Source organism: Bacteroides sp. AN502(2024), from assembly GCF_041227145.1.
Classification (GTDB): domain Bacteria; phylum Bacteroidota; class Bacteroidia; order Bacteroidales; family Bacteroidaceae; genus Bacteroides.
In genome coordinates, this window is sequence record NZ_JBGFSP010000003.1 from 1 (window position 1) to 57671 (window position 57671).

Annotated in this window: 45 protein-coding genes, 6 tRNA genes and 2 pseudogenes (1 of these 53 running past the window's edge); 17 read left to right on the forward strand and 36 right to left on the reverse strand. The window is 44.5% G+C overall.

Annotation, left to right across the window (positions count from 1 at the left end; all coding sequences use genetic code 11):
- From AB9N12_RS00040 to AB9N12_RS00060, 5 genes are all read right to left on the reverse strand, one after another.
- Positions 1-2410: GumC family protein (locus AB9N12_RS00040; protein ID WP_369888918.1), on the reverse strand; the 2410-nt coding region annotated here is incomplete at its 3' end.
- A 23-nt stretch (positions 2411-2433) separates the two neighbouring features.
- Positions 2434-3267, reverse strand: coding sequence for a polysaccharide biosynthesis/export family protein (locus AB9N12_RS00045; protein ID WP_369888919.1), 834 nt, complete (start codon positions 3265-3267; stop codon positions 2434-2436).
- Between the two features lie 18 nt (positions 3268-3285).
- Positions 3286-5214: a polysaccharide biosynthesis protein gene (locus AB9N12_RS00050; protein WP_369888920.1), complete on the reverse strand. Its 1929-nt coding sequence runs from the start codon at positions 5212-5214 to the stop codon at positions 3286-3288.
- A 51-nt stretch (positions 5215-5265) separates the two neighbouring features.
- A complete protein-coding gene (locus AB9N12_RS00055; protein WP_369888921.1) occupies positions 5266-5835 on the reverse strand; it encodes a UpxY family transcription antiterminator in 570 nt (189 codons plus the stop codon).
- 356 nt (positions 5836-6191) lie between these two features.
- Entirely contained in the window at positions 6192-7139 is a 948-nt protein-coding gene (locus AB9N12_RS00060) for a tyrosine-type DNA invertase cluster 3b (protein WP_369888922.1), read from the reverse strand.
- A 231-nt stretch (positions 7140-7370) separates the two neighbouring features.
- Between AB9N12_RS00060 and pyrB the strand changes: the two genes are divergently transcribed.
- From pyrB to AB9N12_RS00090, 6 genes are all read left to right on the forward strand, one after another.
- Positions 7371-8312, forward strand: coding sequence for an aspartate carbamoyltransferase (gene pyrB, locus AB9N12_RS00065; protein ID WP_369888923.1), 942 nt, complete (start codon positions 7371-7373; stop codon positions 8310-8312).
- Positions 8309-8770 (forward strand): aspartate carbamoyltransferase regulatory subunit, encoded by a 462-nt coding sequence (pyrI, locus tag AB9N12_RS00070; RefSeq protein WP_369888924.1) that lies wholly within the window; start codon positions 8309-8311, stop codon positions 8768-8770. The genes pyrB and pyrI overlap by 4 nt, the downstream gene beginning before the upstream one ends.
- An 8-nt stretch (positions 8771-8778) precedes the next feature.
- Complete coding sequence (locus AB9N12_RS00075) at positions 8779-9348, forward strand: flavin reductase family protein (protein ID WP_369888925.1); 570 nt, start codon at positions 8779-8781, stop codon at positions 9346-9348.
- Positions 9349-9364: 16 nt separating this feature from the next.
- Positions 9365-10102 carry a porin family protein gene (locus tag AB9N12_RS00080; RefSeq protein ID WP_369888926.1) on the forward strand — a complete coding sequence of 246 codons (738 nt, stop codon included), beginning with the start codon at positions 9365-9367 and terminating at the stop codon, positions 10100-10102.
- Positions 10103-10236: 134 nt separating this feature from the next.
- Positions 10237-11517: a serine hydroxymethyltransferase gene (gene glyA, locus AB9N12_RS00085; protein WP_369888927.1), complete on the forward strand. Its 1281-nt coding sequence runs from the start codon at positions 10237-10239 to the stop codon at positions 11515-11517.
- A 161-nt stretch (positions 11518-11678) separates the two neighbouring features.
- The gene (locus tag AB9N12_RS00090) at positions 11679-12227 is read left to right on the forward strand and encodes an occludin (protein ID WP_369888928.1); all 549 of its coding nucleotides are present in this window, start codon (positions 11679-11681) and stop codon (positions 12225-12227) included.
- Positions 12228-12246: 19 nt separating this feature from the next.
- Here the strand turns inward: AB9N12_RS00090 and AB9N12_RS00095 are convergent, their stop codons facing one another.
- From AB9N12_RS00095 to atpD, 11 genes are all read right to left on the reverse strand, one after another.
- Complete coding sequence (locus AB9N12_RS00095; RefSeq protein WP_369888929.1) at positions 12247-13254, reverse strand: SDR family oxidoreductase; 1008 nt, start codon at positions 13252-13254, stop codon at positions 12247-12249.
- 370 nt (positions 13255-13624) lie between these two features.
- Complete coding sequence (locus tag AB9N12_RS00100) at positions 13625-16120, reverse strand: helix-turn-helix domain-containing protein (RefSeq protein ID WP_369888930.1); 2496 nt, start codon at positions 16118-16120, stop codon at positions 13625-13627.
- A gap of 458 nt (positions 16121-16578) precedes the next feature.
- Entirely contained in the window at positions 16579-17490 is a 912-nt protein-coding gene (locus AB9N12_RS00105) for a F0F1 ATP synthase subunit gamma (protein WP_369888931.1), read from the reverse strand.
- Positions 17491-17530: 40 nt separating this feature from the next.
- On the reverse strand, positions 17531-19114 hold the full coding sequence (gene atpA / locus AB9N12_RS00110; RefSeq protein ID WP_369888932.1) for a F0F1 ATP synthase subunit alpha: 1584 nt from the start codon (positions 19112-19114) through the stop codon (positions 17531-17533).
- Positions 19114-19674, reverse strand: coding sequence for a F0F1 ATP synthase subunit delta (locus tag AB9N12_RS00115; protein WP_369888933.1), 561 nt, complete (start codon positions 19672-19674; stop codon positions 19114-19116). Before AB9N12_RS00115 ends, atpA begins: the two co-directional genes overlap by 1 nt.
- A gap of 5 nt (positions 19675-19679) precedes the next feature.
- Positions 19680-20183 (reverse strand): F0F1 ATP synthase subunit B, encoded by a 504-nt coding sequence (gene atpF / locus AB9N12_RS00120; protein ID WP_369888934.1) that lies wholly within the window; start codon positions 20181-20183, stop codon positions 19680-19682.
- Positions 20184-20242: 59 nt separating this feature from the next.
- Positions 20243-20500, reverse strand: a complete 258-nt coding sequence (gene atpE / locus AB9N12_RS00125) for an ATP synthase F0 subunit C (RefSeq protein WP_369888935.1) — start codon at positions 20498-20500, stop codon at positions 20243-20245.
- 107 nt (positions 20501-20607) lie between these two features.
- Positions 20608-21750, reverse strand: coding sequence for a F0F1 ATP synthase subunit A (gene atpB / locus AB9N12_RS00130; protein ID WP_369888936.1), 1143 nt, complete (start codon positions 21748-21750; stop codon positions 20608-20610).
- Positions 21734-22168: a hypothetical protein gene (locus AB9N12_RS00135; protein WP_369888937.1), complete on the reverse strand. Its 435-nt coding sequence runs from the start codon at positions 22166-22168 to the stop codon at positions 21734-21736. Before AB9N12_RS00135 ends, atpB begins: the two co-directional genes overlap by 17 nt.
- 22 nt (positions 22169-22190) lie before the next feature.
- Positions 22191-22436, reverse strand: coding sequence for an ATP synthase F1 subunit epsilon (gene atpC, locus AB9N12_RS00140; RefSeq protein WP_369892764.1), 246 nt, complete (start codon positions 22434-22436; stop codon positions 22191-22193).
- A 12-nt stretch (positions 22437-22448) separates the two neighbouring features.
- The gene (gene atpD / locus AB9N12_RS00145; protein ID WP_369888938.1) at positions 22449-23969 is read right to left on the reverse strand and encodes a F0F1 ATP synthase subunit beta; all 1521 of its coding nucleotides are present in this window, start codon (positions 23967-23969) and stop codon (positions 22449-22451) included.
- A 534-nt stretch (positions 23970-24503) separates the two neighbouring features.
- On the opposite strand from atpD, the gene purT reads away from it, so the two are divergent.
- Together purT and AB9N12_RS00155 are read left to right on the forward strand one after the other, a co-directional pair.
- A complete protein-coding gene (gene purT, locus AB9N12_RS00150; RefSeq protein WP_369892765.1) occupies positions 24504-25670 on the forward strand; it encodes a formate-dependent phosphoribosylglycinamide formyltransferase in 1167 nt (388 codons plus the stop codon).
- A 29-nt stretch (positions 25671-25699) separates the two neighbouring features.
- A pseudogene (locus AB9N12_RS00155) lies at positions 25700-25849 on the forward strand (glutamine amidotransferase); the annotation flags it as partial.
- A gap of 445 nt (positions 25850-26294) precedes the next feature.
- Here AB9N12_RS00155 and AB9N12_RS00160 read toward each other — a convergent pair.
- The 4 genes from AB9N12_RS00160 to AB9N12_RS00175 all read right to left on the reverse strand — a co-directional run bounded on the left by AB9N12_RS00160 (position 26295) and on the right by AB9N12_RS00175 (position 30378).
- A complete protein-coding gene (locus AB9N12_RS00160; protein WP_369888939.1) occupies positions 26295-27440 on the reverse strand; it encodes an acyltransferase family protein in 1146 nt (381 codons plus the stop codon).
- A gap of 99 nt (positions 27441-27539) precedes the next feature.
- The gene (locus tag AB9N12_RS00165; RefSeq protein ID WP_369888940.1) at positions 27540-28103 is read right to left on the reverse strand and encodes a Crp/Fnr family transcriptional regulator; all 564 of its coding nucleotides are present in this window, start codon (positions 28101-28103) and stop codon (positions 27540-27542) included.
- 43 nt (positions 28104-28146) lie between these two features.
- Positions 28147-28770, reverse strand: coding sequence for a CatA-like O-acetyltransferase (locus AB9N12_RS00170; RefSeq protein ID WP_369888941.1), 624 nt, complete (start codon positions 28768-28770; stop codon positions 28147-28149).
- A gap of 90 nt (positions 28771-28860) precedes the next feature.
- Positions 28861-30378 (reverse strand): DUF4301 family protein, encoded by a 1518-nt coding sequence (locus AB9N12_RS00175; protein WP_369888942.1) that lies wholly within the window; start codon positions 30376-30378, stop codon positions 28861-28863.
- Between the two features lie 106 nt (positions 30379-30484).
- On the opposite strand from AB9N12_RS00175, the gene AB9N12_RS00180 reads away from it, so the two are divergent.
- Positions 30485-32701, forward strand: a complete 2217-nt coding sequence (locus tag AB9N12_RS00180) for a bifunctional (p)ppGpp synthetase/guanosine-3',5'-bis(diphosphate) 3'-pyrophosphohydrolase (RefSeq protein ID WP_369888943.1) — start codon at positions 30485-30487, stop codon at positions 32699-32701.
- A gap of 14 nt (positions 32702-32715) precedes the next feature.
- Here the strand turns inward: AB9N12_RS00180 and AB9N12_RS00185 are convergent, their stop codons facing one another.
- From AB9N12_RS00185 to AB9N12_RS00195, 3 genes are all read right to left on the reverse strand, one after another.
- On the reverse strand, positions 32716-33873 hold the full coding sequence (locus AB9N12_RS00185; protein WP_369888944.1) for an MFS transporter: 1158 nt from the start codon (positions 33871-33873) through the stop codon (positions 32716-32718).
- Positions 33874-33884: 11 nt separating this feature from the next.
- Positions 33885-34706, reverse strand: coding sequence for a 3-methyl-2-oxobutanoate hydroxymethyltransferase (panB, locus tag AB9N12_RS00190; RefSeq protein ID WP_369888945.1), 822 nt, complete (start codon positions 34704-34706; stop codon positions 33885-33887).
- A gap of 183 nt (positions 34707-34889) precedes the next feature.
- Positions 34890-35537 (reverse strand): HAD family hydrolase, encoded by a 648-nt coding sequence (locus AB9N12_RS00195; RefSeq protein ID WP_369888946.1) that lies wholly within the window; start codon positions 35535-35537, stop codon positions 34890-34892.
- Between the two features lie 149 nt (positions 35538-35686).
- On the opposite strand from AB9N12_RS00195, the gene AB9N12_RS00200 reads away from it, so the two are divergent.
- The 5 genes from AB9N12_RS00200 to hcp all read left to right on the forward strand — a co-directional run bounded on the left by AB9N12_RS00200 (position 35687) and on the right by hcp (position 41415).
- Positions 35687-37048, forward strand: coding sequence for an MATE family efflux transporter (locus AB9N12_RS00200; RefSeq protein WP_369888947.1), 1362 nt, complete (start codon positions 35687-35689; stop codon positions 37046-37048).
- Between the two features lie 184 nt (positions 37049-37232).
- On the forward strand, positions 37233-38036 hold the full coding sequence (locus AB9N12_RS00205; protein WP_369888948.1) for a metallophosphoesterase: 804 nt from the start codon (positions 37233-37235) through the stop codon (positions 38034-38036).
- Complete coding sequence (locus tag AB9N12_RS00210) at positions 38017-38820, forward strand: hypothetical protein (RefSeq protein ID WP_369888949.1); 804 nt, start codon at positions 38017-38019, stop codon at positions 38818-38820. The genes AB9N12_RS00205 and AB9N12_RS00210 overlap by 20 nt, the downstream gene beginning before the upstream one ends.
- Before the next feature lie 119 nt (positions 38821-38939).
- Complete coding sequence (locus AB9N12_RS00215) at positions 38940-39608, forward strand: Crp/Fnr family transcriptional regulator (RefSeq protein ID WP_369888950.1); 669 nt, start codon at positions 38940-38942, stop codon at positions 39606-39608.
- Between the two features lie 175 nt (positions 39609-39783).
- Positions 39784-41415, forward strand: coding sequence for a hydroxylamine reductase (hcp, locus tag AB9N12_RS00220; RefSeq protein WP_369888951.1), 1632 nt, complete (start codon positions 39784-39786; stop codon positions 41413-41415).
- A 127-nt stretch (positions 41416-41542) separates the two neighbouring features.
- On the opposite strand, the gene AB9N12_RS00225 is transcribed toward hcp, so the two are convergent.
- Positions 41543-42727 carry a uracil-xanthine permease family protein gene (locus tag AB9N12_RS00225; RefSeq protein ID WP_369888952.1) on the reverse strand — a complete coding sequence of 395 codons (1185 nt, stop codon included), beginning with the start codon at positions 42725-42727 and terminating at the stop codon, positions 41543-41545.
- Positions 42728-42892: 165 nt separating this feature from the next.
- On the opposite strand from AB9N12_RS00225, the gene AB9N12_RS00230 reads away from it, so the two are divergent.
- Complete coding sequence (locus AB9N12_RS00230; protein ID WP_369888953.1) at positions 42893-44359, forward strand: potassium/proton antiporter; 1467 nt, start codon at positions 42893-42895, stop codon at positions 44357-44359.
- Between the two features lie 220 nt (positions 44360-44579).
- Positions 44580-46244, forward strand: a complete 1665-nt coding sequence (locus tag AB9N12_RS00235; RefSeq protein ID WP_369888954.1) for a long-chain fatty acid--CoA ligase — start codon at positions 44580-44582, stop codon at positions 46242-46244.
- Positions 46245-46361: 117 nt separating this feature from the next.
- Here the strand turns inward: AB9N12_RS00235 and nagA (AB9N12_RS00240) are convergent, their stop codons facing one another.
- From nagA (AB9N12_RS00240) to nspC, 9 genes are all read right to left on the reverse strand, one after another.
- Positions 46362-47534 (reverse strand): N-acetylglucosamine-6-phosphate deacetylase, encoded by a 1173-nt coding sequence (nagA, locus tag AB9N12_RS00240; RefSeq protein ID WP_369892766.1) that lies wholly within the window; start codon positions 47532-47534, stop codon positions 46362-46364.
- 21 nt (positions 47535-47555) lie between these two features.
- Entirely contained in the window at positions 47556-48722 is a 1167-nt protein-coding gene (nagA, locus tag AB9N12_RS00245) for an N-acetylglucosamine-6-phosphate deacetylase (protein WP_369888955.1), read from the reverse strand.
- Positions 48723-49011: 289 nt separating this feature from the next.
- Positions 49012-49093, reverse strand: a tRNA-Leu gene (locus tag AB9N12_RS00250).
- 32 nt (positions 49094-49125) lie between these two features.
- Positions 49126-49198 (reverse strand) — tRNA-Gly (locus tag AB9N12_RS00255).
- A gap of 135 nt (positions 49199-49333) precedes the next feature.
- Positions 49334-49406: transfer RNA gene (locus tag AB9N12_RS00260), tRNA-Gly, on the reverse strand.
- Positions 49407-49425: 19 nt separating this feature from the next.
- A tRNA-Leu gene (locus AB9N12_RS00265) sits at positions 49426-49509 on the reverse strand.
- 23 nt (positions 49510-49532) lie between these two features.
- A tRNA-Leu gene (locus AB9N12_RS00270) sits at positions 49533-49614 on the reverse strand.
- Between the two features lie 34 nt (positions 49615-49648).
- Positions 49649-49721: transfer RNA gene (locus tag AB9N12_RS00275), tRNA-Gly, on the reverse strand.
- Positions 49722-49838: 117 nt separating this feature from the next.
- Positions 49839-50978, reverse strand: a complete 1140-nt coding sequence (nspC, locus tag AB9N12_RS00280) for a carboxynorspermidine decarboxylase (RefSeq protein WP_369888956.1) — start codon at positions 50976-50978, stop codon at positions 49839-49841.
- Between the two features lie 267 nt (positions 50979-51245).
- On the opposite strand from nspC, the gene AB9N12_RS00285 reads away from it, so the two are divergent.
- On the forward strand, positions 51246-52136 hold the full coding sequence (locus AB9N12_RS00285) for an SDR family NAD(P)-dependent oxidoreductase (RefSeq protein WP_369888957.1): 891 nt from the start codon (positions 51246-51248) through the stop codon (positions 52134-52136).
- A gap of 11 nt (positions 52137-52147) precedes the next feature.
- Here AB9N12_RS00285 and AB9N12_RS00290 read toward each other — a convergent pair whose 3' ends face one another.
- From AB9N12_RS00290 to AB9N12_RS00300, 3 genes and pseudogenes are all read right to left on the reverse strand, one after another.
- The gene (locus tag AB9N12_RS00290; RefSeq protein WP_369888958.1) at positions 52148-53572 is read right to left on the reverse strand and encodes an alpha/beta hydrolase family protein; all 1425 of its coding nucleotides are present in this window, start codon (positions 53570-53572) and stop codon (positions 52148-52150) included.
- A 1031-nt stretch (positions 53573-54603) separates the two neighbouring features.
- Positions 54604-56876 (reverse strand): annotated as a pseudogene (locus AB9N12_RS00295) (GH92 family glycosyl hydrolase).
- 7 nt (positions 56877-56883) lie between these two features.
- On the reverse strand, positions 56884-57671 hold the 3' portion of the coding sequence (locus tag AB9N12_RS00300; protein ID WP_369888959.1) for a 1,4-beta-mannosyl-N-acetylglucosamine phosphorylase. Its footprint extends 181 nt past the window's final position; only the last 788 of its 969 coding nucleotides appear in the window; its start codon lies off the right edge, out of view; its stop codon occupies positions 56884-56886.

Below are 57671 nucleotides of genomic sequence, written 5' to 3' on the forward strand. Positions count from 1 at the left end.
CGGCATGCTTCTCTCCATGACCGTAGCCATAACCATAACGCTTGCCATAGCCGTAATACTTACCGTATTTACCATAACCGTAGTAATACCCGTATTTTCTGGTATTCAAATCCAGACCGTTTATGACAATACCGGGATTAGGCAGTTTCTTGTTCTCGGAAAGTTCATTGATCAATGTGAATTCCGCCTTGTGGGTATAATCGGCACGACAGACGTAGACCGACAAATCTGCCACACGTGCGATCAGCAATGTATCGGTAACCATACCAACCGGTGCCGTATCCAATATGATATAATCAAAATTCTTCTTCAATATCTCAATGGCTTTGTCCAGTCCGTCACGGGCAAGCAGTTCAGTAGGATTGGGAGGGACTGTCCCACCCGGAAGGATAAACAGGTTCCTGTTTACATCAGACGGTTGGACCAGATCCATCAGGTCCATACTCGGGTTGGTCAGGAACTGGGTGATGCCACGTTCCTTGGTGGATAGTTTGAAAACCTTATTCAACCCCGGTTTACGGATGTCAAGGCCCACTATCACCACTTTTTTACCCAGCAGCGAAAGGCTGACTGCCAGATTCGACGACACGAAGGATTTGCCTTCGCCACTGATGGTGGAGGTCACCAGAATCACATTCTTTCCGTTCTCAAGCATGAACTGGAGGTTCGTACGCACATTACGGAAGGTCTCGCTCATCAGGTTGTTCTGATTCTCAAATACGGCGATGGAACCGGACTTCTCATCCGCCAGCGGGATATCACCGATAACAGGAAGAGAGGTCAGCTTCTCGACATCCGAACGTCCCTCGATCTTGAAGCGGGTCAAGCCGATCAGATAGACGATACCGGCAGGAAGACCCACTCCTAACAACAAGGCGATGAGATAGATCATCAGTCCCTTTGGAGAAACCGGATCGTCATCCGCCAGCGCCTCATCGATCGTCTTGGCATTGTTCGCGGTAGCGGCCAGGGTGATGGCGTTCTCCTCACGTTTTTGAAGCAGCATCAGATAAAGGCCTGCCTTGATCTCCTGTTGGCGGGCGATGCTCACGAAACGGCGTTCCTGAGTCGGAGCGTCACTGATACGACGCGAATAGCGGTTAGCCTCACGGGCAAGGTCTTCCCGGGTGATCTGCAGTCCTTTCAAGGTGGCATCCAACGTAGCCTGAACATTGCTACGCATCGCACGGATACCCGTATCCAGATTGATGATCGTAGGGTTGCTCTCGGTAGAGGTGCGGAGCAGGCGCTTCCTCTCGACCAGCATCTCATTGTATCTGTCTATCGCTCCCGCCAATGCCGCATCCTGCAGTCCGATATTGCTCGGCAGGACTTCGTATTCCGAACCTTTCATATAGCGTTGCAGATCCATCACCAGATTGATCTGGGTCTGGTTCTCCACCCGCTTCTTCTCGTATTCGGCGTTTCCGGTCAAGGCTATTTGTGCCTCACTGCTCAGATCCGTAATCCCCGCGCTACGCTTGAAGTTCTCCAGGTCCTGTTCCGTACTGCCAAGTTCCCTGGAAATAATGCCGATACGCTCATCGATGAACTCCGCCGTTCTCTGGGCGACCTCATTCTTGTCATTATTCGCATTCACATTATACATCTCGAGCAACTTGTTGATGAAGTCCTTACCGCGGCGAACGTCTGAATCTTTTAACGATATCACCACTACAGAAGTCATCTTCGACGTGGGAGATATCGAGAGAGCAGTGGCATATCCTTTCGCTACGGAAGAAGGCCTGTGGATGAAAGCGGTGATACGACGTTCCTGTGTCACGCTGTCCGGACGGACCGATGACAGTGTATCGGTATTCGCAAAGAAAGCGACCGTACCCTCATCGGTAGGGAATACGGCAGGCAGTTTATCAAACTGTTTCCGGTATTCCTTTTCCCCTACAGCAATCCGAACATCCATCGAGCCCGCAGGCTGCAAGGTCATACTCACCTCCATCGGATGAGGAAGCTTATCCGCCTCCTGAGGAGTCAGGCTCACCACCACGGGTGAGGTGCGGTAAAGTTCCCTGACGGGAAACTCGTCTTCATCCTTGTAAGTCACGAATAAACTCAGATTGTTGACCACTTCTCTTGCCAGTGACTTGGATTTCAGCACCTCGATCTCATTGTCCACGTTGCTCGAAGAGGAGACGAAACCGTCCAGTCCCATTTTCTCCAGTTCGGAGGACATGCTGGTACCGCCGCCTTTCTTGTCATCCTTGATCAGGACCGTGGCGGATATATTATAAACGGGCGTTGCCAGGCGCAGGTATCCCCATGCACAAGCGATACACACAATCACCGAAACCACGAACCAGGGCCAATGGACCAGGCAGCGGAAAAGGATTTCCTGAATATTCATCTGCTCTTCCGGTTGCTCAAAGCGGTTCTCTCCTTTTTCCTCAATCATATCTATGTTACTATTCTATATTACTATTTGAAAATGGTTACCAATAAACTTGCCAATGACACCAGGATAGAGGTGGCGGAGAACCAAAGACTGGTACTGTTACCGATATCGGAGTTACGTGCCTTCGCCTTGTTCGGGGTCACATAAACGATGTCATTCTGCTGTAACCAGTAGTACGGAGAAAGGATGGTTTCCGCCTTGTTCAGATCCAGTGTTATGATCTCCTGTTTACCGTCAGCACCCTCACGGATCAATTTGACATTCTCACGGACTCCCCAGACGGTCATGTCACCAGCCATGGCAAGGGCTTCCAGAAGGTTCACTTTCTCATTGCTGATTGTAAACGTGCCGGGACGGGTGACCTCACCCAGTACGGAGATCTTATAGTTCACCATACGGACGGTCACGATCGGGGTCTCCTTGATATAGGGTTTCAGCTTGTCTATGATCAGTTGTTCGGCCTCTCTTTTGGTCAGTCCTCCGATTCTCAACTCACCCAGGACAGGAAAGTTGATCTTCCCTTCATTATCCACCAAATAAGGCTGCAGGACAGGTTGGGTAGTCAGCTGGGTAGTACCGGCAGCCACACCCGCAGGGCTGGCCACTGTCAGATTGAAAGGGACAGCCAATTCCGGACTGGTACATGAGACCACAATGGTAAGCAGGTCCTTGGGCATGATCTTGGCATCATACAGACTCTCCTGTTGCACGGTCTGCTGCACAGCTTCCGCATCCTGAAGATAAGGTACTTTCTTATATGACTGGCAGGAAGCGAGCAATAATATCACAACCAGGCAGGCAAATACATGGCGTCCCACACTTTGCATATTCATATACATGTAAAATGATTTATTCATAAAAAAACATTTGGTTTATTATTCTTTATCCAATACCTCAAATCTCGGTGAGTTCTTTGATTTGAACTCAGGAACCACTTTCTTCATGAGTCTGACAGTATCCATGATCCTTACCGCACGCGACAGCTTCTCGAACTCTTCATACGTGTCAAGGATATCGGCATATTCATATCTTCTCACCTTCGCTATCATGATCTTCTTGTTCCCGGTGGGAATCGTATTTTCCTTGTCGCTCAACACTTCCTCATAGAGTTTTTCTCCGGGACGCAAGCCGGTGAACTCGATCCTGATGTCCTCACCCGGACGGTAGCCCGCCAACTCGATCATGCGCGTAGCCAGGTCAACGATCTTCACCGCCTGCCCCATCTCAAAGACAAAGATCTCATTGCCCTGGCCCATCGTGGCGGCCTCCATCACCAGACGGCAGGCTTCGGGGATGGTCATGAAGAAGCGGATGATATCGGGATGGGTGACCGTCACAGGCCCGCCGTTCTCGATCTGTTCCTTAAAGCGGGGAATGACCGAACCGTTACTGCCCAGCACATTACCGAAGCGGGTCGTGATGAAACGGGTACGACCCTTCACCTTTCCCTCACCGATGGCACAACCCAGGCTCTGCACGTAGATTTCAGCCAGTCGTTTGGAACAGCCCATCACGTTCGTGGGGTTCACAGCCTTATCCGTGGAGACCATGACCATTTTCTCCGCACCGTATTCCACCGCCATGTCGGCAACCTGTCGCGAACCTATCACATTGACAAGGACAGCCTCGCAGGGATTCTCCTCCATCAAAGGAACGTGTTTGTAGGCGGCCGCATGAAAGACGATCTGGGGATGGTAGAGCTCAAATACCATACGGACACGCTCCTTCACACGGACGTCACCGATCACAGGGACAAAATCCATCCCGGGATAGTTCTTCTCGAACTCCAGACGGACATTGTGAAGGGGAGTTTCCGCTGAGTCGAACATGACGAGTCTCTGAATCCCCATCTGTACCAGCTGGCGACAAAGCTCACTGCCGATACTGCCCGCGGCACCGGTCACCAGCACCACTTTGCCACGGAACTCTTCCGCAACCTGACGGAGGTTGATGTTGATTTCCGCACGGCCAAGTAGATCCTCGATCTTGATGGGGCGGACCCACTGGTGAAAGTTCCCGTCGGAATCGGCCTCGCTGATGGTAGGGGCGATCAGTGTCTTGAGTCCATGGTCCTTGCAATATTCCAGAAGCCGTTTCTCTTCCTGACGGGTGTCCTCGTAACGGGCAAAAAGAATACCCTTAATTCCGCGCTTACGTATGATATAGTCCACATCAGACCCGCTCTCAAAGTAATAGACGGGAAGATCCGTCAGACGGCGGCGGCTGTTGGTTTTGCCATAAACGTAAAAGCCTGCCACCTTATAATGGGCACTGTTACGGAGACGCAGTTTCAAGGCTACACTCTTTTCGTCGGTACCGTAGATTAGGATACGCGTGTTCTTCTTGTTCACCCAATCCAGCAGCAGGTCATAGACGATGATCAATGATACACGGAAGACTGTCAGAATCACCATGGTCAACAACCCGTCAAACAGAAGGCAGGATACTTTATATTGATCCGGCAGCCGGGTCTCACAGATAAGCCCAAAAGAGATGATAGCCAGACAGACAACTTTGAATAATACCGCACAGATGATACGCCACAGTTCGCGGGCCTGGGAAAAACGGATCGTATTACGGTAAGTATGGAACAATAAGGAACCTGCGACACTTGCCGTCAAAGAGAAGACGACCAATTGACAGAGCAGACGGTCGCTCATTGGAACATGACCCATATAATGAATGACAGCATAAGCGACCAATGAGCACAATACAGAAAGTGCTGTGTCAATTCCTAAAACAACCCAATAACTGAAATAATTTTTGCGGACATATTGCACTATGCCCTTTAACGTATTTTCCATTGTTGTATAAATGAAATAATTGCGTATCAGAAATACAATCAGATATTAAGATTAAAGTTTCACAGGTTCGACATAGCCCACCGGCATGTCCGCACAGGCGCATCCCAGCATATTCAGACGGACAGCAATCTTACTCTTGCCGCCAACCGTGACAAGCTCACCCACAAGCCCCGTCAAAGGACCTTTGATGACGCGGACCTTCTCACCACGTGCCAAGGGAGCACTGTTCATACTGATCGCCTCTTCCGAATAGTCGAGCATAAAACGGAAACGGGCCATCTGATCATCGGGAATTACTGCAGGACTGCTCTCACCGCGCATGACCATATACCGGCTCACCGTAGACAGGGAAAGGACTTCTTTGCGTTCTTTCCCATCCGCATGTACAAAAACCATCATGGGAAGCAACACACATTCGACCACCTTGCGGCGGTCGCTCCATTGATGTACTTCCTGCTGGACCGGTACAAAATTCTCAATCCCCATCTTGCCTAAACGCTCGGCCACTTTCTTCTCATGATGCATACGAACCAAGGCGACATACCAGCGTTTAGGGTGTGCTACGCCTTCCCCTGTCCCATTACTAGGCCCAGCACTCAAAGTCTCTTGCGTTAGAATCATACTTTTTTACCCCATACTAGTCCGTTACTTCTTAGGTAACGGATAAGGTACTCATTCACAGGGAAAACAGATGAAAGCAGAAAAACATGGACAGGAGCTGCCTACAAGGATGTTTTTCTAACCTAAGCGAAGGGAAAAGCAGCTTTGAAAACAGGGTATAAGAATTTAAGACATGATCAGACAACGCCATCATGTCCGGATAGATTTTTGTTGCATATTTCAACAAATCTGTAAAAAAATGAAGATTTTACTTGTTTGTTATTTGTATTTTTACATATCTTTGCATCGAATAATTATCCGTTACCTAAGAAGTAACAGACATATTTCGATATTGATTTCTAACACCTTACCGTTAATCATTTACCTGAACGATAGTTCCTGATGTAAGATAAATTCCCCTTATTTACCTCTGTACGTTCTTGAAGACCGAAGCCTTTCAAATAGATTTGTGTGGTTTTGATAGATTTGTGTCCCAATGATTCACTAATCATTTCGATCGATACTCCCCGATACTTGGCGGTCGTGGCCCAGGAATGGCGGAGGGTGTAAGAAGTGACGGGAGACTTCAGATGTAAGGCTCTGGCCAAGTCTTTCAAACAATTATTGAACTGACGCAGGGCGGACTGGTATTCCCGATAAGCCCGTTCATCCGTCCGTTTCTTGTCACTACTAAGGATGTCAAACAGATAATCCGGAAAATCAGGACGAGAATCCTGACGGCTACGGAGCCGGTTGATCATCTCCTTTGCCGTATCAAGCACTTCCACACTCATCGGAGTCTTGGTCTTGATTCGGTTATACCGCAATACATTCTGATCCAAGGCAGATTTCTCCAGATGGGCCAGATCAGCAAACGACATTCCACAGAACTGGAACATCAGGCAGGCAATGGCCTGTGTTCGACGCAATCGATCCGACTTGGGATCTTCATATAGAAGCTTATGCAATTCGACGGCGGGCAGGGCTTTCTTCTGGCGGACATCCACTCCCGTATAAACATCGTGGAACAGTCGAGGCACATAAGGCGCAATGCCAGCTTCCACTCCCCGATTGTAAATGCTACGAAGCATACGCATATACGTGGAAATCGTATTCAGTCTCAAACCACACCCGTAAAGGTACTGACCGTAACGCCGCAAACTTCCACGGCTGACCTGTCCGAACGACACATGGGACGTGCCGCAAAACTTGCTGAAAGAATAAAGGGCATTCTGATAGACATGCGCTGTTGAATAACGACCCTCCTGTCGTAAACGAACGATGTAGTTCTCCCCACACCGGCTAAATCCATTTTTGTTCCTCATTTGCATCATTAATTATTTTATATATACTATTCGACAAGCGACAAAAGAACAAATCTTTTTGCAAGTTCAATTTCACTTTCCAGATATTATCCTCTAATTAAGATTTATTAATATTAAAAAATTAACTAATTATGAGCAGTAAAAAAGAGACGAAAAATCTGTGCTTTTCACAAATTCTTTGTACCTTTACACTCCGGTAAAACAAGTTCTATCCACATAAAAGATAACAAAATGGAAAACAGAAGTTTAGTAACCATTGCCGAACATTCTAAAGAAAAAATCCTCTACATGCTCGAAATGGCGAAGCAGTTTGAAATGAACCCCAATCGCCGGTTATTACAAGGTAAGGTTGTAGCAACCCTGTTCTTTGAGCCTTCCACCCGTACCCGCTTGAGTTTTGAAACAGCTGCCAACCGTCTCGGTGCACGAGTCATCGGATTTTCTGACCCCAAAGCTACCAGCTCTTCCAAAGGGGAAACACTAAAAGACACCATCATGATGGTAAGCAACTATGCTGATATTATTGTCATGCGACATTATCTCGAAGGAGCTGCGCGGTATGCCAGTGAAGTAGCCCCGGTACCTATCGTCAACGCCGGTGACGGAGCCAACCAACACCCGTCGCAGACCATGCTCGACCTCTACTCTATCTACAAGACACAAGGAACGCTGGAAAATCTGAACATATTTCTGGTAGGTGACTTGAAATACGGCCGCACAGTACATTCATTGCTAATGGCCATGCGACATTTTAATCCGACTTTCCATTTTATCGCCCCCGAAGAGCTGAAAATGCCGGAAGAATACAAACTTTACTGTAAAACGCACCAAATAAAATACATTGAACATACGGACTTTACCGAGGAGATTATCGCTGACGCGGATATTCTCTACATGACACGTGTACAGCGTGAACGTTTCACCGACCTGATGGAATATGAACGGGTGAAGAATGTATATATTCTCCGTAACAAAATGCTGGAGAATACGCGTCCGAACCTGCGTATCCTGCACCCGCTTCCCCGTGTCAACGAGATCGCTTATGATGTGGATGACAACCCGAAAGCATATTATTTCCAACAGGCACAAAACGGTCTGTATGCCCGCGAAGCTATCCTTTGCGATGTGTTAGGTATCACATTAGATGACGTTAAAAACGATATTTTATTATGAGCGAAAATAAACAAGCATTGCAAGTAGCTGCCCTGAAAAACGGGACAGTGATTGACCATATCCCATCCGAAAAGCTCTTTACCGTAGTGCAACTGCTCGGTGTGGAACAAATGACCAGCAATATCACTATCGGGTTCAATCTCGACAGCAAAAAGCTGGGTAAAAAAGGAATCATTAAAATTGCAGATAAATTTTTCTGCGATGAAGAGATTAACCGTATTTCAGTAGTTGCCCCACACGTCAAACTGAATATTATCCGTGATTACGAGGTGGTAGAAAAGAAAGAGGTAAAAATGCCGGATGAACTTCACGGTATCGTGAAATGTGCCAACCCGAAATGTATCACCAACAACGAACCGATGGACACGATCTTTCATGTGATAGACAAGGAGAATTGCATCGTAAAATGCCATTATTGCGAGAAAGAACAGAAACGTGAAGAGATTACAATCCTATAACTTTATCTATGAAACAGGACTGGAAACCAGGAACGATGATTTATCCGCTTCCGGCCGTACTGGTCAGCTGCGGAAAAGAAAAAAGCGAATATAATGTGTTCACAGTAGCATGGACGGGTACGATTTGTACGAACCCGCCCATGTGTTATATATCTGTACGTCCGGAACGTTATTCTTATGAGATTATCAAAAGAAACATGGAGTTTGTCATCAACCTGACAACGAAAGATATGGCTTTTGCCACCGACTGGTGCGGAGTCCGTTCGGGACGTGATTATCATAAATTTGAAGAGATGAAACTGACACCCGGACGATGTACGGTGGTCAGCGCACCGCTGATTGAAGAATCGCCTCTTTGTATTGAATGTCGGGTAAAAGAAATTATCTCTCTAGGCTCACACGATATGTTTATCGCTGACGTGGTAAATGTGCGTGCGGACGACCGGAACTTGAATCCCGAAACGGGAAAGCTGGAACTGGCAGAAGCCAATCCGCTGGTATATATGCACGGAGGATATTATAATCTGGGAGAGAAAATCGGAAAATTCGGTTGGAGTGTAGAAAAGAAGAAATCATAAAAAGTACGGTACCACCATGAATATGCTGCGGAAATTCATTCTTTTCAGCTTGTTAGCCATAGCCTGTCCGGCTGTCGGTCAGAATTATAATGCCAATAAAGTGAACCGTCCCAATACCAAAAAAATAAATTTTGGAATCAAAGCAGGATTCAACTCTTCCATGTTTATGGTGTCTGAACTGAAAATAAAGGATGTGACTATCGATGAGGTACAGAATAACTACAAGATAGGTTATTTCGGTGCCCTCTTCATGCGCATCAATATGAAAAAGCATTTCATTCAGCCGGAGGTATCGTATAATGTAAGCAAATGTGAGATCACTTTCGACAAGCTCGGTTCGCAGCATCCTGCCATTGAGCCTGATTATGCTTCGGTACAATCGGTGTTGCACAGTGTGGATTTCCCCGTTCTATACGGCTATAATGTAGTGAAAAAAGGACCTTACGGAATGTCTATCTTCGCTGGTCCCAAACTTCGCTACTTATGGGGAAAGCGCAATGATATCACGTTTAAGAATTTCGATCAGAAGGGGATTCATGAAAAGCTGTATCCGTTCAATGTCTGTGCAGTAATCGGCATAGGTGTCAACATCTCCCGCATCTTCTTCGATTTCCGCTATGAACAAGGTATCGGAAATATCTCCAAGTCCATCATTTACGACAACATCAATTCTGACGGGAGCACAGGGGTGAGTAATATTATTTTCCGCCGCCGCGACAGCGCATTAAGTTTTTCGCTGGGGTTCATTCTTTAAGAATAATATATCATTAAATCCCGCTTTTCACTAACATTTTTCTTGCAGTTCCTTCATTCTTTATTTATTTTCATTAACTTTGTACGCTTAAAATAGGTATCTCGAATTAGAAATTTAATCTTACTTATAAAAGAATGAAAAGAGACGACTTAATTTTCGACATCATCGAAAAAGAGCATCAACGTCAGTTGAAAGGAATCGAGCTGATTGCATCAGAAAATTTTGTGAGTGATCAGGTAATGCAGGCAATGGGATCTTGCCTCACTAACAAGTACGCAGAAGGTTATCCCGGCAAACGTTACTACGGAGGTTGCGAAGTAGTAGACCAAAGCGAACAAATCGCTATTGACCGCCTGAAAAAAATATTTGGCGCTGAATGGGCCAATGTACAGCCACACTCGGGAGCACAAGCCAATGCCGCTGTTTTCCTCGCTGTGCTGAATCCGGGCGACAAATTCATGGGATTAAATCTTGCCCATGGCGGACACCTTTCTCATGGCTCACTGGTAAACACTTCCGGTATCATTTATACTCCTTGCGAATATAACCTGAACAAAGAAACGGGACGCGTTGACTACGACCAGATGGAAGAAGTCGCTCTGCGTGAGAAACCGAAAATGATTATCGGTGGTGGCTCTGCATACTCCCGTGAATGGGATTACAAACGTATGCGTGAAATCGCTGACAAAGTTGGCGCTATCCTGATGATCGACATGGCTCATCCTGCCGGTCTGATCGCTGCCGGAGTGCTCGAGAATCCGGTTAAATATGCACATATCGTCACTTCTACTACACATAAAACACTTCGCGGACCTCGTGGTGGTATCATCATGATGGGTAAGGATTTCCCCAATCCGTGGGGTAAGACCACTCCGAAAGGTGAGATCAAGATGATGTCTCAATTACTGGATTCTGCCGTATTCCCGGGCATCCAAGGTGGTCCGTTGGAACATGTAATTGCTGCTAAAGCCGTTGCTTTCGGTGAAATCCTGCAACCAGAATTTAAGGAATATGCCAAACAGGTGCAAAAGAACGCCGCTGTACTTGCACAGGCTTTGATTGAGCGTGGCTTTACCATCGTTTCCGGCGGTACGGACAACCATTCTATGTTGGTCGACCTACGTAGCAAATATCCTGATCTGACAGGTAAAGTGGCAGAAAAAGCATTGGTTTCTGCTGATATTACCGTTAACAAGAACATGGTTCCGTTCGACAGCCGTTCGGCTTTCCAGACTTCCGGTATCCGTCTGGGTACTCCTGCCATCACTACCCGTGGTGCAAAAGAAGATTTGATGCTCGAAATTGCTGAAATGATCGAGACTGTATTGTCTAACGTAGAAAATGAAGACGCTATAGCCCAAGTACGTGCACGTGTCAATGAGACAATGAAGAAATATCCTCTTTTTGCTTATTAAAAAACGATTTCAAAGCTAATAGCTACAATGCTATCAGCTTTGTTTCTTATATACCCTTGTTACAACTATCCGTAACGAGGGTAATTTTCTAAGAAAACATAACGGAAGCAGATAGTCAGGTGGAAAATACATATCTTTGCGATAAATCAACCTTTACGAAGATGAAAAAACTGATTCTATTTCTTTCGCTGATATTATCGGTCGGTTTTGCATCCGCACAGTCGGAAATACCTTCCGATAGCATTCGTCGTGCTCCATCTGCCAATATCAAAGAGTTTGGCGGTTTTCTATTGGATATGGGGTTAATGAACGTAGCCACTCCCCAGCTTCCCCAATTTAAATTAGATATACCTGATATGACGAAAGATTATAATCAGCTCTTTCGTTTGAATAGGGATATTACCTATTCTCAAGGATTCACAGACTCTTTTTCTTCGTCCTCTCACTCCGGGTTTTCCAGTTTTGGATACGGATATGGCTGGGGATTATCTTCTTCTCCTCAGTTTATGCAGATGGGATCTTTCAAACTGAAAAACGGAATGAGAATCAATACCTATGGAGATTACAACAAGGATGGCTGGCGAGTGCCTAATCGCAGCGCCATGCCTTGGGAAAGGAACAATTTCCGAGGAGCATTCGAACTGAAATCTGCTAATGGTAATTTCGGAATACGGATTGAGGTGCAGCAAGGAAGAAATGCTCCTTATTAAACAATACTCCTTATTAACATCAGAAGGCTTTATCTGCCGCACTGATTGCATGGGCTATACGGTCACACCACGCATCAAATGCCGGATCGGGTGTTTGGGTTTCCGGATGGGAAAGCATATAGCGTACAGCTTGCCACAATCCCTCCATCATGGAAATATGGCATATAAAATCCGGAACAATCCGCTTTATCTTCGAATTATCAAAGACAACCGTAGTCGCTTTATCTCCTAAGAGTTCCCCCCTGAAATCATAATGATCGCTATGTTTGGCAAGGAAATCGGATGCTACGTGCAATGCGTTCAATGGTTTGCCTAACGCATCGGCAATTGTCTGGTAAATCTGATTCCAGGTCATACTTTCATCGCTAGTGATATGAAAAGCGTTCCCAATGGCATGTGGATTTGCCATCAGTCCGACATAGCCTTTGGCAAAATCTTTGGAGTGAGTCAGAGTCCACAAAGAGGATCCGTCACCGGGAATAATAACAGGTTTGCCGTCAAGAATCCGTTTGAGAATCTGCCAGTTTCCCTTATCACCATGTATGGCTACAGGAGATTTGGTTCCATTGTAGGTATGGCTGGGACGAACGATAGTCACCGGAAAACCACTTGTCCGATAGGCTGCCATCAATGCTTCTTCCGCTTCTATCTTGTTTCTGGAATACTGCCAGTAGGGATTAACCAAAGGGGTGCTTTCGGTAATACGATAATCAGTCGATGGCTTTTGATAGGCAGAGGCACTGCTGATAAAGATGTATTGCCGAGTTTTATTCTGAAACAGGCGAATATCACGCTTTACGTCTTCTGCCGTATAGCCGATAAACTGTGCAACCACATCATAATGTTCAAACGCAATGGCTTTTGCTACAGTTTCTTCATCATTAATATCCGCAATGATGCTACGAATTCCTGCCGGCATCTTTTTCGAACCGCGATTAAGTAAGGTAATCTCCCACCCTCTCTGTTGTGCCAATGTAACTACATCTGTACTGATAGTACCCGTTCCTCCAATAAATAATGCTTTCATAAAACCTGTTTTTATATTCTCCGAAACAAATATATCAATTCCATGCCTTACTTCCAGCAATCATTGCCATTTATTTTTCTGTTCGAAAGTTTATATCGTATACAGAATTGAAATATACACCAAAGGGATATAAAGGAGAACAAAGGAGAATAAAGCAGTCCGAAACCTTAATAAAGATAGAATCAGAAGAATTAATTATTAATTTATATTATAAAACGCACTTTTTTTCTTGATTTATTTGCAAAATTGCCAAAAGTACGTACATTTACAATGTGTTTTTCATAGTATTAGATTTAAGGTTAACAAAGGTTGGAGCAAGGCGTTGCTCCTTTTTTTATGTCCATACGCCGGATATTCCCGAAATAATCTGTCAATGCCTGGAAGCAGCCAATACAAACTTTATATCAGCATAGGAGACATCGTCTCCTAATGCTACCTTAATAGCGAATATTCCCATGTATTCATGTTCATCCAAATACTTGCGGATCTTTGCTATATTTTCAGCTTTCACCACCTGCTCCACTTTGATCTTTCCCAAACGGACGTAATGCTCCAGATGTCCGGCAATCGTTCCTGCTACCAAATCGCGAGCCTTGGCTATTTCATCTATATTCATTCCCTGACGGAACATTTCATAGCTAATCAACTTCGTATCTTTCTTCGCCTCCTTCTTCTTCTCCTTCTCCGACCTTTCACATTGATTATCAGCTATATACTTTCGAATAATGCCTAAGATTTCAAGTCCGTATTTCTCCGCTCCCTTTGCCCCAAAATAAGGTATCGCCTCCAAAGCTTTTGGACTATCGGGTAGCAGATTCACAATTCCCATCAATGCCTTCTGTCGCATAATAACATAAGCAGGAAGATTTGTCTCACGTGTTTTGGCAGCTCTCCATTCAGACAAGGCACGGTAAAGCTCCGGATGCAGAATATCCGTAGGAACCTCCACCTTTGCCTTTTCAGCACCCCGTGCCAGCCCTTTCCGCTCCTTGGGGTCTTTCTTCTCCTTCAAAGCTTTCGAAGAACCGGAAGAGGTAGAATCATCTTCAAGGCTCAACATTACTTTAGCCTTCAACTTCAAATAATCCGTGACAGCAAACTTCCCTCTCGCAGACACAGCTTTCAACAAAGATTCTTTAATCCACAACGCATCATCCAACGCCTGCATACGTTCTGCCAACAGCTTTCTTAACCCTTTATTATCAAGAGGCATGTTAGTCTTATTGTACAAAGCACGAACCGGTTCCAACTCCTTATGAAAATACCCGGCACCGGAACGAATCCGCTCCTGTAATTCCTGATTCGTCGCATAATCCTCCCTCTCCTGTATCAACCGGGTATACTGATTGCGGAAACGTTGAGATACCTCTACAATCTTCTCTTTAACATGGGGAGCCAACGCCTTATATTCAGCCAACTGCCTCGGAAAGAGCTTATACAAATCTTCATCTATAAGACGAAGCAATCGTTTATAGGCCTGATCGATCGAATAGAAATTAAACAAATCACTCAACAAATCAAAGAAATACGCCTTTTGCATATCGTTCAACTGACGACTGTCCGGCTTGTTCTGCTCCACCGTTTGAGTGAAATGATCCACCGTAGCATCACTTATTATGGCTTCCCTGCGCAAAGGAGATTCCAACACTATGCCTTCCAGCGACTTGCAACGACTCAAAGCCACATAAGTTTGCCCATGTGCAAAGGAATTCCGCGCATCAATAATGGCACGCTCAAATGTCAAGCCCTGACTCTTATGTATCGTAATAGCCCATGCCAGACGAATAGGATACTGACGGAACGTCCCTTCTATCACTTCAGTGATTTCCTTCGTCTCCTCATTCAATACATACTTATAATTCCCCCACTCTTCCGGCAACAACTGAAACTCGGAGCTATCCCCTTTACCACGCACCACAATACCCGATTCATTAACCACTGCCACCTCACCAATCATACCATTATAATATCGTTTCTCGGACGATGGATCATTCTTCAGAAACATTATCTGTGCTCCTTCCTTAATTGTCAGAAGTCTATCCGCAGGATACGAATATTCAGGAAAATCCCCCTCAATCTCGGCACTAAAATTATATGCCTTACCGGGCAACGATGCCAGTTCCCGATCATTAACCCTCTGCGCCTGATAATTATGCGTCGTCAGACGAATATATCCTTCTTCTTTTTGTGGTTGGAAACTGGGCTGATAACGACGGTTCAGTTCATTCAGCACTTCATCATCCGCCTTATTCTCCCGGATTTTGTTTAATAAAGAAAGGAAGAACGTGTCACTCTGACGATATACTTTCTTGAGTTCAATCGTCACATATACTGTCTCTTTCAAGGCATGACTTGCAAAGAAATAAGGAGTCTCATAATGTTTTCTCAACAACTCCCACTCATTATCCTTCACGACAGGCGCCAGCTGTTGCAAATCTCCAATCATCAACAGTTGCACCCCACCAAATGGTTTCTCTCTATCGCGATATCTCCGCAGAGTTGCATCCACCGCATCCAGCAAATCAGCACGTACCATACTGATCTCATCAATAACCAGCAAATCCATACTACGGATAATATTCCGCTTTTCTTTACTATAACGATAATGTGTCTGGGAAGAATTAAAGGTGGTTTCGGGCACAAAAGGAGCAAAAGACAACTGAAAAAAAGAATGAATCGTTACACCTCCCGCATTGATGGCTGCAATCCCTGTCGGAGCCAAAATGACCATGCGCTTGGGAGTATGTTCTTTCAATCGCCTAAGAAATGTCGTTTTCCCGGTTCCTGCTTTTCCGGTAAGAAATAAATGTGTGCCTGTATTTTCAATAAACTGCCAAGCAAGTTGCAGCTCCGGATTATTTTCCATGCTTTTTCCAATTTTCGGTAAAGTTAATTAATATTCTTTTTCTTTCGTCTTGATACGAAAGAAAAAGAACCAAAAAGAAAGAATCAAGGCTACGTTTTTCCGGCTACTGCGGCGCTTAACACCGGAAAAACGAGGCCGGAAGACCTGCGGCGTGAAAGCCTTACAATGTGGAAAGCTTTACTATATAAAAGCCGCAGACGTTATACGACTTAATATAGCAAAGCAGAACAATATATGATAAAATTACAATACCTATCCGGTACCCCACCCCGCCAAGCTCCCCGGCCTACTTTTTCTCCGTCAGGCGAGCGCCCGTAACGGAGCGTTAAGAAGGGCAGACTGTTTGAGCGTAGCGAGTTTCTGCCCTTTAGCGAAGTGAAGGAAGCGAGTAGGAGAAAAAAGTCAGCCTTGAATTTTTCTTTGCTTCTTTCTTTTGTTTCAAGACAAAAGAAAGAAGATTACTTCATGGAGCCTCCCACAATATCCAGCAATTCATTTGTAATCGCCTGCTGACGACTCTTATTATACTGCTTTGTCAAATCTTGAATCAGCTCGTTTGCATTGTCCGTAGCCACTTGCATAGCGAGCGTACGTGCAGCATGTTCCGATGCATTGGAATCGACAGAGGCGGTAAAGATCTTCTGGTTCAATACAGTTGGGATTAAACTGGCGATCAATTCTTCCGCGTTTGGTTCGATGATATAATCATTAGTAATTTCGTTCTCCTGTATATCTTCCTCACCTCTGCTTCCCTCCTTGTTTCTATCCTCTTCACCCACCACGTTCGTCAGATTAATCGGAAGATACGTCTCACGGAGAAGAATCTGCATCCCCATTGATTTGAAGTGATGATAGATTATTTCCACACGGTCCACTTCCCCTGCTACATACATATCCATCAGTTGGTGTGCCAGTTCAGCAGCCTCCCGATACGTCGGTTTGTCGGAGAGCGTCGGAGAAACCTCCTGCGTTTTGAATCCCATCCTTTTGGCAGCTTCATCGACCTTCTTACCTACCGGGAATATCAATATATTATCCTGTCCTAAAGTTTGGAATTCCTCGATAATCTGCATCATCATTTTGATGACATTAGCATTGAAAGCCCCACAAAGAGAAGTGTTCGAAGAAAAAACAACGATTGCCACACGCTTCACTTCCCGCTCCTGCACATAAGGAGATTCAACGGACAGGTCCGAGCTTAGGAAGTTAGTCAGAATTTTGTTCAACTTCTTCTGATAAGGTAGCATGTTCTCAATGGCTCCTTGTGCCTTGTGTAATTTGGCAGAAGCCACCATCTTCATTGCTGAAGTGATTTTTTGGGTACTCTTTACCGAATTTATTCTGGTTTTTACTTCTTTCAGTGAAGCCATAGTGGTAATTAAAAATTAAGAATTCAAAATTAAAGGCTGATCAGATCCATTGTTTAGCAACCATAGCGGCAGTCTCTTCGATACCCCTAGTCACCTTATCGTCAATCACTCCCGTTTTCAGTACATCCAATACATCCTCCTGGTGATTCAGTTGCAGGGATTCGATGAAACTGCGTTCAAAGTGCTGCACCTTATCCAAGGGGATATCGTGGAGAAGTCCGTGTGTACCACAGTAGAGGATAGCAATCTGCTGCTCTACGGGCATCGGGCTATATTGAGGCTGAATCAACAGCCGGCTGTTCTTACGTCCCTTATCAATGGTCAGTGCGGTAATCGGGTCCATATCACTACTAAACTTGGAGAAAGCCTCCAATTCACGATATTGAGCCTGGTCTATCTTCAATGTTCCCGCCACTTTCTTCATAGCCTTAATCTGCGCGTTACCACCTACACGGGATACGGAGATACCGACATTAATAGCCGGACGCGTACCTTGGTTGAACAAGTCAGTTTCGAGGAATATCTGTCCGTCGGTGATAGAAATCACATTCGTCGGGATATAGGCCGATACGTCACCAGCCTGAGTTTCGATGATAGGCAATGCCGTGAGCGAACCACCACCTTTGACAATCCCCTTCAGACTTTCCGGAAGGTCGTTCATTTCGCGTGCTACTTCCTCCTGACTGATAATCTTGGCAGCACGTTCCAACAGTCGGGAGTGCAGATAGAAGATATCCCCCGGATAAGCCTCACGACCGGACGGACGGCGAAGAATCAAAGAAACCTCCCGATAAGCTACCGCCTGCTTGGAAAGGTCGTCATAGACCACCAACGCATGACGACCGGTATCACGGAAATACTCACCGATGGCAGCACCCGCAAATGGAGCGTAGTACTGCAATGCGGCCGGATCACCTGCCGTAGCAGCCACAACAATCGTGTAGTCCAGTGCTCCGTACTCACGAAGCATATTAACGATAGAAGCAACGGTAGACCCCTTCTGCCCCACAGCTACATAAATACAATATACAGGATCCCCTGCCAGAAAGTTACTACGCTGGTTGATAATCGTATCAATAGCGATGGAAGTCTTTCCCGTCTGACGATCGCCGATAATCAACTCACGCTGTCCGCGACCGATAGGAATCATAGCGTCTACCGCCTTCAGTCCGGTTTGCAGCGGTTGGTTCACAGGCTGACGGTAAATTACCCCCGGAGCTTTCCGCTCCAATGGCATATCATACAATTGGCCGCCAATCAGTCCTTTACCATCGAGCGGTTCACCCAACGGGTCGATCACACGTCCCAGCATACTCTCTCCCACACGGATAGAGGCGATACGTTTGGTACGCTTTACGACGAATCCCTCCTTAATCTTGTCCGTCGGTCCCAACAGCACAGCTCCCACGTTATCCTCTTCGAGGTTCATCACGATTGCTTTGATACCATTGTCAAACTCCAGCAATTCATTGGCTTCGGCATTCCGCAATCCATAGATACGCACTACACCGTCGCTCACCTGGAGCACCGTACCCATTTCGTCAAGTTGCACATTGGCGTTGATTCCTTCGAGCTGCTTGCGCAATATATCAGATACTTCGCTTACTTTTATATTTTCAGACATTATACAATTCTCCTATTCTTATCAATAAATTGTTGTTTCACTCGCTTCAACTGCGTGGCAACGCTTGCATCCAGCCGATAGTCATTGACATCGAAGATAAATCCGCCTTCAATAGAGGGATCCACCACCGTTTCCAGTTCCATCCGAGCATGCAAGATACGCTCTGCCACGGAACGAATCCGGCTTTCCGTTTCCTTATCGACAGGAACGGCTGTGATCAACTTGCCTGTTCCGATGTGCTTCAGTTTCCGGTAAAGATCCAGATACATCAGGCTGATAAATTGCAGATAGCCTTCACGACTGTTGCGCAGTACTAAAGTGATAAAACGGACAAACTCTCTAGTCGATTTTCCGTCGCCATCAGCAGCCGTGCAGACTAACGCCAACTTTTCTTTAGTCGTGATGACCGGATTATCAAGTGCTTCGCGCAAACCCGGCTGTTCACAAAAGCTGTGAGACAGGGCCAGAAATTCCTGATACAACCTATCCTCCATACCTTTTTCCTGAGCGTATTCAATAACAGCTTTAGCATAACGCATTGAGAGTATTCCGACTTCCATCTTCTTTAGTTCTTATTCGGGGTTAGTACTTCATCCAGCATACGGTCGATCATCTCCATCTGTGCTTCCTTGTCCTCAAGACTCTTGCGGAGCACTTTCTCGGCGATGTCCACAGATAGTACGGCTACCTGACGACGGATATCGCGGATGGCTTCGTCTTTCTCTATCTGGATTTGTTGTTTCACCGCATCCAGTTCTTTTTGTGCGGCAATCTCGGCTTGTTTACGAGCCTCGTGAATAAGCTTGTCACGTTCTTCCATTGCTTCCCTCAAGATGCGTCCTTGTTCTTTGTTGGCAGCTGCCACCAATGCTTCGCCTTCTTCTTTCAGTTTAGACAACCGGGCATTAGCTTCTCTCGCCACCTCCAAAGACTGATCGATATAGGCCTTACGCTCCTCCACCATCTTGATGATGATGGGGAAGCCGTATTTCGCCAATACCACGAACACAATCCCGAATGAGAGAAACATCCAGAACAGCAGGCCACTATCCGGTAATAGTAATGACATACCTTTTAATTAAAAATTAAAGATTACAAATTAAAAAGCTGTATGGAGGTGTCTCCCTTTTAGAGGAAGAACACCAACAGACAGACTACTACCGCCAACAGTGCCACACCTTCAATCAAGGCAGCAGCGATAATCATGCTCATACGGATGTCTCCCGATGCTTCCGGCTGACGTGCGATTGCTTCCATTGCCGAACTACCGATCTTACCAATACCCAAACCAGCTCCGAGTACTACAAGAGCCGCACCGATAGTCGCACCTAATTTACTAACTCCTACTGCTGTTGCAGTGGCTTGTAACAATACTGATAGTAACATAATTTTCAGTTTTAAAATGGTTTATATTTTTCTTGTTTATTATTTAATCACTCATTCCACGCGGTTAGTCCGTATTCTTTTTATCGGTGTTTTCACCACGTTTCATTTCAATCTTCTTTTGTTTCCACTTTAGCCCCCTCCTGTGCCAGTCCGATAAACACTGCCGACAACATCGTGAACACGTAAGCTTGGATGAAAGCCACCAACAGCTCAAGCGCATTCATAAAGATGTTGAACAATACGGAAGCCACCGTCAATGTGCCGTTCAAGGCAGGTCCCATGCTCGCCGAGATAAATATCAGGCAAGTAAGCACCAGCATTGCCATGTGTCCCGCCAGCATATTGGCAAAAAGACGGATCATCAAAGCAAACGGTTTCGTGAAGATGCCGAAGAACTCGATGAGCGGCATCATCGGTACAGGAACTTTCAACCACCAAGGAACATCGGGCCAGAAAATATCTTTCCAATAATGTTTCGTTCCGAAGATATTGACTGCAACGAACGTACAGACTGCAAGCACCATAGTGATAGCGATATTTCCCGTCACATTCGCACCTCCGGGAAAGAATGGAATCAATCCCATCATATTATTGATAAAGATGAAAAAGAACGCTGTCAGCAGATAGGGTGCAAACTTGCGGTAATTGGGTCCTACACAACTTTTGATAATGTCATCATTCACCATCATGATAAACATCTCCATGAATCCGATAAATCCTCCCGGTGATTTGGTTCCTTGCGGACGTTTTCTGTACCAGTGTGCCACACTCAATACAATGACGAGCAACAACACGCTGTTGAACAACAGAGCAAACGTCACTTTCGTAATGGAAATATCCCAGGGACGGACCTGTTCGCCTGCCGCATTGTACTCAACCAGTTTGCCTTCATACTTGCTTCCTTCCGGAGCGATGGACAGTCCCTCATACATACCTCCATTCTCTTCAAGACGGGAAGAAGAGAACACATGCCACCCTGTCGTACCACTATAAACAATAACAGGTAATGGTATAGTAATATGGGTGTTACCCCATGTTGTAATATGCCATTCGTAAGAGTCTCCAATATGACCAAACACAATTTCCTTCACATCTACCGTGTTCTTCTGCTCCTCCTTTGAAGTAATTTCGTCCTCCACCTGTTGTGACATCGCCTTCCCCTCCTGCTCTTGTGCAAGAACCGGCAAGCCGACCGTCTCCATGAGACAGAACAGAATCAACGAAGTTAGTATGTTATGCAACTGTTTCATTTTTCTTCTTATTTTTCTTTTTCCGTATCTGATTCAACTCAAAAGAGAAGAAGAACCAGGTTTCGAATATCAGATATATCAAATAGAACGAGACAAACGTCAATAAAAAAGCTTTGGCTTCTTCGCGAACGACAAGACAATAGATCAATACCAAAACCAACGAAAGAATCATTTTTACCACCTTTATTGCCAGATACAACAGTAACAATCTCTGTGGAGCATGCAGGAGGCAAGCGTCGAACATATAGATGCTAAACAGACCGAAGAAGTAAAAATAGACCGGAATAAACGGATATCCTCCGAAATAATGTCCTGGCAAAGCGAAGTGTAGAATGACAGCTCCGAGTGCTGCGCTTATTACTGCAAACAAGGTATGCCAACAAATAAAGTTCCGTTTAATTTTACTAATACTTACCATCTTACTGTTTTTTCTATAAAAATCAGGAAATACAGGCAGAAACCGTGCCGTCACTCATCTCGACAAAACCGCCCTGAATATCCATCGTGTGCTCTTCTCCCTCCATCGTTGTGTACCTCAACGTTCCTGCTTTCAACGATGAGACAATAGGCGCATGACCCGGCAGAATAGAAAACGAACCGATCATTCCCGGCAATGTGACAATCTTCACATTGCCGTCGAATATGCTCTTTTCGGGCGATACTATACTCAAATGCAGTTCTTTCATCATGCTATCTTTTTATTTTTTAGCTGCCTGTTCCAACAATTTCTTACCTTTCTCTATTGCCTCCTCAATGGTTCCGACATTCAAGAAAGCCTGTTCGGGAAGATAATCCACTTCTCCTTCCAAAATCATCCTGAATCCCCTGATGGTGTCTTCGATACCCACCATTACGCCCGGAACGCCAGTAAACTGTTCGGCTACGGCAAACGGTTGCGAAAGGAAACGCTGTACACGACGGGCGCGGTTCACTACCATCTTGTCTTCTTCCGAAAGTTCCTCCATACCAAGGATGGAAATAATGTCCTGCAATTCCTTGTTACGTTGCAAAATTTGTTTCACTTGCTGCGCCACATCGTAGTGTTCCTGACCCACAATATGCGGATCGAGGATACGTGACGTAGAAGCCAACGGGTCTACAGCCGGATAAATACCCAGCTCCGTAATCTTACGATCGAGTACGGTAGTCGCGTCCAAATGGCTGAAAGTTGTTGCCGGAGCCGGGTCGGTCAAGTCATCGGCAGGCACATACACCGCCTGTACGGAAGTGATAGAACCTTTGCGGGTAGACGTGATACGTTCCTGCATTGCCCCCATTTCCGTAGCCAGCGTAGGTTGATAACCAACAGCGGACGGCATGCGTCCCAAAAGAGCGGACACTTCCGACCCTGCTTGCGTGAAACGGAAAATATTATCAATAAAGAACAGGATATCGCGTTTCTCACCTTCTTTTCCCGCATCGCGGAAAGATTCCGCTACCGTCAGTCCGGACAATGCCACAGAAGCACGTGCACCCGGAGGTTCGTTCATCTGACCGAATATCAGCGATACTTGCGATTTCTCCAGTTCGTTATAATCCACTTTCGAAAGATCCCAATGCCCTTTCTCCATTCCTTCCTTGAATGCCTCACCGTAACGGATCACACCGGATTCGATCATTTCACGTAGCAGGTCATTACCTTCACGGGTACGTTCACCTACTCCGGCAAATACAGAGAATCCGTTATGTTTCTTGGCGATATTATTGATAAGTTCCTGAATCAATACGGTTTTTCCCACACCGGCACCACCGAACAAACCGATCTTACCACCTTTAGCATACGGTTCGAGCAGGTCGATCACTTTGATACCCGTGAAAAGCACCTCTTGCACAGTTGTCAAATCCTCAAACTTAGGGGGTTCCCGGTGAATGGAATATGCGCCTTTGCGGTCGAGTCCTTTCATACCGTCGATTGAATCACCCACCACGTTCATCAGTCGTCCTTTAATCTGTTCGCCAATCGGCATGGTGATCGGACCTCCGGTGGGATACACTTTCATGCCTCTCTGAAGTCCGTCAGTACTATCCATCGCTACGGTACGCACCGTATTTTCACCGATATGTTGCTGAACTTCCACAACCAGTATTTTGCCGTTTGACCTCTTTATCTCCAGTGCATCATGAATGCTTGGCAGCACCAGTTCCGCATCCGTACCCTCAAAGTAGACATCGACCACAGGACCAATCACCTGCGAGATATGTCCAATAATCTGTGACATAAGCAATCTCTATTTATTTTATATTATTCTTTTCTCTCCCTTTGACTTTATAATATGACAAGGAATGAAAATCTTTCGCGTTTTACCTATTTTCATTATCATAGTAAACAGTTGAGTTCAATTTTTGTTCAACTATTTTCTATATTCGATAAACTTCTGTTCTGAGAAATAGTTAAAGAAACAACTGCACAAATGTAGAAATAATTCCGTGTCGTTGTGCTTTCTTTTTCATTATTTGTCGTTCAATAACACTTATTAGGCCTGCAAACACAACAGATTAACCAAAATCCCACAACCTTCCGCTACAATTTAAAAGCAAAATAGATTTAATACTAACAAACTGTCAATAAACTAAATTATTATCTACGGTTTTACGTCCACTTGTTTAAAATCAAGAAATTAGCCAAATCTGAAGATAGTGGCAAAGACAACTTCCCGATTTATATAAAAGAGCAATATAATAACGCTCTATACAGTTATTTTCTCATTTTTTTGCTGTAATTTTGCGCCACTTAATATAAAACACTCAAAATGATGAAGAAAATACTGTTACTCGGTTCCGGTGAACTAGGAAAAGAATTTGTAATTGCAGCTCAACGTAAAGGTCAACATATCATTGCTTGCGACTCTTATGCAGGAGCACCGGCTATGCAAGTGGCCGATGAATTTGAAGTATTCGACATGCTGAACGGTGAAGAACTGGAACGCGTTGTGAAAAAACACCACCCGGACATCATCGTTCCGGAAATTGAAGCCATCCGCACAGAACGTTTATACGACTTCGAAAAAGAAGGTATTCAGGTAGTTCCCAGTGCTCGTGCTGTGAACTTCACCATGAACCGCAAAGCCATCCGCGACCTCGCCGCTAAAGAACTCGGATTGAAAACAGCCAAATATTTCTATGCCAAAACCTTGGAAGAGCTGAAAGAAGCTGCCGACAAAATCGGTTTCCCTTGTGTCGTTAAACCGTTGATGTCTTCTTCCGGCAAAGGACAATCGCTCGTGAAGAGTGCCGACGAACTCGAGCATGCCTGGGAATACGGATGCAGTGGCAGTCGTGGCGATATCCGCGAACTTATCATTGAGGAATTTATCAAATTCGATAGCGAAATCACCCTGCTTACTATTACTCAAAAAAACGGCCCTACCCTGTTCTGTCCTCCCATCGGACACGTGCAGAAAGGTGGCGACTATCGTGAAAGTTTTCAGCCTGCGCACATCGATCCCGCCCATCTGAAAGAAGCGGAAGAAATGGCAGAGAAAGTAACCCGTGCATTGACAGGCGCAGGACTTTGGGGAGTCGAGTTCTTCCTAAGCCATGAAAACGGGGTCTATTTCTCCGAACTTTCCCCCCGTCCGCATGACACAGGTATGGTGACACTGGCAGGTACACAAAACCTGAACGAATTCGAACTCCACTTACGTGCCGTGCTCGGTCTTCCCATTCCGGGCATCAAACAAGAACGGATGGGCGCAAGCGCCGTGATTCTTTCCCCGATTGCCAGCCAGGAACGCCCTCAATATCGCGGACTGGAAGAAGTAACGAAAGAAGAAGACACCTACCTCCGCATATTCGGCAAACCGTTTACCCGCGTCAACCGCCGCATGGGAGTAGTGCTCTGCTATGCTCCGTCAGGTGCCAATTTGGATAATTTGCGTAATAAGGCAAAGAGAATTGCCGGAAAAGTAGAGGTTTATTAAAACGCCAGACAATCCAAAGGGAATAAGTGATGAATAATGAAATCCTATATATCCTCCTGCCCCATTATGCTGCGCACGAGATCGTATATCTTTCACAAGCTGTCACCTCCGATGAATTTGCACTGAAAGAAAATCCGAAGTATGTCAATAAGGTTGTCGCTCCGACAATGGAGCCTGTTTTTGTAGTATTAACGTAAGTCCGATACCATCTATACATAAGCAAATCAGTTCTCCGGATTTATTCAATCCGTTTTTTTTGATTACCTACTCGGATTCATCGCTTCGCCTATTCTAACTTCGTATAACTATAGTGTACTTTGCGTATGACTATAGTTATACGCAAGGGAGACTATAGTTATACGAAAGGGAAACTATAGTTATACGAAATCAAATTGCCTAACGGACAGAATCCTGACAGGCAATTACCCCATTAGAAATGCATGCGGGACTCATCTTCAGAGCACTCCAGACATCGGTCTTTCAACAACTTTATCACAAATGTACTTTCTGTTATCGCGATATATTGCTGCTTCAAGAAGAAGCCTGTCATTGACATAGAGTCCGTCAAGGACAGGCAACTTAATTTATTTTGAAGTTATTTCATGTTATGATAGATACTTACTCCTAGCTCAAGAAACATTTTGCCAAATACTTGCGTAAATGTTCATCATAGAATTTCAAGCTTAGATAAGCCAATACGATGCACAATGCGTAAACACATAAAGCTACTTGCCAAGTCTCGCCCAGCGTATAGAGTTGATTCTTAATCAGCCATGCATAAAACAGATACATCAACGGATAATGTATCACGTAAATCGGATAAGATATATCCCCCAAGAACTTACATATCTGCGTTGACCGCTTATCCGTCGTTGTTCCCGACGCACCCAGCCACACAAGGATAGGGAAAACAACGACAATGCAAAACGCTTCATACACACCGTTCGTACAAACCGGCTCTGCTCCCTCCACATAAGGAACGGAAAACAGGGCAATCAATATAAGGGTACATATCCAAAAAGCGCCTTTTATTTTCACTGGTTTGAAATTGCGGGATAAAAGCATACCCAAAGAAAAAGGGAAAAGCATTCTCAATGATCCGCCCAGAAAGTTTACGCCATCCAACGTCCATCCCACCCCCATGTTCCCATAACCGGAGACATCGAAGATAGCGAAAGACGTCAACGCCACTCCCAACAATACGACCATTACAGTCAACGTTTTATTAGACAAACGGCGAATGAACAACGCATAAAGGATATTGCCTATATACTCGAAAAACAACGACCAGCATGGTCCGTTCAAGGGGAACATCTCGCCATTACCACGAACTTCATAACCCGCACCCGGTATGGCAGGAATAAAAAATATCGCACAAAGAAGAGATAGCATGACCATGGATATGGCAACGTGTGTTCCATCCCATTGCACAGCCCCCTGAATACAGAACGTGATAGTTCCCAGGACAGCCCCTAAAACAACCATAGGATGAAGACGTATCAACCGGCGTTTAAAAAAATCTTTCATGGTCAGACTCTTACCCCAACGATCATCGTAAGCGTAACCGATCACAAAACCCGAAAGGATAAAAAAGAAATCCACGGCCAAATATCCGTGATTCAATGTTTCAATAGCACTATTACCGGCAAAAGCGAAGCCCTCGAATACATGATACCAGATCACCATAAGAGCCGCCACACCGCGAAGTCCGTCAAGAAGTTCATAATGCGCCTTGGTGTCTGCAAAGGCTGAAGAAGAAATGTTCGTCATCTGTTTTTTCTATTAGTATGTTAGTATTTTTCAGGTGACAAAGATATGATTTGCGCCACGAATTTTTTTTGCTTTAGAGCAAAAAAGCCTTGTTTATCGCTATTTTTTAGCGCGTACACGGCTAAGGGTATAGATAGAAATGCCTAGAAAAGCAGCCACATATTTCAGCTTCACCCGGTTTATCAATCCGGGATAGCGGCGATTAAACTGCTCGTAGCGTTCTTTGGGCGGAAGTTGGAGGCGATCCACAAACATGTGACTAAGCTCTTTATTGACATTCTGATGCAGAATTCTTCCCCAGTTGGCTATGTCGATATACGTTTCGTAGAGGGCATTCAGTTTGTCAATGTGGATAACGTAGATTTTGCAAGCGGAAAGCGTCTCAACACTTTCTATCGATGGTTGCTGATAGTAGAGCGAATCCATACCGAAGGTAACGTCCCCCTCCTGACTAAACCACGTAGTGGTGTCCTCTCCGTTGTGATGGAATATGGAACGGGTAATGCCCTCTTCAATGAAATAAACCAAGCGGTCTGTCACTCCTGTCTGAACAATATAGGTATCTTTTGGATAATACCTTAATTCCATATTCGCCTGAAGCGCTTGAAGTGCTTCATCGGAAACCGGATAGATTTGCCTGATTTTACGAATGATATTTTCCATTTAGGGGTAATGGCGTATTGCATTAGTTTTTTCAAAACAGAAGTTATAAATGGAGGTTCTCAACAAATTGTGCCACATGATAGCCATCCATCAAACCATGATGACAGGTAATAGAAACGGGCATCATCAGTCTCTCTCCTTCACGGAAGAATTTACCTGTGGAAATTTTGGGGACGCTGTCGCCCGAACGCATATTAGTGGGATGCTTCATGTCAGTAAAAGAGAGCCACGGCACTGCCGAATAATGAATGGCATTGGGATGGAAAGTACCTCCTTTGTTGAGTCCCGTAGTGGCTTGCAAACGTTTCATCTCGGCTTTTGCCCGGCGAATAAAGACGAGTTCGTCCGGATCGTATTCAAAGGCGGCAAAAGAAAAGGTATGGTCGGCACGGGCTACGGTAGCTTCGGGCAAAAGGCTGTCGTAGCACACCACTTTATCGCCTTCGATGCGGTAACGGAATTCTTCTACCGCAGCAGCGGCAGTCGTTACCCGGTGAAGGACTAGCAGGGAGAAGGATATGTCTTTGGCTTTGGCTTCCTGATACGCATGCGTACAGTCGACATGAACGGTCACTCCAAAAAACGGATCATCAAAAGCACTGAAATGCTCATAATGTTCTCTTCTGTTCCAAGTTGCAATATCGATGATTTTTTCTATCTGATTCATACTAAACACTCTTTATTTAATTTTCACCACAGATTGCACGGAAAGGGCACAGACTGAATCCGGGCGTATCTGTGGCGAAAATACATACAATTACTGATGTTGCTCACGCAACAGGTCGTTCACTGTTTTTACCGGGTTGAAGGTAGAAAGTGGCACTTCTACAAAGACGGTATTCCAGTCGCTCATCGCACCGTTCCACAAGCCGGGAAGTTCGAGAGCTTTCAGCTCTTTGCCATTCTTAGATTTGTAAGAGATGAAGCCGGTTGCTTTATCTACATATTTCACCAAGTCGAATTTGTGTCCCTTATAATCACGCACGGCGCATACGAGGTCCACCGGATTGAAGTGTGTGCCCTTTTCGAACATCTCTTTCTTAGCCGGATCGTTCATATCGATCTGCGAGCTTTCGAGGATTTGCAGGGAAATGGTTCCATCGCTATTGTAAGCAAGGAACGGACCGCCACCGGGTTCTCCTACGTTCTTCACCATTCCGCAGACACGCATCGGACGGTTGAACTTGTTTTTCAGATAAATGGCGAGTACGGAATCTTCCAGATTTTTCGTTTCCGGATTCTTGCAGAAAAGTTTCTTTTGCAAGAACTGAAGCATTTCCATCATCTGGTCATGGGTATATTTGCCGCTATCGAGCAAAGTGAGGTATTCGAAGACTTGTTTTTGCAAAGTCACGAGTACTCCGGCAATCAGTTTCTTATAAGTGACGGTGTCGGCTTTCAGCCTGTCGGGCACTACGTTGTCGATGTTCTTGATAAAGATGATATCTGCATCGAGGTCGTTCAGGTTCTCGATCAGGGCACCGTGACCACCGGGACGGAACAGCAGTTTTCCATTGTCACGGAAAGGCTGGTTGTCCATGTTGGCGGCAATGGTGTCTGTACTCGGTTTCTGTTCAGAAAAGGTAATGTAGTAGTCCACTCCGTAGCGTTTGGAGAATTCGTCTGCTTTTTCGGCTACCAACTTCTTGAAAAGTTCGTGATGTTCGGTAGATACCGTGAAATGCACATTCACTTTACCGCTCTTTCCGGCAGCATACATGGCTCCTTCGGCGAGATGTTCTTCCATCGGGGTACGTGAACTTTCGGGGTACTTATGGAATTTGAGCAGCCCTTTCGGCAATGCGCCATAATTCAGTCCGGCAGTATCGAGCAGGGCAGATACCACTGCTTTATAGTTGCCTTCTTCGATCAATTCGGAAATATCTTTTCCATCGATACGCTGGCAGGCTACATTCAGGTCGTCATAGAAAGCAAAATTTTTGATTCCGTTAAAGAATGCCTGTTCGAACTTGCTAGTCGGACAGTCATAGTCGGCAGACAGAAACTCGAATAGGTTCTTGAACATACGACTCGCTGCACCGGAAGCAGGCACGAACTTCACAATAGTCTTACCTGTGTTTGTATACGCGTCCCAAGCGTCCAGATAAGCCTTCTGTTCTTCTACATCGGGAGCCAATATTCCCTTTTCGATGGAAGCGGCCGCATCTAGTTTCAAAAAGGGGAAACCTGTCTGGAAGCAAGCCAATTGTTCTGCAATTTGCTCTTCCGTGATGCCTTTCTTGGCAAGCAACTCTTTGTCCTGTGTCGTTATCATACTATCTAATTTTATTAATTGATTCCCAAAAATACAAAATGTTATTCACTTCTTGCCGAATAACCGGGAAAAAAAGTAATTTTACATCGAATTAACAAGATTGAATATGGACGACTTTTTTACATCGGAGGAAAAAAAGGAGCTTTTTTCACTCTACCGGCATTTGTTGCAATCTGCAGGAGATAGCATTTCCTGGAAGGATTGCTTAAAGTTAAAGAGGCATCTTACCCAAGCAGCCGAGTGTAACGGCCTGCAACGCAATAATTTCGGGATGAATCCCGTCATCAGAGATTTACAAACGGCAGTGATCGTTGCCGAAGAAATCGGAATGAAAGGTTCGTGCCTGACCGGTATCATGTTGCACGAAATCGTGAAGGGACACGCATTGTCTATCGACGAGGTGAAAGCCGAATATGGTGAAGATGTGGCAAGTATCATCAAGGGATTGGTGAAAACGAACGAATTGTATGCGAAGAGTCCGGCCATCGAATCGGAAAACTTCCGTAATCTGCTGCTTTCTTTTGCGGAGGATATGCGTGTAATCCTGATTATGATTGCAGACCGCGTGAACGTGATGCGCCAAATCAAAGATACGGACAACGAAGAGGACCGGACCCAAGTGGCGAACGAGGCTGCATATCTGTATGCTCCGCTGGCGCATAAGCTGGGACTGTATAAGCTGAAATCGGAACTGGAGGATTTGTCTCTCAAATATACGCAGAAGGAAACGTATTATTTTATCAAAGATAAGCTGAACGAAACGAAGGCATCCCGTGACAAGTATATCGCCGCTTTTATCGAGCCGATCAAGAAGAAGGTGGCAGAAGCGGGACTGAAGTTTGACATCAAGGGGCGCACCAAGTCGATACACTCGATATGGAGCAAGATTCAGAAACAGAAGACCTCTTTTGAAGGGATTTACGACTTGTTCGCTATCCGTATCATCCTCGATTCGGATCCGGAACCGGCCAAGGAGAAGCAGGTATGCTGGCAGGTTTATTCGATTGTAACGGATATGTATCAACCGAACCCGAAGCGTCTGCGCGACTGGCTCTCTATCCCGAAAAGTAACGGTTACGAGTCTTTGCACATCACCGTGATGGGACCGGAAGGGAAATGGGTGGAAGTGCAGATACGTACCCGCCGCATGGACGAGATCGCAGAACGCGGACTGGCAGCCCACTGGAGATATAAAGGCATCAAAGGTGAAACGGGTCTGGATGAGTGGTTGACTTCTGTGCGCGAGGCATTGGAAAATGCAGACAACGACTCGATGAAAGTGATGGATCAGTTCAAGATGGATCTCTACGAGGATGAGGTGTTTGTTTTCACTCCCAAGGGCGACTTGTTCAAGCTCGCCAAAGGGGCTACAGTGCTCGATTTTGCGTTCCATATCCATAGCAAACTGGGATGCAAGTGTATCGGTGCGAAAGTGAACGGCAAAAATGCACAGCTTAAACAGAAACTGAACAGTGGCGACCAAGTGGAAATCATGACTTCAAACACCCAGACCCCGAAACAGGACTGGCTGAACATTGTGACGACCTCCAAAGCGCGCACCAAGATAAGGCAGGCTCTCAAGGAGATAGTGGCACGTCAGCATGCTTTTGCCAAAGAGACGTTGGAACGGAAATTCAAGAACCGTAAGCTGGAATATGATGAAGCGACCATGATGCGCCTCATCAAGCGACTGGGATTCAAGAATGTGACGGAGTTCTATCAACAGATCGCCGACGGTGGACTGGACGTTAACGAGATTCTGGATAAATATGTAGAGCAACAGAAACGGGACAGTGATACGCACGATGAAATTGTTTATCGCAGTGCCGAAGGGTATAACTTGCAAGCTACGCAGGAGGAAACGATGTCCAAGGAAGATATACTGGTGATCGACCAGAATCTGAAGGGGCTGGAATTCAAGTTGGCTAAATGTTGTAATCCGATTTATGGGGATGATGTGTTTGGGTTCGTTACGGTAAGCGGGGGTATCAAGATACACCGGACTGACTGTCCGAATGCCAGCCAGATGCGTGAACGTTTCGGTTACCGGATTGTGAAAGCTCGTTGGGCGGGAAAATCGATAGGTACGCAGTATCCTATCACGCTGCGGGTGGTAGGGCATGATGATATTGGTATCGTGACTAATATCACTTCTATCATCTCAAAAGAGAATGGCATCACACTACGCTCCATCGGAATCGACTCGCACGACGGTCTGTTCTCCGGAACGCTGACGGTCATGGTGGGTGATACGGGACGTTTGGAGGCTCTTATCAAGAAATTACGTACTATAAAAGGAGTAAAACAAGTTAGCCGGAATTAATTCCGGCTATTCTCCTATCTTACTTTCTTCTTTATATAATAAGGGTAAGTAATCAATACAAAAAAGAGTAAGGCGATTGATGCTACGATTTGTCCTGTATGAAGCATTTTGTCAGTATCCAGTTCCATGTAGCAGGCGGTAGCGATACCCAAAGAAATGCCGACTTCGGTTGCCAGTAGATGTGTGGTGTTGGCTGTTCCGCGTTGGCAATGGTGGGATAGCTTTACGAACATCACCAGAAATTCCGGCAGGATAAGGCCTAACCCCAATCCTAAGAGTACGGAAGAAATACCCATCGATATGTTTGTATTCAATAAAGATACGGCAACTATTTCCAATCCAATTCCCATAATGACCAGTCGCGAGTTTTTCTCTTTCAAGAAAAACAGACGTGCAAAGAACAGGGAAATAATATATCCGACCACTATCCCTACAAAAAACGGTACGGGGATTCTCCTGTCACCAAGTACGGAATCATTTAGAAAAGGGTGTACCAACGAAATCAGTAAGCCCGGAACGAAGGTTATCAGAATCAGATTGACAGCAGGAACCCATCCACGAAGCAGTAAAAAACGGTCGAAAGAATAGAGTTTGGTGACAATCGGTGCACGGAAAGGCACATATACTCCCGACAACACGAGGATTCCTGCTACTCCCGTTACAACAGATACTGTGAGCAGGTTTTGGAATGAGTGACTTTGATATAACCATACTCCGAGGATAATACCTACGATCATTCCCAAGCGTGCTGTCCATGAAAAACTGACGTTTCCCGCACTGCGCAGTGTGGAGTTAGTGATGTCGATAGCCAATGTGATGCCGGCTGTAGTGCCTATACCAAAGGCGAGACCCTGCACAGTACTCAACAGAATCAGTTCTGTGAGGTTTGTCACAAAAGCATATCCGATTGTTGCCACTACCATCAGGGCGGCAGCAAACATACATACGTATTTACGCTTGTATGCATCTACCAGATAGGCATGAAAAGGACCGATGAGCAACATCCCCAAGGTTAAAAAGAGAAAAATGCCCCCTGTCTGTGCAACCGGCACTCCGAGACGGTCACACATCTCAACCGAAAGCACCGGAAACAACAGATACAAGGATATAAACAACAGCAAATTAGCCACACATATCCGTATAAAATGAACTGTCCATAATTTAACTGCCATATACAATATATTTAATACTGTTCCTTCTCGTTAGGGAAATAACAATTCTTCACGTCAGAAACGTAACTGCTGATTGCATCGGTCATCACCGTGTACAAATCAGCATAACGACGCAAGAAACGCGGACGGAATCCGTTATTCATGCCCAGCATATCCTGAATCACCAATACCTGACCGTCTACGTGTCCGCCGGCACCGATACCGATAATAGGTATAGTCAGCTCGGAAGCTACACGTTCGGCAAGAGTGGCGGGAATCTTTTCGAGTACAATGGCAAAACAGCCTGCTTCCTCCAGCAAATGAGCGTCGCGAATCAGTTTACTGGCTTCGGCATCGTCCTTGGCACGCACGGTATAGGTACCGTATTTATTGATGGATTGGGGCATGAGTCCCAAATGTCCCATTACCGGAATACCGGCACATACGATGCGTTTCACCGTATCTATGATTTCTTCACCGCCTTCGAGCTTCAATGCGTCAGCGTGGCTTTCTTTCATAATGCGGATAGCGGAAGCAAGTCCTTCCATTTCGTTGCCCTGATAAGAGCCGAAAGGCATATCAACTACCACCATTGCACGCTTTACACCACGTACTACGGATTTAGCATGATAAATCATTTGGTCGAGGGTGATAGGCAATGTAGTAACATTACCAGCCATTACGTTAGAAGCAGAATCGCCTACCAGAATCACATCCATTCCCGCACCATCTACAATCTGGGCCATTGTGTAGTCATATGCAGTCAACATAGATATTTTTTCGCCTCTCTGTTTCATTTCGATCAAGCGATGAGTAGTCACCTTTCTTGCGTCATCTGAGATATAACCAGCCATGTCTTTTTAAATTAAATATTAAATATTAAAAATGAATGCGGCGCCGAACGCCTTCAAAAATTGCGGCAAAGTTATAACATTTAATTCATAACAGAGAAGGAAAAACAAAAAATCCTTCCAAACGCTTCGCTTAGATAACTGGGAGGCGTTTGGAAGGATTCTATGAAATATGATAAAAGTCCCTTAACGATGTAAGGTCAGGAGCTTGTCGTATGTCATTTCGGTAAAGTCACCTATAATATAATGTGCTTTTCCGGTGATAGCTTCACGGGAGTTAGTAGTGGCAAGTCCAATCACAGTTGCCCCGGATGTCATACCGGCTTGCAGACCGTGGAAAGAATCTTCAAAGACATAAGTGTTTTCAGGAGTCGCTTCAGCTATTTCCATACCCAGAAGAAAACAGTCGGGAGCAGGTTTTGAATGAGCAAACATTTCTCCGGTCAGAATACGGTCTACCATTCCTTTAAATTCAGGATGGGCATTGTAGACGTTTGCCATCTTCTCTTCATTAGAGCTGGTGACTACGGCTATCTTTGCACCGTTCCGGCGAAGATCAGCGATAAAGGCTTCCACTCCAGGGATATATTCGTAGGACATCTTTTTCTCATAAACATTAAGTTCAGCGGTTATTTCGGTCTGTGCTTCAGGTTTATCCGAAAAATACTTTTCATAGATTTGTGACAGTGTCTGTCCTTTGATCCGGTGTCCGAAATTTTCTTCATTCAGATATTTCCTTCCTTGCTCGTCCCAGAAAACGGTATACTGAGTTTCTGTATCCATAATGACACCGTCAAAGTCGAAAAGTGCCGCAATTGTTTTCGTTGTATTCATATTAAATTTTCTTTTTACCTAAACGTTAAACCTTGTGTATCTACTACTGCAAAGTTCCGAATAATCATCGAATCAGGCAAATAATTCGTACCTTTGCAAAGCTAAAAAAAACGTAACATACGTTTTTATCCAACAAAATATACTGGCACATGAGCAAGAACGACCCGCACATCTTAGGTAAAGAAGTTATCGGCAAATTGCTGTTACAATATTCCATTCCGGCGATTATCGGAATGACAATTACTTCCATTTATAATATTATTGACAGTATCTTCATCGGGCATGGCGTAGGTCCGATGGCCATTGCCGGACTGGCAATCAGTTTTCCACTGATGAATCTTGTGGTCGCTTTCGGCACATTGGTATCAGCGGGTGGTTCTACCCTTGTTTCTATCCGTCTGGGACAAAAAGATATGAAAGGAGCTACGGAAATCTTGTCACACACATTAATGCTCTGTATCATCAATTCGTTCTTCTTTGGCATATTGTCTTTTATCTTTCTGGATGATATCTTGGTTTTCTTCGGAGCCAGTAACGAGACGCTCCCTTATGCACGAAGCTTTATGCAGGTAATCTTGCTGGGTACTCCTATCGCTTACACGATGATCGGACTAAACAACGTAATGCGTGCTACCGGATATCCGAAGAAGGCTATGCTTACCTCGATGGTAACGGTGGTGGCCAACATGATCCTCGCTCCTATCTTTATCTTCCATTTCGGATGGGGAATGAGGGGGGCTGCCATGGCAACGGTGATTTCGCAGTTGATCGGTATGGTGTGGGTAGTGAGTCATTTCGTCAAAAAAGATAGTACGGTACATTTTGAAGGGAATATCTGGAAGGTGAAACGGAGGATTATAGAGAGTATCTTCGCCATCGGTATGTCTCCATTCCTGATGAATATCTGTGCTTGCGCTATCGTTATCGTTATCAATAACAGCCTGCAAAACTACGGAGGTGATATGGCAATTGGTGCTTATGGTATTATCAACCGGTTGCTGACGCTTTATGTAATGATTGTGTTAGGCCTGACTATGGGTATGCAGCCAATCGTCGGTTACAACTTCGGAGCACATAAGATAGACCGCGTGAAACAAACGCTGCGATTGGGGGTTATCTCCGGTGTAGTGATTACCAGCAGCGGATTCGTAATTTGCGAATTCTTCCCTCATGCAGTATCAGCTCTTTTCACCGACAGTGATGAATTGATTGATCTGGCCGTAGGCGGCATCCGGTTGGCTGTATTGATGTTCCCGTTTGTTGGCGCACAGATTGTAATCGGTAACTTCTTCCAAAGCATCGGCAAAGCAAAAGTAAGTATTTTCCTTTCACTGACACGACAATTACTTTACCTTTTGCCCTGCTTATTACTCTTCCCCAATTGGTGGGGATTGAAAGGTGTCTGGATCAGTATGCCGGTATCGGATGCACTGGCGTTTATTACAGCAGTCTTCAGCTTGATGATCTACATTAAGAAAGTATCCAACCAACATATAATAGTAGCAGAATAAAGTATCTGCCCTGCAAAACGAGAAACCGATGAACCTTCAGTGGGAAATAGTTAAGTAGACAAAGCTGTTACTATTCAAATTACCAGATTTATTGTTCAATCATCCCGCATTCCTGCTCCAGCCATTGTTATTCCCGAAGAAAACTCTATCTTTGTCGAGAGTTTTCTAAATTACATTAGTTAATATGATGAGAAAAAGTTTACATGCACTCTTGTCGTGCTTTTTACTTTCGGGATGTGATATGATAGATTACCATCCATACGATGTCCGTATCAGCGGTGAAACAGAAGTCAATGCACATAATATTGAAAGAATAGAGTCGAACTGCAAGGATAAGACCACCATACGCTTTGCGACAATGGGCGACTCACAACGCTGGTACGATGAAACAGAGGACTTTGTAAAAGCGATCAATAAAAGAAATGACATCGACTTCGTTATTCACGGAGGAGATATGAGTGATTTCGGGCTAACCAAGGAATTCCTTTGGCAAAGAGATATCATGAACGGACTCAAAATTCCATATGTGGTCCTTATCGGAAATCACGACTGCCTGGGTACCGGAGAAAAAACATACGAGGCCGTATTCGGTCCTACCAACTTTTCTTTCATCGCAGGTAATGTGAAATTTATCTGCCTGAACACTAATGCACTGGAGTATGACTACTCCGAGCCTGTACCGGACTTTACCTTTATGGAACAGGAACTTACGGACCGGCAGGATGAATTCGATAAAACGGTCATTAGTATGCATGCCTGCCCTTACACGGATGTATTCAATAATAATGTGATTAAAGTATTCCAGTATTATGTCAAACAATACCCGGGAATACTGTTTTGCACAGCCGCCCACACGCATCACTTTCGGGATGACGTGATTTTTGATGATGGGATACATTATGTTACCAGTGATTGTATGGATCTCCGTACTTACCTGGTATTTACAATAACTCCGGAAAAATATGAATATGAACTGGTTAAATACTAACTATATTTTGCGCGCAGGAATACTATCCGTACTAGTGCTATTTCCCGGTCTGATTTCGGCTACTTGTAAAACCGATACAATCATACAATCATACCAGACCGATTCACTCCGCTTCATCATCAAAGATGATTCAATTATCGCCTTTCGCACAGGAGATTCTATATTCACCATCATCAAAGCGGACTCCATACTACCGTTTACACCGAAACGGGTTAAACACACCCACTATGATAAACGGGTGCACCGTTTCCGAAAAAATTGGGAACGAATTATCCCTACCCATTCCAAAATACAATATGCCGGAAATATGGGATTACTCTCTTTCGGCACGGGATGGGATTACGGGAAACATAATCAGTGGGAAACGGATATATTGCTCGGCTTCATCCCCCGATATTCTTCCCGAAAGGCCAAAATAACCATGACACTCAAACAGAACTATATGCCATGGAGCATCCATATCGGAAAAGGCTTCTCAACGGAACCTTTTGCCTGTGGACTTTATATGAATACTGTATTTGGAAACCAATTTTGGACAAGTGAACCGGAGCGTTATCCGAAAGGTTACTATGGCTTCTCCAGTAAAATACGTTTCCATCTCTTCATGGGACAACGCCTGACATATGATATTGACCCGCAACGCAGATTCTTGGCCAAATCCGTGACTTTTTTCTATGAAATAAGCACGTGTGACCTTTATGTTATCAGTGCTGTTACCAATAGCTATCTCAGTCCCCGTGATTACCTCAGTTTATCATTCGGCTTGAAATTCCAGTGGCTATAAATAGAGACACAAGGAATATAAAACCAATTTTGAATTATGATTCCTGAATTATCACATCTCTTTTTGCTAAGTTTGCGCTTTACAAACTTGAACGAAAATAAGTAAACAACTATTGATATATGATACCGACACTCGTCAACAATCCCCTATTTCGGGGAATCACTCCGGTAAGACTTTCCGCCGATCTGGAAGAGATTAGTTTTCATACACGTTCTTATAAGAAAGGGGAAATCCTGGCTCAACAGGGAACAGTGTGCAACCGCCTTGTCATCCTGACTAAAGGAAGCGTGCGTGGAGAGATGATCGATTATTCGGGGCGTCTTATCAAAGTGGAGGACATCGCTGCTCCAAGAGCAATTGCCCCTCTGTTCTTGTTCGGTAAGGAGAACCGTTATCCGGTAGAAGTGACTGCTAATGAAGCGACAGAGGTTATCGAACTTCCTAAATCCAGTGTATTGAGTTTATTCCGCAAAAACGAGCAGTTTTTGGAAAACTATATGAATCTTTCTGCTAATTATGCACGGACCTTATCGGATAAGCTTTTCTTCATGTCATTTAAGACGATTCGTCAGAAACTTGCTTCGTATTTGCTCCGACTATATAAACAGCAGCAACAGGCGCATATTACCCTCGACCGTTCACAACAGGAATTGAGTGATTACTTCGGGGTGTCCCGTCCTTCCCTCGCCCGTGAACTGGCGCATATGCAGGAAGACGGATTATTGATAGCCGATCGTAAGCATATCACTATCTTACAGAAAGAAGCACTGGTCCGGCTTATCCAATAATGGAATCGACTTAAGAATTCATGGATTGAATATTGACCGGGTAATAATCAAATAGTGAGTATCTATATAAAAAAAGATTCATTGTTGTAACATTGGTTACAGAATCACCTGAAACCTTTCCTCTACTTTTGCATTCAAGAAACAAACTATTGGACTAATTAAAAACGTAAAAGTTATGAGTATGTTCTGTTATCAATGTCAAGAAACCGCAATGGGTATCGGTTGTACCTTGAAAGGTGTATGCGGTAAAACTTCTGAAGTAGCTAACCTGCAAGACCTACTACTCTTCGTAGTACGTGGAATTGCTGTCTACAACGAACATCTGCGTAAAGATGGACATCCTTCCGGACAAGCAGACAAATTTATCTATGATGCTTTATTCATCACGATCACCAACGCCAATTTTGATAAATCGGCTATTACTGAAAAGATCAAAGAAGGACTGAAACTGAAAAAAGAACTTGCCAACAAGATAAAGATTGAAAATGCTCCTGACGAATGTCTTTGGAATGGAAGCGAAGAGGAGTTTGAAGAGAAATCAAAAACTGTCGGTGTACTTCGCACCCCCAACGAAGATATCCGATCACTGAAAGAACTTGTACATTATGGCCTGAAAGGGATGGCTGCCTACGTAGAGCATGCGCATAACCTAGGCTACGAGTCACCGGAAATATTTACTTTCATGCAGCATGCCTTGTCCGAACTGACTCGCAATGATATTACAGTGGAAGAACTGGTTCAGCTGACTTTGGAAACAGGAAAGCATGGAGTATCGGCAATGGCACAGTTGGATAAAGCGAATACCAATAGCTACGGAAATCCGGAAATCTCACAAGTGAGTCTCGGTGTACGCCATAATCCGAGTATATTAATCAGCGGACATGATTTGAAAGACCTAGAAGAGTTATTGGAACAAACGGAGGGTACAGGAGTAGATGTATATACTCACAGCGAAATGTTGCCTGCACATTATTACCCTCAACTAAAGAAGTACAAGCATCTGGCAGGAAACTACGGAAATGCCTGGTGGAAGCAGAAAGAGGAATTTGAAAGTTTCAACGGTCCTATCTTGTTCACCAGTAACTGTATCGTTCCGCCACGTGCAAATGCCAGTTACAAGGATCGTATATACATCACAGGAGCCTGCGGTTTGGAAGGGGCACATTACATCCCCGAACGCAAAGACGGAAAACCGAAAGATTTTTCTTCTCTGATTGCGCATGCCAAACAATGTCAGCCACCGGTAGCCATTGAAAACGGAACGATTATCGGAGGATTCGCTCATGCACAGGTGACAGCCCTGGCAGATAAAGTAGTGGACGCTGTGAAGAGCGGAGCTATCCGTAAATTCTTTGTAATGGCAGGGTGCGACGGACGTATGAAAAACCGTGAATATTATACGGAATTTGCTCAAAAATTACCTGGTGACACCGTGATTCTTACTGCCGGTTGTGCCAAATACAGATATAATAAACTGGCTTTAGGTGATATCAACGGGATTCCGAGAGTGTTGGATGCAGGGCAATGTAACGACAGCTACTCACTGGCTGTCATCGCTTTAAAACTGAAAGAGATCTTCGGACTGGATGATGTAAATCAGTTGCCTATCGTATACAATATCGCTTGGTACGAACAAAAGGCAGTTATTGTTTTATTGGCATTACTGGCTTTAGGAGTGAAACATATTCATCTGGGACCTACTCTCCCCGCTTTCCTTTCACCGAACGTAAAGAACGTATTGATCGAACAATTCGGAATCGGAGGCATCAGCACAGTAGATGAGGATATTGTGAAGTTCCTATCCTAAACAACAATGGAATATAAAGATAGTGACGGTATTATCGTCGTATGCCGTCACTATCTTTTTCTATATTAAACAGGATCTCCATATTTATCCTGCACGCATAGTCAATCGAATCTTTTTGAATAGAATATCAATCTTCTCCAGGCAATATTAAATTAAGAAGTACTCCCACCAAAGCTGCCAGTCCAATGCCGGACAATGAAAAATCGCCCCAATTAAAAGCAGCGCCACCAATACCGACAGTCAGTGTCAAAGACACAATGATTATATTTCTTGTACGACTCAAATCAATGCTATTATTCACAAGATTACCAATGCCCGCACAAGCAATCGTTCCAAAAAGCAATAACATGATACCGCCCAGTACCGCACTTGGAATGGATCTTAATAATGCACTTATTTTACCGATAACAGAGAATAAGATAGCGGAAATAGCAGCTATTCTTATCACTTGCGGATTGGTTATTTTTGTCAGGGCCATGGCTCCGGTCACCTCCGAATAGGTTGTCACAGGAGGACCACCCAACAATCCGGCACAAAAACACGCCATACCATCCCCCAATAAAGTACGATGCAATCCCGGCTCTTTCACAAAATCTTTTCCTGTAACCGCATTAACTACATAGATATCACCAATATGTTCTATCACCGGAGCAATGGCTACCGGAATCATAAACAACACAGGTTCCCATGAGAATTTAGGAAAGACAAACTGCGGCAATCCAATCCAGGGAGCATCCCTGACACCGGATAAATCCAAATCGTAAAAAAGCCATGCAGAAAGATACCCTACAACAATTCCGCAGAAGATAGGAATCAGTCTCAAAAGCCCCTTGGCCTTCATTGAAACAACGACTGCGGCAACCAACGAAAGTATCGCCAGTACCCAGTTCTCTTTAGCCATGTTCACTCCCGTTTCCGCCAATGACAAACCAATCAGAATGATGACAGGTCCTATGACAACAGGAGGAAACAGCCGTTCAATCACCCTCACTCCCTGCCATTTGACAAGTGCACTCATCACAAAGTAAACTAGCGCTACTCCAACCATGCCGGATAAGGTGCCGGGCAACCCATAAAGTTCTGTCGCTTTAATGATAGGCGCAATAAATGCGAAGCTACTCCCCAAAAAGACAGGAACCTTTCCACGCGTAACCGCATGAAAAATAAGCGTACCAATACCTGCTGTAAACAGAGCAGTAGAAGGGTCAAGCCCCACCAATAACGGCACGAGTACCGTAGCTCCGAAAGCTACAAACAAGAATTGTACCCCCACCACCCCTTTCCTCAAAGGTGTAAGATCATTTGAATCCATAAATATAATGTAGATTATTCTCTGCAAAATTAGTCTTTTTAGACAATTTAACTCCCTTTTTTTACAAAATACATCCCAAAAGGGTTTTTATTTGTTGTTAATAATGTGTAACTTCGCACAGTGAGAATTCATACGACAACTTCACAACTTTATAATATATTGCCTATGATATTTACAGCAGAAAACACACTACTTATCGGTTCTATCTTACTTTTCGTCAGCATCGTCGTTGGAAAAACCGGATACCGCTTTGGAGTACCTACCTTATTACTGTTCCTCGTAGTAGGAATGTTGTTTGGAAGTGACGGCCTCGGTCTGCAATTCCACGATGCGAAAGAGGCTCAATTTATCGGTATGGTGGCCCTTAGTATTATCCTTTTCTCAGGAGGGATGGATACGAAATTCAGAGAAATCAAACCTATTCTAGGTCCCGGTATCGTGCTTTCCACTGTCGGAGTATTACTCACAGCCCTTTTCACCGGACTCTTTATCTGGTGGATATCCGGTATGAGCTGGTCTAATATCTATTTACCTATCACTACTTCCCTGCTTTTGGCCTCTACCATGTCGTCTACCGACTCGGCTTCGGTGTTCGCCATCCTCCGCTCACAGAAGATGAACTTGAAACACCACCTTCGTCCCATGCTGGAACTGGAGAGCGGAAGTAATGACCCGATGGCCTATATGCTGACCATTGTCCTGATACAGTTCATTCAGTCGGCAGGTATGGGAGTCGGATCCATCGTCGGATCTTTCATCATCCAGTTCATCGTTGGTGCTGCTGCCGGATATATACTTGGAAAGCTGGCCATCCGAATGTTGAATAAGCTCAATATTGATAATCAGGCCTTGTATCCTATCTTATTACTTGCATTTGTGTTTTTCACTTTCTCTATCACCGACTTACTGAAAGGTAACGGTTACCTTGCCGTATATATTGCGGGTATCATGGTAGGAAACAATAAAATCATGCATCGTAAAGACATCTACACCTTTATGGACGGACTGACTTGGTTGTTCCAAATCATCATGTTCCTTTGCCTGGGATTGCTTGTCAACCCGCACGAGATGCTGGAAGTAGCTGCTGTAGCATTGTTGATTGGTGTCTTCATGATTATTATCGGCCGCCCGTTAAGCGTGTTCCTCTGTCTGCTTCCATTCCGGAAAATCACGATGAAATCACGCATTTTCGTATCCTGGGTAGGCTTACGCGGTGCAGTTCCTATCATCTTTGCTACCTATCCGGTAGTGGCGGGCATAGAAGGTTCGAACCTTATTTTCAACATTGTATTCTTTATTACTATTGTCTCATTGGTCGTACAGGGAACTACCATTTCTTTCACCGCCCGGATTTTGAATCTTTCCAAACCGCTGGAAAAAACCGGTAACGACTTCGGAGTGGAACTTCCGGAAGAAATTGACTCTGACCTTAGTGACATGACTATCACTAAAAGTATGCTGGAAGAAGCAGATACATTGAAAGATATGAATCTTCCGAAAGGCACACTGGTAATGATCGTGAAGCGCGGAGATGAGTTCCTGATTCCCAACGGAACGCTGAAACTGCATGAAGGAGATAAACTGTTACTTATTTCCGAAAAGTCCAAAGAAGAAGATACTGATTCAGAATAACATCCAGACAAGAGTTATTCAGTACACCATAACCGATTCGTCTCCACGCACGAAACCTCTTGCCCTTGCAAGACATTCGTTTCATCTTCATGCATGAAGACGACCGGTAAAATGATTCATGCACCTCCGTTAATTAACCGTAAAACTTGAATTTAAAATTCGGTTTACATCTATGAAGTATTAATTTTGCGCAGTTTTAAAATAAATGTGCAAAAATTGAATGGAACAAGAACATCAGTTCATTGATTATATTGAGCAAAGCATCATCAAAAACTGGGATAAAGATGCCTTAACTGACTATAAAGGAATTACCCTCCAATATAAAGATGTAGCGCGTAAAATCGCTAAATTTCACATCGTTTTGGAAAGCGCCGGCATCCAGCCGGGAGATAAAATAGCCGTTTGCGGACGTAACAGTGCTCATTGGGCGGTTACTTTCCTGGCGACCATCACTTACGGAGCTGTTACTGTTCCCATTTTGCATGAATTCAAGGCAGATAATATTCATAATATCGTCAACCATTCCGAGGCCAAATTACTTTTCGTCGGCGATCAGGCATGGGAGAATCTGAACGAAGAAGCCATGCCTTTGTTAGAGGGTATCGCTTCACTGACAGATTTCTCGGCATTAGTGTCCCGGAACAAAAAACTCACTTACGCATTTGAACACCGGAATGCTATTTATGGTCAACAGTATCCCAAGAACTTTCGCCCGGAACATATTTGTTACCGGAAAGATCGTCCGGAAGAACTGGCTATCATCAACTATACTTCCGGTACCACAGGCTACTCTAAAGGAGTGATGCTCCCTTATCGCAGTCTTTGGTCGAACGTAGCTTATTGCTTCGAAATGCTTCCCGTTAAACCGGGAGATCATATCGTTTCCATGTTGCCAATGGGACACGTGTTCGGTATGGTATATGATTTCCTTTACGGATTCTCTGCTGGTGCACACATCTATTTCCTGACGCGTATGCCGTCTCCGAAAATCATTTCCCAATCTTTCTCTGAAATCAAACCCAGAGTGATTTCTTGTGTACCGTTGATTGTGGAAAAGATTATCAAGAAAGATATTCTTCCTAAAGTAGACAGCAAAATCGGCAAGTTATTGCTGAAAGTGCCTATTGTGAACGATAAAATCAAATCACTGGCACGGCAAGCTGCCATGGAAATCTTCGGTGGGAACTTTGATGAGATTATTATCGGAGGTGCTCCTTTCAATGCGGAAGTAGAGGTTTTCCTTAAAAAAATAGGTTTCCCCTACACCATCGCTTACGGTATGACCGAATGTGGTCCGATTATTTGTTCCAGCCGTTGGGAAACACTGAAACTTGCTTCCTGCGGAAAGGCAACCAGTCGGATGGAAGTCCGCATAGACTCACCGGACCCGAAAACGCATGCCGGAGAAATCGTATGCAGAGGAATGAATATGATGCTGGGCTATTATAAAAATCCGGAAGCTACCGCACAAATTATTGACGCTAACGGTTGGCTGCATACCGGTGACCTCGGTACGTTGGATGAAGAAGGTTATGTAACAGTCCGCGGACGTAGTAAAAACCTGCTTCTCACCTCTAGCGGACAGAATATCTATCCCGAAGAGATTGAAAGTAAGCTAAACAACATGCCGTATGTTTCAGAATCACTGATTGTCTTACAGCACGAAAAGTTGGTGGCACTGATCTACCCGGATTTCGATGATGCTTTCGCTCATGGATTGCAGCAGGCGGATATTCAGAAAGTAATGGAGCAAAACCGTATTGAATTGAATCAACAGCTGCCTAACTATTCCCAAATAAGCAAGATAAAAATCCACTTTGAAGAATTTGAAAAGACAGCGAAAAAGTCAATCAAACGCTTTATGTATCAAGAAGCAAAGGGATAATCTCAAATAAATCGATCTTAAAAAATCACCCCCGATACAAACTGAACTCCCCCGGAGATTGAATAGAAAACTCCAGGAATGTAGTTCAGAGAATTGCAACGAGGGTGATTTTAATTATTATTTATGCAACAGAATATCAGTTCCCGGAACAATCTTTCCCATCGACCATACACACCGTACATTCAGCTCCTTATCAAGAATCACAATATCAGCATCCTTACCCTTTGTCAACGTTCCCTTCCGGTCACTGACTCCAATTAAACGGGCAGGAGTTTCAGAAGCCATGCGCACGGCATCTTCCAAAGGTATATTCGCTTTCTTCACCATGGTACGTACCAATACATCCATCGTAGCCAAACTGCCGGCCAGTGAAGAATGATCCGCCATCTTACATACGCCATCCTCTATGATATAGCGGGGATCAATCGGCTCATTCCCTTCATAAGCAGCATAAGCCAGAGCATCGGTAACGAGGCATGTATTCTCTACCCCTTTCAACTTATAAACCAATTTTAGAATCGTGGCAGGCAAATGAATACCATCTGCAATCACTTCCACAGTCATTCCATCCGTCAAATATACGCTCTCCACCGTACCTTCATATTTATATTCACGACGTTTATGGAAACCAGGCATCGCATTATAAAAATGGGCAGCATGAGAGAATCCCACCGCATACGCAGCCTTGATATCATCATATTCGGCCTCCGTATGCGTTACGGCAGTCATAATTCCCTTCGAACGGGTGTACTTTGCAAAATCATGCGCACCGGGCAGTTCAGGACTGATATCCCAACGTCTGATACAAGAGGTATGTTCCAATAAAGGAATATATTCATTTTCATCCGGAGTTTTCAGAAAACCGTCATACTGTGTTCCCGCCATCTTCGGATTCAGGTAAGGACCTTCGATATGCAGACCTAGAATGTGAGAATCCTTCTCTTTCATCATTTTTTCACAGACATCGACCGCCTGATAAATTCTTTCGAACGAGGTAGATGATAGCGTAGGAAATACTCCGGTAGCACCATGTTTCAGATGTGCAGTAGTCGCCATACGGAATGCCTCTTCCGTTGCTTCCGTATAATCATGTCCACCACCACCATGTGCATGCATACTTACAAATCCCGGTACGATCGTCATCCCTCTGGCATCAATAACTGTTGCACCGATAACCGCCAAGTCACTGTTGGTCACCTCTAATATTTTTCCATCGCAAATCAATACGGAACCATCCTTCAACCAGCCTTGCGGGGTCAATATTCTTCCGTTTATTATTTGAGTCAACATAGTCTTCATTATTTATTAGATTTAAAACAGTTTATTGGTGCCTTCCACCAATTCTCCCATCGCCCATACGGCTCTCACATTCAGGTCTCTGTCCAAAGCAATAATATCGGCATCCTTACCACGCTCCAGCGTTCCTTTGCGATCGAGTACTCCCATGATCCGGGCAGGAGTTTCAGAAGCCATCCGCACGGCATCCTCCAAAGGTATTTCCGCTTTTTGCACCATGGTACGAATCAAGCGGTCCATCGTAGCAATACTTCCCGCCAGTGCTGAATGGTCTGCCAGCTTACATACTCCGTCCTCGATAATCACACGCGGATCAAAAGCCACCTGGCTATCACTGGCCGCACAAGCCAATGCATCCGTTATCAGGCAAGTGCGTTCCACTCCTTTTATCTTATAAACAAGACGCAATATCGTTGGAGGCACATGAATTCCATCTGCCACCACTTCCACTGTCATATCATCAATCAGATAAATACTTTCTACCGTACCTTCATATTTATATTCACGACGTTTATGGAATCCCGGCATCGCATTATAAAAATGAGTGGCATGTGTATATCCCACCTCATAGGCTGTCTGTATATCCTCAAATTCAGCCTGGGTATGTCCTACCGCAGCCAATACCCCTTTCGCTGTGATATATTTACCAAATTGCATGGCTCCGGGAAGTTCCGGTGCGGCATCCCAGCGTTTGATACAATGAGTCTCTTCCAACAACGGGATATATTCTTCGGGATCGGGATTCTTGATATTTTCCGGAATCTGTCCGCCAGCCATCGCCATATTGAAGTAATGTCCTTCCAGATGAAGTCCGAGTACAGGGCTATTGGGCTCCGCCATCATTTTTTCAGTAGTTTCCGCAGCTGCCCGGATCATTGGAATGGTAGAAGAAGAAAGAGTCGGGAAAATACTGGTAGTGCCGTGCTGCATATGAGCTTTGATTGCTGTCCGGAAAGCCTCTTCGGTGCCTTCCATAAAGTCTCTTCCACCGCCACCATGAACATGGATTTCTACACCGCCCGGAACAATATACATACCTTTGGCATCAATCAATTTGGCTCCGACAATTGCAAGGTCACAATTGGTTACTTCCAGAATTTTATTGTCACGAATAAGCACTGACCCATCCTTCAACCATCCTTGAGGGGTGAGGATGTGTGCATTAATGATTTGTGTTAACATATTATAAACAGTTAAATTAATTAAAGGTCTTGTGAATCAATGACGCTCTTTTTTGGGGGGAGCTACATTGATTTTTTCGTCTGCAAAATTACGCTTTTCCCTTCAATCTATCAATAAAATCGTCCGGTAATCTTCCCATATTAGACAAAAAAAGGTTGCCCATCCTATCGACCGACAATCTCATTTTACCGGTGAGCCATCATATTCTCCGCCATCCACGCAATGAAGTGATAATCAATAAAAAATAAGAAACCCTTTGGCTATTTGTTAATAACCAAAGGGTTAGATGTGCCCAGAACAGGACTCGAACCTACATGCCTCTCGACACACGCACCTGAAACGTGCGCGTCTACCAATTCCGCCACCTGGGCAAAATTCAGTTCTATTATTTCAAAGAAATAAGAGCGGAAAACGAGACTCGAACTCGCGACCCTAACCTTGGCAAGGTTATGCTCTACCAACTGAGCTATTTCCGCATTTCACTTTCATAAGTTGTAAAGAGAAGAAGATTCAAATTCCCGCGAGATAATTGTCATTACCCTATCAAAATAGCGCGTCTACCAATCGTCACCCGGGCAAAGATCACAGTTCCCACATTTCAAAGAAACATGAGCGGAAAACGAGACTCGAACTCGCGACCCTAACCTTGGCAAGGTTATGCTCTACCAACTGAGCTATTTCCGCATTTCACTCTCATAAACTGTGAAGAGAAGGAGACTCGAACTCCCACGACATAATTGTCACTACCCCCTCAAAGTAGCGCGTCTACCAATTCCGCCATCTCTCCATCATCAAAAAGTATAATCTTTGTGCCCAGAACAGGACTCGAACCTGCATGCCTCTCGACACACGCACCTGAAACGTGCGCGTCTACCAATTCCGCCACCTGGGCAAAAATTATTGTTCCACCATTTCAAAGAAATATGAGCGGAAAACGAGACTCGAACTCGCGACCCTAACCTTGGCAAGGTTATGCTCTACCAACTGAGCTATTTCCGCATTTTTCTGTTTTCGGCTGCAAAGGTAGGGATTTTCAGTAAACCTGCAAACATTCTGCATACTTTTTTCACAGAAATCTGTGACTTTGCACCTGCCTCAAAACAATCATTTTGATTATCAACTCATTCGACCACGATAATCTTCATAAGAAAATTGCTTGTATATTTCAGCTTTCCCCTCTTTTGTCCAGATGGCGATGGCAGGATGATGAATCCCATTAAACATATTTGTCTTGACCATCGTATAATGAATCATATCTTCGAACACGATACGCTCTCCGATTTGTAACTCGTGGTCGAAACTCCAAAGCCCCATATAATCACCGCTCAAACAGGAATTTCCTCCGAGCCGATACCTATATTTTCCTTCACTCCCCATTTCCGCACCACGCACGGCAGGCTGGTATGGCATTTCCAGACAGTCAGGCATATGGCAAGTGAAACTGACATTCAAAATAGCCGTCCTGATGCCACGACTTTCCACAATATCCACGACTTCGGAAGTCAGCACTCCCGTCTGCCAAGTAAAGGCAGAACCGGGCTCCAGAATAATGCGCAAATGAGGATAGCGCGCCTTCAATCCTTGTAACAATCCGATCAAATGATCAGTATCATAATCTTTGCGGGTCATCAGGTGTCCACCCCCCAAATTCAACCACTTGATCTGTGTAAACCAACGAGCAAATTTAGCTTCGAGATGTTCCAATGTACGTTCCAACTCATAAGAAGAAGATTCACAGTGACAATGACAATGAAAGCCTTCAATCCCTTGCGGCAATGTTTCAGGCAGCAGATCGGCCGTTATCCCAAAACGTGTACCGGGTGCACATGGATTATAAAGTTCCGTTTCCACTTCCGAATATTCAGGATTTACACGGACACCACAAGAGATACCGCTTCCCTCTGCAACCACCATCGGATAGAAACGCTCGAACTGCTGCATAGAGTTGAATGTGATATGACTGCTGCAACGTATGATTTCCGGAAAATCCTGTTCCGTATAAGCAGGAGAATATGTGTGCGCCTTACTACCGAACTCTTCCCATGCCAAACGAGCTTCATACACCGAACTTGCCGTAGAATGATCGATATATTCACGGAATATAGGGAAAGAGCGCCACATAGCGAATGACTTGAAAGCAAGAATGATCTCCACTCCCGCCCTGTCGGCCACGCTTTTTATCAAACACAGGTTCTTTCTTAAAAGCTCCTCCTCCATAATGTAACAAGGAGAAGGGAACTGATTAAAATCTATCATATATAAAATTACTATCTAATAATCACGCCTTACGAACGTGGATGCAAAAATACAAATTCAAAAGCAAAGAGGGACTGTTTTATTTTTAATTAAGATATCGGTTTTATTGATGCTATCAGTGTACATGGAAGGGAATCCCCTCATCCAATGCGACCGAGCGTAATATATAGAGATAGATCCCGTGAAGCTTTCAATTGAATTGTCATCTGAATAAAATTGTATTTATCCATTTTATATCTTACATTTGCCAATAAATAAAAAAGAACGATGGCAGATAACTATATAGAAAGACAACGAGAACAATATGAAGCCAGAAAGGCTGCTTGGCAACAAGCACGAAAATATGGTCAGAAGAAATCGGCAACAGTCCGCCCAACAACATCGTCCTCCTATCCTCCAATGACTTCAAAATCAGATGCTCCTAAAAGAAGAGTATTCATAACAGGAGGAGCGGAAGGGATAGGCAAAGCAATAGTAGAAGCCTTTTGCCTGTCCGGCAATCAAGTTGCTTTTTGTGATATCAACGAAACTGCGGGACAAGCAACGGCTCAAGCAACCGGAGCGACATTCCATCCGGTCGATGTCAGCGATAAGGATGCACTTGAAAGTTGCATGCAGCGTATTCTTTCCGAATGGAAGGATATTGACATTATTATCAACAACGTCGGTATCAGTCAATTCTCTCCTATCACCGAAACAAGCGTAGAGGATTTCGACCAAATTCTGTCTATCAATCTACGCCCTGTATTTATCACCTCCCGTCTGCTTGCCATACATCGTAAAGAGCACTCCTCTCCTAACCCTTACGGCCGGATTATCAATATCTGCTCCACACGTTACCTGATGAGTGAACCGGGAAGTGAAGGTTACGCAGCTTCGAAAGGCGGCATCTATTCTTTAACTCATGCACTGGCTTTGTCGCTATCCGAATGGAAGATCACCGTCAACTCGATTGCTCCGGGATGGATACAAACTCATGATTATGACCAACTCCGACCGGAGGATCATTCACAACACCCTTCACGACGGGTAGGTAAACCGGAAGACATTGCCCGTATGTGTTTATTTCTCTGTGAAGAAAACAATGATTTCATTAATGGAGAAAATATCACGGTTGACGGAGGAATGACGAAAAAGATGATTTATGAAGATATCTAACAGGTCTCATTTCATTTCTTTTCCCGGGCTTTCTTTTCAAGAGCGGCATCTGATTTTACATCAGCCACAGCCTTCTTGCCCAAATAGGCAGCTACCTTATCAAATGACCGGATGGCACCTGCGGGAAGCAAAGCTCCTTTTTCTCCAAAACTATACATAGCAGATTCCGGTTCAATGGTGACCTTGCTTTCATCCAACATCCTCTTGTCCAACTTAAACACGTCGGCGAAGAAATCATAAACCGCATTCCGTTTGTTGGGTCCAAAGTCGTGTTTCTCTTTGGGAAGATGCACATTCGTTACTTTGTCTTTGGCTTGGTAGAATCCATAAATTCGTTGCAGATAAGGAAATTCAAGCATAGGAACACTGGCCGTCCAGTCACCGCCATCCGATACGATCAGTTGTGGACGAGGGGCAAAAGTTGCAGCTAGTTCCGCATTACAAGTTCCTCCCGCAGAAAGTTGAATAGGCATTCCGCTTTCACACGGACAGCCCCCGTCAAAGTGAGAAGCCAGACTCACCACCGGAGCAGAAGCGGTGAAACGGTCATCTAATACACTCAACAAAACAGTATGAGTGCCCCCACCAGAACCACCATTCGTACCGATACGACCGGTATCGATGTCCTTACGGGAAGCAAGCATAGATTCAAGAATCAATAAGCCGTTCATTGCCTGAATAGTATGCGCCGCACTACTACGATGTGCCGCACTGCCGACTTGTAAAGCCGACTCTCCCCATCCGAACAAGTCATAATCCACACAAATAGCTCCCATACGTGCTAAAGTGCCCATACGTTGCTGTTGGTCTTCCCGATAACGTCCACCGCCAAAATGTCCGTTAGGGCAGATTATCAACGCATGTTTTCCTTTTGATTGAGGCGCGTAGATAGAACCGCAAACATATAGGCCGGGAAGTGTTTCGAGTGCAAAATTCTGCACTGTATAACCATCAAATTTACGTATCTTCGAAAGAATCGGTTTGGATTTAACGCATTGGGCCAGCAAGGCGTCGATACCTAAACGCTGACGAACCTCTTTTTTCAGAGAATCGGCACGAAGTTCAAAAGCCTGCTGATCTGCGTAAAGAGTATTCAGATACGCCAGCATCTTTTTTCCGTCTGCATCCGTACGACGTGGATATTCATACGCTTTCAGTTTATATGTATTTCCCTTCTGTTTGACAAATTTATAATCGAAAGGTGCCAATACATTTGTCAGGGATTCTTCTACAGAATAAGGACGAATACGAAAGTCGGCATAAGGCAGCACTTTTCCTACCGTATCAATATCATATTTCAGACGGACTCCGAAACGGTTTTGTATATCCGTCAGTACTTCATTCAAGGGACGGGCAAATTCCGTCTCGTATGTTTGTGTCTGCGCTTCAGCCGAAAGAGATGCGGCAAGAAGCATGGTAAAAAGGATTCGTTTCATTTTTTATCATTTGATTCTAAGCAAGTTATCAGAAAAGAGCAACTCCTCCACCACGGTTCAGAGCATATCCACACGCTCGGCACGAAGGGCTGTGGCCGCACAGAAGCAAAGAAAGACGATAAGAGTTGTCCGTAAATTCATCATCAATATTATTAAAGTGTAACTTCATTGTTGCCTTCTAAAAAATCATGCTAATAGAATTTTTTTTTCTTCCCAATGATTGCATACAATCACTGAGATGTTTTTTTCAAACATGCTGCATGGTTAAAATAAAGATGCTGCATCATTTTCTATATGAATACATTCTTTTTTAATCCTGCAAATATACACAAAAAAATATTTCCTAATCAACGATTCATCTCCATACAACACAGACTGCATACTGCTATGCACAGTTTTTTCGATCAATCGACGGGCAGCAGTAAAATAGTATCTATATACAGCTCAATTAGCTCACTATTTTTAATGCACTTCCTCGCTTTCAGCCATTCAGTTTCTTCTATAACTCCTTATCCATAGGGATTCCGGCTGAAGGCTCACCCTGAAACCACCCGATTCCGCTTTCAGCCACCCGATTTTGCAAAAATAGAAGGAACGCTTGAGTGAAATACAGTCTCTGTTTCCCCTGATTAGAGGCTCTATTCCGGTGATATAGAGGCTCTATTCCAACGATTTAGAGGTTCTATTCCCAAAGAGTCATATAATACCGAAGGGCGGAAGAGATAAGCCCGGTTATCGAACATCCGGATCCGGCACATCAGCTATATATATCCGCACATTTCAATTAGTAATCATTTAACCCTTTGGCTGAAAGCAGGTGCTTTCAGCCAAAACATCGATGAACAGGGAGTTACAGAAGAAACTGAAGGCTGAAACGACTTTTTCAACTTTTTCTTAGAGAGCCCTATATAACCCCAATGAACACCAACCACCCTCCTTTTGAAAGGAGGAGTGGAAGCCCGATCATCATTCAGAGAGACTGTACAGAAAGAATCCGATACGTTTTTTAGAGACTACCGAAACACGGTGTGTTATTTCAAATCAAAATATATGCGTTGACCGTGAACAAGTTCATCATGTGTGATACGATATTTATTGAACTTCTTACCATTCAATAATACCTTATTGATATACTGAGTTCCCGGTTGAGTACGGTTAGTCTCAATCACCAGCTCTTTTTCTTTATACCATTTCGGATCCAGACGAATCGTCACTTTGTCAAATACCGGAGTCGTCAATGTATATTCGGGCAATCCCGGACAATCCGGATAGAAACCAATCATATTGAAGATAGCCCATGAAGACATTGTCCCTGTGTCATCATTCCCGGGAATACCGTCCGGTTTCGTTGTGAAGTACTTGTCCAACAGACGCTGTGTCTCTTTCTGCGTACGCCATTCTTCTCCTTTAAAGTATGAGAATAAATAAGGATAGGCTATATCCGGTTCATTAGCCGGATCGTAAAGACCTTCATCGAAAACCATTTGCAGCTTATCGACAAATGGTTTCTTTCCGCCCATCAACTTAGCCAGTCCATACACATCATGCGGTACGTAGAACGTATAGTTCCAGGCACTTCCTTCATGGAAACCGGGATTCGGTTCAAAGTTCTCTCCCTGTCTGGGATTAAACGGACTGTAGAAGGTCCCATCGGGAAGAATCGGACGGAGTGTGCCGAACTCCTTACTATAATAATGCTTATAACCTAAAGAACGTTTATAAAACATTTCCGCATCCTGTCTCTTGCCCAATGCTTCCGCAAAGCGGGAAAGTGCAAAGTCTGCAATATAATATTCCAACGCATGGGATACGGAGTTGTCATATTGTTCACGAAGAGGTACGTATCCTTTTGACATATAATCATCATTATCCGGACGCATCAGGTTTTCCGCTCCCGGCAATGTGGCAGATTTGTACATGGCTTCATAAGCCAAATCAACGTCAAAGTCACGCAACCCTTTCATCCAAGTATCTACCACTACCGGAATACTGGGATCCCCCTCCATTGTCAGTGTCTCTCTTCCATATAATTCCCATTTAGGCAGCCACCCGTGTTCCCGATACATATCAAGCATGGTACGAACCATTTCCATTTGACGTTCGGGATAAACAAGGGTCAACAATTGGTGGACATTGCGATAGGTATCCCAAAGAGAGAATACCGTGTAGCGGTTCCCTTTGGTGGTCATAATCTTATCACTTTCCATTGCCGGATACTCTCCATTGACATCCTGCAGGATGTTCGGATGAATCAGCAAATGATACAGTGCCGTATAAAATACTGTTTTCTGGGCATCTGTTCCGCCTTCTACGATAATACGCGACAAGTCATCGTTCCATTTTGCACGCGCCTCAGCAAGAATCTGTTCAAAATTCTTTCCCGCTTGTTCACGGTCCAAATTCAGCCGGGCATTCTCTATACTGACAAAAGAAACGCCCATCTGCACTTCCACCTGTTCGCCTTCCTCCGTATCGAAAGAAAAATAGGTACCGATATCATCGCCTGCTATTTCTTTCCCATAACGAGTATACAACTTATACTTCCCCTGATCCGGATCCCATTCGGATTCCACTCCCGTCATCGGACGTTGTTTCTTCCAATAGCCGGTTGCAGTAGGAGTCTTTTTGACCCGCATCACAAAATAAATAGGAAATACAGCCTGAGGATTATAACAGAATGTACCCAGTAGTTTTACACCTTCCACTTCGTTATCACTTACACGGCGAAGCATGGCACCGCTTTCATTTGTCAGTCCTTCTCCCAAATTCAGCAATAGATGACTTTTACCTTTCGGGAAAGTAAAGCGAGCGATACTTGTACGTGGAGTGGCAGAGACTTCCGTCTTTACATTATACTTGGTCAGATAGTTGGAATAATAACCGGGGGAAGCCTGTTCGTCCTTATACTTACTGCCATATTCTTTATAATCGACATTCAATGCTCCGGTAGTGGGCATCAGCAATAAAGAGCCTAATTCCGGACAACCGACTCCGCTCAAATTGACATGAGCATATCCGGTAAAGAAACAGTTTGTATGTTCATAAGGCGTAGACCACCACCGGGCATCTTTATCATACGTATTCTCAGAAGAGCCCATCACATTGAAAGGAACCACAGACATCATACCATTGGGGCAAATCGCTCCGGGATTGGTAGTGCCGAAATTAGTAGTTCCGATAAAGGGATCCACATAATCTATCCAAAGACTTTTATCCGTATTTTCCAGAGGAGAGCTTCCCCTTCCCCCGCATAAGCGGAAAGAAGGGAAAAAGCAAGTGTATAAGTTAATATAATACGTCTCATATCTTCATTAAATGATACTCGTTCGTTTCGTAAAATCAATAATCTCTTTCAGATATCCGAAAGCCATGCCTACCACGGTATCTGCCGCACCGTAATAAACAGCAACACGTTCACCATCTTGCAAAGCAGCGCAAGGAAATACCACATTGGGGACATCACCTTGAAGTTCATAAGGAGCAGCCGGACCGAGCAGGTATTCACGTGTACGGTAAAGGACTTTTTCCGGATGCTCTTTATCCAGTATAGCGGTTCCCATAGCATAACGGAAACCGTTGCAGGTAGTAATAACGCCATGGTAGAACAGCAACCAGCCTTCGTCAGTGAGGAAAGGTACTGACCCTGCCCCGATCTTCGTACACTGCCAAGCACTTTCCGGGAAAGGAGTCACTTTCATTACACAACGGTGTTCGCCCCAATATTTCATATCCGGGCTATAACTGATGTATATATCACCGAACGGAGTATGTCCATTGTCACTGGGGCGGCTCAACATAGCATACTTACCATCTATCTTCTGCGGGAAAAGTACGCCGTTACGGTTGAAGGGCAAAAAAGCATTCTCACATTGGAAAAATTCCTTAAAGTCAAACGTGTATGCAATACCAATTGTAGGACCATGATAACCATTGCACCAAGTCACCCAATAACGATCTTCAATCCATGTAACACGAGGATCATATTTATATTCCGACTCAATCATTTCCGTGTTGCCAGCCTTGAACTGAATAGGCTCGTGATTAATATCCCAATGAATACCGTCCTTACTGAATCCGGCAAAGATATTCATCTGCACCG

Excerpts from the sequence above, each read along its gene's own strand:
- AB9N12_RS00045 (WP_369888919.1), bottom strand. The coding sequence starts at position 3,267 with ATGAATAAATCATTTTACATGTATATGAATATGCAAAGTGTGGGACGC.
- AB9N12_RS00050 (WP_369888920.1), bottom strand. The coding sequence starts at position 5,214 with ATGGAAAATACGTTAAAGGGCATAGTGCAATATGTCCGCAAAAATTAT.
- AB9N12_RS00055 (WP_369888921.1), bottom strand. The coding sequence starts at position 5,835 with ATGATTCTAACGCAAGAGACTTTGAGTGCTGGGCCTAGTAATGGGACA.
- AB9N12_RS00060 (WP_369888922.1), bottom strand. The coding sequence starts at position 7,139 with ATGAGGAACAAAAATGGATTTAGCCGGTGTGGGGAGAACTACATCGTT.
- pyrB (WP_369888923.1), top strand. The coding sequence starts at position 7,371 with ATGGAAAACAGAAGTTTAGTAACCATTGCCGAACATTCTAAAGAAAAA.
- pyrI (WP_369888924.1), top strand. The coding sequence starts at position 8,309 with ATGAGCGAAAATAAACAAGCATTGCAAGTAGCTGCCCTGAAAAACGGG.
- AB9N12_RS00075 (WP_369888925.1), top strand. The coding sequence starts at position 8,779 with ATGAAACAGGACTGGAAACCAGGAACGATGATTTATCCGCTTCCGGCC.
- AB9N12_RS00080 (WP_369888926.1), top strand. The coding sequence starts at position 9,365 with ATGAATATGCTGCGGAAATTCATTCTTTTCAGCTTGTTAGCCATAGCC.
- glyA (WP_369888927.1), top strand. The coding sequence starts at position 10,237 with ATGAAAAGAGACGACTTAATTTTCGACATCATCGAAAAAGAGCATCAA.
- AB9N12_RS00090 (WP_369888928.1), top strand. The coding sequence starts at position 11,679 with ATGAAAAAACTGATTCTATTTCTTTCGCTGATATTATCGGTCGGTTTT.
- AB9N12_RS00095 (WP_369888929.1), bottom strand. The coding sequence starts at position 13,254 with ATGAAAGCATTATTTATTGGAGGAACGGGTACTATCAGTACAGATGTA.
- AB9N12_RS00100 (WP_369888930.1), bottom strand. The coding sequence starts at position 16,120 with ATGGAAAATAATCCGGAGCTGCAACTTGCTTGGCAGTTTATTGAAAAT.
- AB9N12_RS00105 (WP_369888931.1), bottom strand. The coding sequence starts at position 17,490 with ATGGCTTCACTGAAAGAAGTAAAAACCAGAATAAATTCGGTAAAGAGT.
- atpA (WP_369888932.1), bottom strand. The coding sequence starts at position 19,114 with ATGTCTGAAAATATAAAAGTAAGCGAAGTATCTGATATATTGCGCAAG.
- AB9N12_RS00115 (WP_369888933.1), bottom strand. The coding sequence starts at position 19,674 with ATGGAAGTCGGAATACTCTCAATGCGTTATGCTAAAGCTGTTATTGAA.
- atpF (WP_369888934.1), bottom strand. The coding sequence starts at position 20,183 with ATGTCATTACTATTACCGGATAGTGGCCTGCTGTTCTGGATGTTTCTC.
- atpE (WP_369888935.1), bottom strand. The coding sequence starts at position 20,500 with ATGTTACTATCAGTATTGTTACAAGCCACTGCAACAGCAGTAGGAGTT.
- atpB (WP_369888936.1), bottom strand. The coding sequence starts at position 21,750 with ATGAAACAGTTGCATAACATACTAACTTCGTTGATTCTGTTCTGTCTC.
- AB9N12_RS00135 (WP_369888937.1), bottom strand. The coding sequence starts at position 22,168 with ATGGTAAGTATTAGTAAAATTAAACGGAACTTTATTTGTTGGCATACC.
- atpC (WP_369892764.1), bottom strand. The coding sequence starts at position 22,436 with ATGAAAGAACTGCATTTGAGTATAGTATCGCCCGAAAAGAGCATATTC.
- atpD (WP_369888938.1), bottom strand. The coding sequence starts at position 23,969 with ATGTCACAGATTATTGGACATATCTCGCAGGTGATTGGTCCTGTGGTC.
- purT (WP_369892765.1), top strand. The coding sequence starts at position 24,504 with ATGAAGAAAATACTGTTACTCGGTTCCGGTGAACTAGGAAAAGAATTT.
- AB9N12_RS00160 (WP_369888939.1), bottom strand. The coding sequence starts at position 27,440 with ATGACGAACATTTCTTCTTCAGCCTTTGCAGACACCAAGGCGCATTAT.
- AB9N12_RS00165 (WP_369888940.1), bottom strand. The coding sequence starts at position 28,103 with ATGGAAAATATCATTCGTAAAATCAGGCAAATCTATCCGGTTTCCGAT.
- AB9N12_RS00170 (WP_369888941.1), bottom strand. The coding sequence starts at position 28,770 with ATGAATCAGATAGAAAAAATCATCGATATTGCAACTTGGAACAGAAGA.
- AB9N12_RS00175 (WP_369888942.1), bottom strand. The coding sequence starts at position 30,378 with ATGATAACGACACAGGACAAAGAGTTGCTTGCCAAGAAAGGCATCACG.
- AB9N12_RS00180 (WP_369888943.1), top strand. The coding sequence starts at position 30,485 with ATGGACGACTTTTTTACATCGGAGGAAAAAAAGGAGCTTTTTTCACTC.
- AB9N12_RS00185 (WP_369888944.1), bottom strand. The coding sequence starts at position 33,873 with ATGGCAGTTAAATTATGGACAGTTCATTTTATACGGATATGTGTGGCT.
- panB (WP_369888945.1), bottom strand. The coding sequence starts at position 34,706 with ATGGCTGGTTATATCTCAGATGACGCAAGAAAGGTGACTACTCATCGC.
- AB9N12_RS00195 (WP_369888946.1), bottom strand. The coding sequence starts at position 35,537 with ATGAATACAACGAAAACAATTGCGGCACTTTTCGACTTTGACGGTGTC.
- AB9N12_RS00200 (WP_369888947.1), top strand. The coding sequence starts at position 35,687 with ATGAGCAAGAACGACCCGCACATCTTAGGTAAAGAAGTTATCGGCAAA.
- AB9N12_RS00205 (WP_369888948.1), top strand. The coding sequence starts at position 37,233 with ATGATGAGAAAAAGTTTACATGCACTCTTGTCGTGCTTTTTACTTTCG.
- AB9N12_RS00210 (WP_369888949.1), top strand. The coding sequence starts at position 38,017 with ATGAACTGGTTAAATACTAACTATATTTTGCGCGCAGGAATACTATCC.
- AB9N12_RS00215 (WP_369888950.1), top strand. The coding sequence starts at position 38,940 with ATGATACCGACACTCGTCAACAATCCCCTATTTCGGGGAATCACTCCG.
- hcp (WP_369888951.1), top strand. The coding sequence starts at position 39,784 with ATGAGTATGTTCTGTTATCAATGTCAAGAAACCGCAATGGGTATCGGT.
- AB9N12_RS00225 (WP_369888952.1), bottom strand. The coding sequence starts at position 42,727 with ATGGATTCAAATGATCTTACACCTTTGAGGAAAGGGGTGGTGGGGGTA.
- AB9N12_RS00230 (WP_369888953.1), top strand. The coding sequence starts at position 42,893 with ATGATATTTACAGCAGAAAACACACTACTTATCGGTTCTATCTTACTT.
- AB9N12_RS00235 (WP_369888954.1), top strand. The coding sequence starts at position 44,580 with ATGGAACAAGAACATCAGTTCATTGATTATATTGAGCAAAGCATCATC.
- nagA (WP_369892766.1), bottom strand. The coding sequence starts at position 47,534 with ATGTTGACTCAAATAATAAACGGAAGAATATTGACCCCGCAAGGCTGG.
- nagA (WP_369888955.1), bottom strand. The coding sequence starts at position 48,722 with ATGTTAACACAAATCATTAATGCACACATCCTCACCCCTCAAGGATGG.
- nspC (WP_369888956.1), bottom strand. The coding sequence starts at position 50,978 with ATGATAGATTTTAATCAGTTCCCTTCTCCTTGTTACATTATGGAGGAG.
- AB9N12_RS00285 (WP_369888957.1), top strand. The coding sequence starts at position 51,246 with ATGGCAGATAACTATATAGAAAGACAACGAGAACAATATGAAGCCAGA.
- AB9N12_RS00290 (WP_369888958.1), bottom strand. The coding sequence starts at position 53,572 with ATGAAACGAATCCTTTTTACCATGCTTCTTGCCGCATCTCTTTCGGCT.